Source organism: Ruegeria intermedia (assembly GCF_900129345.1).
Classification (GTDB): Bacteria; Pseudomonadota; Alphaproteobacteria; order Rhodobacterales; family Rhodobacteraceae; genus Ruegeria; species Ruegeria intermedia.
The window spans coordinates 1-57,029 of sequence record NZ_FQVK01000022.1; the positions used below are offsets into that span (position 1 = coordinate 1).

Consider the following 57,029-nt stretch of genomic DNA (forward strand, 5'->3'; position numbering starts at 1 on the left):
AAAACGCCGGTTGCAACATCAAGCCGCTGCCGCCTAAACTCAGACAGAAACCGAACCAGAGCCTCCGTTACGAAACTGCTTGCGCTGTCCGAAAAACTCTGACGACGGACAGTCGTAGCTGTCCAGGGGCGGCTCTTCCTCCAATTCTGCCAACTCCCACCGTGCCGGCGCCCTGTCGGGATAGAGGAGCAGCGATACCGTCATCTGGTCGTTGCTGGGCGAAAACACCGTCACCTCAAGAACAGGCTCGGACCCTATCCAGACGCCTGCCGGGTGCCGAACCCCATGGCGGCCGGTCTCCTGGTCTGAACCGGGACGTCTCGGCAGCCCGCCCGAGCCGGAATGGGCGGGGCGCATGAGCTATGCCTGGACACAGGAGGGCTGGCTCCCTCTCTCGGTCATTCCCGATCTGCACGCGAGGCGCGTGATCGGCCGGGCGGGAGCGACCGAATGAAGCGTGATCCGGCGACCCGGGCGCCGAACGTGGCAATCGCTTTGCGCCAGCCACCGCCAGGCTGTATCCATCACAAGGATCGGCGTAACCAATACCGCGCTCACGATTGCCCGAGGCTTCCGCGCCGGCACGGCTACAAGGTATCAATGAGCGGCTCAGGCAATTGCCACGACAGCGCGGCGGTCGAGACCGTCTTCAAAACGATCAAGGCTGAGCTGCTGTGGCAGCGGCCATGCCTCACCCGCCGGGCGGCCGGGCCGGCAATCTACGAATACATCAGCGGTTTGTGCAATCCGCGCCGAAGGCACTCTGCTCCGGGCAGGAAAGCCCCTTGGGATTCGAGGCTTTCGCCGCGCGCATCCGGTTCGCGCACGACCGAGGAGGTGGTCTCGGTAGAGCGTCGGCATGCCCATGATCGGTTGGAGCGAGTCGTAGAGGCTCATGTCACCGGGCCGCATGGTCCGCGGCAAGAAATAGCGATTGACCCGTCTGGGGCGAGCGTGGATATTTTGCCAAGGAAAAATGGTGGCACATTCACCCGGAGCGCAGACATGACCCTCACCCGCCGCATGTTCGGGGCAGCGACTCTCGCCTGCGGAATTGCCGCCATTGCGCAACCCGCAGCGGCCCGGGCGCAGGAAGCGCCCGTTGTTGCCGCGGCATCCGATCTGCGCTTTGCGGTTCAGGAGATCGCCGCCGCCTTCACCTTGGAAACCGGCCACGCATTGCGTCTTGCGTTCGGGTCCACCGGCAATTTCGCGCGGCAGATCCGCGAAGGTGCGCCGTTTGAAATGTTCATGGCGGCCGATGAAAGTTATGTGCTCGATCTGGCCCGCGACGGGTTTTTGCGGGACGAGGGCGCCCTCTATGCCCAGGGGCGCATGGCCATCGCCGTTCCGAACCAAGGATCGCCGCTGACAGCGGATGGCACGCTGGAAGACCTGCGTCGCGCACTTGACGTCGGGCAGGTGTCGCGCTTTGCAATCGCCAATCCCCAGCACGCGCCCTATGGCATGCGGGCGATGGAGGTCCTGCAGCATGCTGGCATCTGGGCGGCAATCGAACCGTCACTGGTGTTGGGCGAGAATGTCAGCCAGGCCGCGCAGTTCGCACTATCGGGCAGCGCCGATGGCGGCATCATTGCCTGGTCCCTGGCTCAGTCGCCGCAGCTTCGACCGCTGGGGGATTTTGCGCTCATCCCCGCCGAGTGGCACCAGCCGCTGATGCAGCGCATGGCCATGGTGCGGAATGCGGGGCCTGTGGCGGAGGCGTTCTATCGCTACATGCAAAGGCCTGTCGCGCTTGACATCATGGCACGCCACGGCTTTGCCGTGCCGGGGTAGACGCATGGATTGGCAGGCGCTCTGGCTTTCGCTTTCGCTCGCCGCATGGACGGTGGCCATACTGCTGCCGGTGTCGATCCTGTTCGGGCGGTTGCTGGCGACCCGTACGTTCCGGGGAAAGGGGGTGGTCGAGGGGCTTGTGATGCTGCCGCTGGTCCTGCCGCCGACCGTGTTCGGCTTCTACCTTCTGGTCACGCTCGGGCGGAACTCGCCGTTCGGTGCGGCCTGGCAGGGGCTGTTCGGCCACCAATTGGTCTTCAGCTTCGAGGGGTTGGTCGTGGCCTCGGTCATCTTCAACCTGCCGTTTGCCATCCAACCGGCGCAGCGCGCCTTCGAGGCGATCCCGACGTCGCTGCGCGAGGCGGCGGCGGCCAGCGGGCTGCGCCCCCTGAGCGCGCTGCTGCGCATCGAACTTCCGCTGGCATGGCCTGGGGTGATGACCGGCATGGTGCTGACCTTTGCGCATACGCTGGGTGAATTCGGCATCGTCCTCATGGTGGGGGGCTCGATCCCCGGCGAGACCAAGACCATCGCCATCGCGATCTATGACCGTGTGCAGGCCTTCGACATGCGGTCGGCGGCGACGATGTCCTCGGTTCTGGTCGCCATTTCGCTGTTCACCATCGCTGCCACCTTCGCCCTGTCGGCCCGCATGGGACGAAGGCTCGACCGATGACGCTCAGGGTCACGCTCCGGGCCAAGGCGCCAATTCCGCTCGATCTGACCTTTGCGGTCGGACCCGGAGAGTTGCTTGCACTGGTCGGACCCTCGGGCTCGGGCAAGACCACGACCTTGCGGACCATTGCCGGGTTCTGGCGGCCCGAGACGGCGCGGGTCGAGGCCGCTGGGATCACATGGCTCGATACCGAAGCGGGGGTCTGCCTGCCGACGCATCGCCGCCGCGTTGGCCTCGTATTTCAGGACTATGCGCTGTTTCCGCATTTGACGGCGGCACAGAACGTGGCCACGTCCTTGGGGGATCTGCCCCGCGGTGCGCGCCTGCGCGAGGCCGAACAGCTGTTGCGGCGCGTCCATCTGGACGGGCTTGGCCATCGCCGGCCGGCGGACCTGTCGGGCGGGCAGAAGCAGCGCGTGGCGCTGGCGCGGGCCTTGGCGCGGCGCCCCGACGTTCTGCTTCTGGACGAGCCGTTCTCGGCCGTGGACCGCGCCACGCGTGAACGGCTGTATGGCGAGATCATCGCCTTGCGGTCCGATCTGGAAATGCCGGTGGTTCTGGTGACCCATGACGTGAACGAGGCGCAGCTGCTTGCGGATCGGATGTTGGTGATCGACCGCGGCCGGGTCGTGCGCGACGGCACCACGGCCGAAGTGATGGCCGACGCCGACGCGCTGCGGGCCATGGGGATTCGCGAAGCCGCCGTCATGCTGCCCGCCATGGTGGCCGAGCATCTCGACGACGGTCTGACCCGACTTGACGCCGCGACCGGCCCGCTGTTCCTGCCAAGGATCGACGGGGCGCCCGGCACCGGTGTCCGGGTGCGGATCATGGCGCATGACGTGATCCTGTCGCGGGCCCGGCCTCAGGGCTTGTCGGCGCAGAACATCCTTGGCGGAACGGTGACACGGATCGTTCCCGGAGCAGGACCGGGCGTGCTGGTCCATGTCGCGGTCGGCGACCACGAGATCCTCGCCCGGATCACCCGCCGCGCGGCCGCCGACATTGGCTTGCAGCCGGGCGATCCGGTCCATGCCATCCTCAAATCCATGTCCGTTGCCCGCGATCATGTTGCGCGTGCCGCGGATGACGGACGCCAGGGCTGATCGGATCGGACAAAGGTCAGTTGCCGTACAGGCCGGGGTCATGCCCGGGGCGTCCTGTCGGTCTGCGGCTTGGCGGGAATACGTTTTGTCATCGAACCGTCACTTGCACAGCGCTTTTAATTTCGAATATTCACGAAATATGGAAGAAATGATTCCCGAACGCCTGTCCACCCTGGGACATCCACAGCGGCTTGCCGTGTTTCGGCTGCTGATGCGGCGCTATCCCGACCGCGTCCCGGCCTCGGAGATCGCGCGCGCGTTGGGACTTAAGCCCAACACGCTGTCGAACTACCTGAGTTCCTTGCTGCAGGTGGGCCTGATTTCGCAACAGCGGGCAGGGACCTCGCTGCGCTACGGCGTCGAGATGGCGGCGGTGCGCGGGACGATCGACTACTTGCTGCTGGACTGCTGCCGCGGCCGCCCCGAGATCTGCGCGCCCGCTTCCTGTGCCGCGTCTGGCAAGGCTGATCGGGACCGGAAGTTCAATGTCCTGTTCATCTGCACCGGCAATTCGGCGCGGTCGATATTTGCCGAGGCGATCCTGCGGGACGAGGCGGGCGACCGGTTCAACGTGTATTCGGCCGGAACCCGTGCCCGATCCGGTTTGAACCCGGTTGCGTTGCAGGTGCTGAAGCTGAACGGCCATGACATTTCGGATTTGCGCGCGAAGACCATTGCCGAGTTTCAGGCCCCGGGCGCGCCGGATTTCGATTTCGTGTTCACGGTCTGCGATCAGGCTGCGAACGAAGACTGCCCCGCCTGGCCCGGCCAGCCCATCAGCGCCCATTGGGGCGTGCCCGATCCGGTCGGGGCAGATGGGACGCAAGTGCAGAAAATCATTTCCTTTCAAACGGCTTACGATGCGATCCGCAACCGAATTCTGACCTTTTCGTCGCTGCCGTTCGAAACCCTTGACCGCATATCACTTCAGAAGGCCGTGGATGACATCGGCCAGATCCATACCGGAGAAACCGCATGACCGTTTATGCCCTCAACGGCCTTGGCCGCATCGGCAAGCTGGCCCTGAAACCCCTGCTTGAGAAAGGGGCGCAGATTGCCTGGATCAACGACGCGGTGGGGGACCCCGCGATGCACGCGCATCTGCTGGAATTCGACACCGTGCATGGCCGCTGGGACGCTGACTTCAGTCATGACGAAAACTCGGTCACCATCGACGGCGTGCGGCTGCCCTTTGTCGGAACCCGCAACCTGTCGGAGCTGCCGCTTGAAGGCGTCGACGTCGTCATCGACTGCACCGGGGTCTTCAAGACCGAGGCAAAGCTGGCCCCTTACTTTGACGCCGGTGTGAAGAAGGTGGTGGTCTCGGCTCCGGTCAAGGATGGTGGTGCGGCCAATATCGTCTTTGGCGTGAACGAAGGCACCTATGACCCGGCCCGCCACCGTATCGTGACCGCGGCCAGCTGCACCACGAACTGCCTGGCCCCGGTGGTCAAGGTCATCCACGAGAGCCTGGGTGTCCGGCACGGCTCGATCACCACGATTCATGACGTGACCAACACGCAGACGATCGTGGACCGCCCGGCCAAGGATCTGCGCCGTGCCCGGTCGGCGCTGAACTCGCTGATCCCCACGACAACCGGCAGCGCCACGGCGATCACGCTGATCTATCCCGAACTGAAGGGGCGGCTGAACGGGCATGCGGTGCGGGTGCCGCTGCTGAATGCCTCGCTCACCGATTGCGTGTTCGAGGTTGAGCGCGAAACCACGGCCGAAGAGGTGAACGCCCTGTTCAAGGCCGCGGCCGAGGGGCCTCTGGCCGGCATTCTGGGCTATGAGGAACGTCCTCTTGTCTCGACCGACTATACCAATGACACCCGGTCCAGCATCGTGGATGCACCGTCGACCATGGTGGTGAATGGCACGCAGGTAAAGGTCTATGCCTGGTACGACAACGAGATGGGCTATGCGCATCGTCTGGTGGATGTCGCGATGATGGTCGGGGCATCGCTTTGACCAGCGCGTCCCAACGTCCGGACGGGCTGTCGGCCTATATGGCCGTCACGGCTGCCTATTGGGCCTTCATGCTGACCGACGGCGCCCTGCGGATGCTGGTGCTGCTGCATTTTCACACGCTGGGCTTTTCGCCGGTTCAACTGGCCTATCTGTTCGTGCTGTACGAGATCGCCGGGATGGTCACCAACCTGGCCGCCGGGTGGATCGCCGCGCGGTTCGGGCTGACCGCGACCCTGTACGCGGGGCTGACGATACAGGTGCTGGCCTTGCTGGCGCTGGCGCAGTTGGATCCGGGCTGGACCATCGGTGTGTCCGTCGCCTTCGTGATGGTCGTGCAGGGCGCCAGCGGGGTGGCCAAGGACCTGACCAAGATGTCGTCGAAATCGGCGGTCAAGCTGTTGGCCCCAACCGAAGGCGGCGGGCTGTTCCGCTGGGTCGCGGTGCTGACCGGGTCGAAGAACGCGGTCAAGGGGTTGGGCTTCCTGCTGGGGGCGGCCTTGTTGGCAGGGTTCGGCTTCACGGGTGCCGTGCTGGGCATGGCGGGGGTCTTGTTTCTGATCCTGGTGGCGGTGTTGCTGGCGATGCCGCCGGGGCTGCCCAAAGGCCGCAAGGGCGCGAAGTTTTCCGAGGTCTTTTCGAAGTCGGCCAATGTGAACTGGCTGTCCGCGGCGCGGGTCTTCCTGTTCGGTGCGCGCGACGTCTGGTTCGTCGTCGGCATCCCGATCTATTTCTACGCGGTGCTGTCGGATGGCAGCGAAGCGGGCAACCGCTCGGCCTTTTTTCTGATCGGCGGGTTCATGGCCCTGTGGGTCATTCTGTACGGCATCGTTCAGGCCACCGCCCCGCGCCTGCTGGGGGCAGGGGCGCGGGATGAGGCCGACCTGGTCGCGGCGGCGCGCAGTTGGGCCTGGGGGCTGGCTGTCGTCCCGGCCCTGTTGACGTTGGCCGCGCTGCTGCCCTCGGGGCCGGCGCCGTGGCTGACGCTGACGCTGGTGGGCGGCCTGCTGGCCTTTGGTGCGGTCTTTGCGGTGAATTCCTCGCTGCATTCCTATCTGATCCTGGCCTTCACCCGCGCCGAGCGGGTGACGATGGATGTGGGCTTCTACTACATGGCCAATGCGGGCGGGCGGCTGTTGGGTACGCTGCTGTCCGGCCTGACCTATCAATGGGGCGGGTTGCCCTTGATGCTGGGGACGGCGGCCGCCATGGTCGCGCTGTCCGCCCTGGCGGCGGGGCGCTTGCAGCCCCGGACAACTTCGGAGATCTCTGCATGAGTGTTTTTGAACGATACCTGTCCCTGTGGATCGCGCTGGCCATGGTCGCCGGGATCGCCATCGGCTCGTTCGCGCCGGGTTTGGTCCAGGCCATAGCAGAGGCCGAGGTGGCCAATGTCAACCTGGTGGTGGCGGTGCTGATCTGGGCCATGGTCTATCCGATGATGGTGGGGGTGGACCCAAGCAGCCTGCGCGAGGTGGTAAAACAACCCAAGGGGCTGGCGATCACCCTGGTGGTCAACTGGCTGATCAAACCCTTTACCATGGCCGCGCTGGGCGTGCTGTTTTTCGAATACGTCTTCGCCGACCTGATCGCGCCCGCCGATGCCCAGCAATACATCGCCGGGCTGATCCTGCTGGGCGCGGCACCCTGCACGGCAATGGTGTTCGTCTGGTCGCATCTGACCAAGGGGGACGAGAACTATACCCTGCTGCAGGTGTCGGTGAATGACATCGTGATGGTCTTTGCCTTCGCCCCGATCGTGGCCTTCCTGCTGGGCGTGACCGACATTTCGGTTCCGTGGCAAACGCTGGTCCTGTCGGTTGTCCTGTTCGTGGCGCTGCCCCTGGCGGCGGGTGTCTGGACGCGCAACCGGCTGGGCTCGGCCGAGCGGATCGAGGCGTTCCGCGACCGGGTCAAGCCGTGGGGTGTCGTCGGCCTGATCGCGACCGTCGTCATCCTGTTCGGCCTGCAGGGGCAGGTAATCCTGAACCGGCCCGCGGTCATCGCGCTGATCGCCGTGCCGATCCTGATTCAGTCCTACGGGATCTTTGCGGTGGCCTATACTGCCGCCTTTGCCCTGCGCGTGCCGCATCGGATCGCGGCGCCCTGCGCGCTGATCGGCACGTCGAACTTCTTTGAACTGGCGGTGGCCGTCGCCATCAGCCTGTTCGGCCTGAACTCGGGGGCGGCTCTGGCCACGGTGGTGGGTGTTCTGGTCGAGGTGCCGGTGATGCTGTCGCTGGTGGCGTTCGCCAACCGGACGCGCAACAGGTTCCAGCAACGCGAAACGGGCGCCGTGGAACGTGCCGGTATCTAAATGTCGGCGTAACATGCGAAAAGAATGCATGTTTTTCAGATCACGGAGGGCGCCAGAAATTTTCTCGGCGCCCTCTTGAAATCTGGTTTCACCGAAACTTTATCCGGTTGTGAGACGCCCGATTGGGGTTTCATGGATACGCGACAGGTTCGGCTGAAACAGCGGACCGCCAGCCGTTCGCCAAGACGGGAACAGATGGCTGACGCGACTACACTGCGCCGCCCTCGGGGCGGCCCGACTTGCCGCATGTCCGATCTCCGTCGGGGGTTTTTGAGCGGCGCGATACGTCACAGGTCGCGCCCGGGAAACGACACCAGAGGAGGACGCACATGCTTGTACCTGCATTCAACCGACGCAACGATCCGTTTGCAATCATGCGGTCGATGATGCGTGACTTTGACCGCCTGTCGCCGACCCGCCTGGCGCAACCGGTCTTTCCGGCCGTGAATGTCTGGCAGGGCGAAGAGGCGGTCGCCATCACCGCGGAACTGCCCGGGGTTGACCCCGAGGCCATCGACATCTCGGTCAAGGACAACGTTCTGACCATCGCTGGCCAGCGCACCGTACCCGAGACCCCGGAAAACGCCCGCTGGCATCGAAACGAGCGCACATATGGCCGCTTCAGCCGCGCCATCCGCCTGCCGTTCGCCGCCAGCGACGACAAGGTCGAAGCCCGCATGAGCAACGGTGTGCTGCGCATCGTGGTGGGCCGTCCGGAAGAGGACAAGCCCCGCAAGATCGAAATCAAGGCCGCGTAAGAGGAGGATGCGAGATGACAACCGACGTCACCAAAACCACCGAAAAGACCCCGGTCGAAGCCCCTGAAACCACGACCGGAGGCCGCATCTATCGCCCGCTGGCGGACATCGTCGAAACGCCCGACGCCGTGACCCTGATGCTGGAAATGCCCGGCGTGGGGGCCGAGGATGTGGACGTGACCCTGGAAAAACGGGTGTTGACCATCCGCGGCAAAGTGCATCCGGCGCAGCCTGAAAAGCTGCAACTGGTCTATGCCGAATATGGCGAGGGCGACTATGAGCGGTCCTTCACGATGTCGGACGATTTCGACGCCGACAAGATTTCCGCCTCGGTCTCGAACGGGGTGCTGACCGTGACCCTGCCGCGCGCCGTCGAGGCCAAGCCCAAGAAGATCGCGGTCACGACCGCGTAATCGCAACGCCACACACAGGAAAGGAGAACGGACCATGCAAATCAAAGACCTGATTCCCTGGGCACGCAAGGACCATGCTCCCGAGCCGAAGGGCGATGAAAACAACCCGATTGCCACGCTGCAGCGGGACATGAACCGGGTGTTCGAAAACTTCTGGAGCCGGGTCGGCGATCTCGACTGGCCCTGGGGCGGTGGCGACGCCCGTTCGGACGTCGTCGAAACCGAAGATGCGGTCGAGGTCTCGGTGGAACTGCCGGGGATGGAGATGAAGGACATCGAAGTCTCGGTCACCGACGACATGCTGACCATCAAGGGCGAGAAGAAGGTCGAACGCCAGGAAGAGAAGAAGGGCTACTACCTGTCCGAGCGCAGCTATGGCGGTATCTACCGCACCATTCCGCTGCCGCCGGGGGTGGATGGCGAAAAGGCCGAGGCCAGCTTCAAGAACGGGGTGCTGACAATCAAGCTGCCGCAGACACCCGAGGCGCAGGCCAAGGTCAAACGCATCGAGGTCAAACACGCCTGACCTTTCGGGGCATCGGCGGCCCGGCCGTCGGTGCATCCCTGATACCAAGAAGGCACCGCCAAACCATGGCGGTGCCTTTTTTGCGACAACCTTGCCCGATACCCGATCCCGCCCTGGCTAGAGACGGTTGCTCGCAGGAGGGGCCGGAGCTCATCCCCCCGCTGGGTCCGAGCCGAAACCGGCCCGCCCGTGGCCGACACCGGTGGGCCGGTTTTCTGTTGCGATCAGCCGGCCAGGTCCGCCGCCTCTTTCGCCATTGCCAGCGCGGCCAAGATCCGGGCGCGGTCGTCGACCGGCTGCGGTATCGCCACGTCGGCGGCAAGCGAATTCAGGTCGGCGTCGGACCCGGCCGCCCGGTCGTGGTCGGCCAGGACCTCGGCCAGGAAGGCATGGGCCGTTTCCAGCGTCGATGTCACCTCTTGCGGATCACATTCCAGTACCTGCGCCGCACGTTCGACGGTCAGCCCGTCCAGATCGACAAGGCTGACAACCTGCCGCCAACGGTCGGGCAGGCGGGCGATGGCGCGATGCACGATCAACTGGGTCTCGCGCTGGATCGCCGCCTGTTCAGGGTCGGTACCGGTCCCATCCGCCAGCAGGTCCTCCAATACCGGATTGTCGTCGGGCTGGTAGAACTCGAACATCTCCTGATCGGATTCGGTCGGTTCTTGCGCGGGTACCTCGGGTGGCTGGTCCAGGGAGGCAGCCCCGTCCGGCACACTGCGGCGTGCGGCCTTTGCGGCGGTCCGGATCGTTTCCAGGGCAATCCGCGTCAGCCAGTCATCGACCGAGAATTCGCCGCGCTGTTCGAACGTCTCAAGCCCGCGCAGAATGGCGGCATCGACCAGCGCGCTTGTGCTCAGGCGGCCTTCGGGTATGTCGCCATTGGCTTCCAGATAGGTCAGCTCGCGCCGGACCCGGTTGTACACGGTGTCCAGATGATCTTCGATCAGGTCGAAATACAGCTTGCGACGGTCCGCGTCGGCGGCGTCGCGGGCCGGAGGCAGCAGCGCGCCCAGCCGCTTGCGCCGGGCGGGGCGCTTGTACTCGGGTTCGTGCCGCAACCGTTCCAGATGGCGTTCCAGCCGCCGGCGCAGGTCGGCGAATGCCTTGCGGAGGACCGGTTCGACCTCGAACCCATGCTCGCGTGCGACGATCAGGCCCGTCGGCAGTTGCAGGCGCAGGCTGGCTTCGATGCGGGTCTTGCCCTTGGTCTGCGAGACAGTGACTTCGAGCCGGGGCAGGTCCTCGTTGAAACGTTTGAGGTGTTTTTCGATCAGAGGCACCTCTTCCGAGATGACCTCGGGGGCGCGGTGCTGCCCATGGGAGTCAAGATTGCGGAATACGGTTTTTGTTTTCATTGCATGACCCTCTCAGTGAGCTTTTGGTGCAAGGGGCGCCGGTTCGGCTGGCGCCATGTGGGATCGGCGCGGCACGGGCCGCGCCGATCGAGTTTATTTGGCCGGGGCAGACGCGTCGTCTTCGGCCGCCTCGGATGCTGTCTCGGGCGCATCTTCGGCTTCACTGGCTTCGGGCTTGTCCGCGGCGCTGGCCAGCTTTTCGAAGGTGATCTTCTGATCGTCGGCCGACCAGGCCACGCGCACCTTGTCGCCGTCCTCGATCCGACCCGACAGCATTTCGCGGGCCAGCTCGGTTTCCAGCTCGGACCGGATCAGGCGGCGCAACTCGCGCGCGCCGAATTCCGGGCGGAAGCCGACGGCGGCGAAATGATCCAGAACGCTTTCGTCGTAGTCCAGCTCGATGCCCTGACCCAGCGCGGTGCGCGCCACGCGGTTCAGTTGCAGCTCGACGATCTGGCGGATTTCCGACTGGTTCAGCGAGTGGAAGACGATGATCTCGTCGATCCGGTTGATGAACTCGGGCCGGAAATGGCTGCGCAGAACCTCCATCAGGTCGGCTTTCTGCTTGGCCTCGTCAAACTCCTTGGTGCCGCGCTTGGTCAGGTTCTTCTGGATGATGTCCGAGCCGAGGTTCGAGGTCGCGATGATGATCGTGTTGGTGAAATCGACCACGCGCCCCTTGCCGTCGGTCAGGCGACCGTCGTCAAAGACCTGCAGCAGGATGTTGTAGACATCCGGGTGGGCCTTTTCGATCTCGTCCAGCAGCACGACCGAGTAGGGCCGGCGGCGGACCTTCTCGGTCAGCTGGCCGCCCTCGTCATAGCCGACATAACCCGGAGGCGCACCGACCAGACGCGCCACCGCGTGCCGCTCGCCATATTCCGACATGTCGATCCGCAGCAGGGCGTCTTCGTCGCCAAAGATCACCTCGGCCAGGGTCTTGGCCAGCTCGGTCTTGCCGACGCCGGTGGGGCCGAGGAACAGGAAGGTCGCGGTCGGGCCCGACCCCTCGCGCAGGCCGGCGCGGGCCAGGCGCACGGCATCGGCCACGGCGGCAATTGCTTCGTCCTGGCCGATCACCCGCTCGTGCAGGCGCTCTTCCAGCTTCAGCAGCTTGTCTTTTTCCTCGGCCGTCAGTTCGGTGACCGGAACGCCGGTGATCTTGCTGACGATCTGGGCGACGTGGTCGGCGCGCACCTCGGCGGTGGCCGATGCGCGGTCGCGTTTCCAGGTCTCGAGCAGCTCGTCCAGTTCGACCTGCTTGGCCTCGAGCTCTTTCTTCAACTCGGCTGCCCGGTCGAACTGCTTGCGCGCGGCGGCATAGTCCTGCTCGCGCTTGATCTGTTCGACTTCGGCTTCCAGTTCCTGCACGTCGACCGGGCGGGCGGTGGCGCTGATCTTGACCCGCGCGGCGGCCTGGTCGATCAGGTCGATGGCCTTGTCGGGCATGAAGCGGCCGGTGATGTAGCGATCGGACAGTTCTGCCGCGGCGATGATCGCCTCGTCGGTGATCGTCACCTTGTGGTGGCTTTCCAACGTGTCCCGCAGCCCGCGCAGGATCATGATGGTCTGCGCCACGGTGGGCTCATCCACAAAGACCGGCTGGAAGCGGCGTTCGAGTGCTGCGTCCTTCTCGATGTATTTCTGATACTCGTTCAGCGTGGTCGCGCCGATCAGGTTCAGCTCGCCGCGGGCCAGAGCCGGCTTGAAGGTGTTGGCGATGTCCAGCCCGCCTTCACCGCCGCCTTGCCCGGCACCGACGATGGTGTGGATCTCGTCGATGAACAGGATCAGGCTGTCCTTTTCTTCGGTGATCTCTTTCAGGATTTTCTGAACCCGCTCCTCGAACTCGCCGCGGTATTTCGACCCGGCGACCATCGAGTTGATGTTCAGCTCGACCAGCCGCTTGTCGCGCAGCGCCTCGGGCACTTCGCCGGCCACGATGCGTTGAGCCAGGCCCTCGATGATGGCGGTCTTGCCCACGCCGGGCTCGCCGATCAGAACCGGGTTGTTCTTCTTGCGGCGGGCCAGAACCTCGATCGTGGTCTCGATCTCGCGGGCGCGGCCGATCACCGGGTCCAGCTTGCCTTCACGGGCCAGCTTGGTCAGGTCGCGGCTGAACTCGTCAAGGTCGGGCGTGTTCGAGGGGGTCTCGACCCGGCCTTCCTCGGCGCCTTTGCCGACCACCCTGGTCACCTGCTGGCGCAGCGCCTGCGGCGTCAGGCCCAGCTTGCGCAGCATCGAGGCGGCCATGCCTTCGCCTTCCTCGGCCAGACCGATCAGCAGATGCTCGGGACCGATGTAAGAGTGCCCCAGCTCGTTCGAGGCCAAGAAGGCGCGGTTCAGCGCGTCCTTCACGCGGGGGCTGACGCCGATTTCGCTGCCTTCGGGCTTGCTGTCGCCGCGTTTGGCGTCCTGCTCGATCTGGCGGCGCAGGTCGTCGGGGTCGACCTTGACCTGTTCAAGCAGGGTCTTGACCACGTCCGAACCGGTCAGCGCATGCAGCAGGTGTTCGGTATCCACCTCGGCACGGCCGAACTCGGCGGCGGTGTTGGCGGCCTCGTGCAGCAGCTTGTTGCCCTGTTCGCTCAGGCGGTCGGCGATGCTGACGCCGCCCTGACCGCGCCGAGAGGCCGCGCGGGGCGGGATCCGGTCGCCCGCGTCATCGCCGCCGGCCTGACCGCCGAGACGGTCGAACAGGCTGCCGCCCAGACCGCTGTCGCCGAAGAACTCGTCAAACAGCGAGCCGCCGCCGAACAGCGATTCCAGGGGCGACGCACTGCGCCCCTGGCGTCGGGCCAGTTTGCGGTAATCTTCGTCGCACAGTTCCATCGTGCGGCGTTCGCCGTTGACGGATACTTGGGCCCGCACGGTGGCTGGCCGTGTCTTGCAGACGTCGCAGATTCCATTTGCCATGTGCCGTCTCCTTCTCGTTGGAATTTGTCTATGTGATAGGGCGGAATCCGCCCCGGTTCATTGATCTGGATCAGGCCGCTTTGTCCTTAGTTTTCCGCACCTTGCCCTGGATTTCAGCCAGCTCGGGCTCGTCTAGGGTTTCCTGTTCCAGCAGCTTTTTCGCCGTCTGTTCAAGCAGGTCGCGGTTGTCGTTCAGCAATGCCACGGTGCGGTCGAATATGTCGTTCAGAACATCGCGCACCTTGCGGTCCATCGCCTCGGCGGTGGCCTCGCTATAGCGGCGGTTCAACCAGCTGGACTGATCGCCCGTGCCAAGGAATCCGGGCCGGTCGGTGTCATAGCTGACATGGCCCAGGTCAGGGTCCATGCCATAACGGGCCACCATCGCGCGGGCGATGTCGGTTGCCTTGACCAGATCGTCGGCCGCGCCGGTCGACAGGTGGTCATAGATGATCTTTTCGGCCGCGCGCCCGCCCAGCAGAACGGCGATCTTGTTCTCCAACTCTTCGCGGGTCATCAGGAACCGGTCCTCGGTGGGGCGCTGGATGGTGTAACCCAGCGCGCCGATGCCACGCGGAATGATCGAGACCTTGTGCACGGGGTCCACGCCGGGCAGCGCCATCGCCACCAGCGCGTGCCCCATCTCGTGATGGGCCACGATCTCGCGCTCGCGCGGGTTCAGCACGCGGTTTTTCTTTTCCAAGCCGGCGACGATGCGTTCGACGGCGTTGTTGAAATCCTCCATCGTCACCGCATCGGCCTTGCGACGGGTGGCCAGCAGGGCGGCCTCGTTCACCAGGTTGGCAAGGTCGGCGCCGGAAAAGCCCGGCGTCAGCGCGGCCACCTTCTCGGCGTCCACATCGGCGGCCAGTTTGACCTTTTTCATGTGGACGTTCAGGATCTGCACCCGGCCTTTCTTGTCGGGCTTGTCCACCAGAACCTGCCGGTCGAACCGCCCGGCGCGCAGCAGGGCAGGGTCCAGAATCTCGGGGCGGTTGGTCGCGGCCAGCAGCACGATGCCCGACGAGGGGTCGAACCCGTCCAGCTCGGTCAGCAGCTGGTTCAGCGTCTGCTCGCGCTCGTCATGGCCGCCGGCGATCTGCCCCGAGGACCGGGCGCGGCCCAGGGCATCCAATTCGTCGATGAAGATGATCGCCGGGGCGGATTTGCGGGCCTGTTCGAACAGATCGCGCACGCGCGCAGCGCCGACGCCCACGAACATCTCGACGAATTCCGACCCCGAGATCGAGAAGAAGGTCACGCCAGCTTCGCCCGCGACGGCGCGCGCCAGTAGGGTCTTGCCGGTGCCCGGCGGGCCGACCAGCAGGATGCCCTTGGGCACATGCGCGCCCAGCTTGCCATAGGCCTCGGGGTCCTTGAGGAATTCGACGACTTCCTGCAGCTCGGTCTTGGCCTCGTCTACTCCGGCGACATCGTCAAAGCTGACGCCGGTTTCCTTTTCCATGTAGACCTTGGCCTTGCTTTTGCCGACCTGCATGAAGCCGCCAAAGCCCTGACGATCAGCGATCTTGCGGAAAAAGAACATCCACAGCGCAAAGAAGACCAGCGCGGGCACGGTCCAGGACAGGACGGCGCCGATCCAGGTGTTTTCCGGAACGCCCGTTATTTCCACGTCGGCCTCGTCGATCCGGTCCAGGATCGCCGGGTCCACGATCGTGGTCACGAACTGGCTTTTGCCGTCGATCGGCATGGTAAAGCTGCCGGTGATCGTATCGGCCCCTACCGCAACCGACTTGATGCTGCCATCGGCCAGGTAGTCCTCGAACTGGCTGTAGCTGATCGGCGCGACGCTCTGATAGCTTTCGATCAGTCCCTGGATGAACAGGACTGCAAAGAATGCAAAGATCCAGTACCAGATATTGAACTCGGTCTTCTTCTCCATCTCTGCCCCCCGATTGGTTGATGGCTGCTTGAAGGTGAATACCAGGTGTTGCCGATCGGCAACGGAGGAGATTTGGTCTCTTTTTTCGTTTCTTCAACAGGTTGAAATCAAAATTCGCGGCCGGACTGCATGGAATACCTGGCGGCAACGCTTGGAGTATCGAGTCGAGACTAGGCGGGATTGTCTCTCGATTGCAACCGACGATTCAGTTTATCAGAAGGCATGACCCCTTCGTTTCGTCACAAATTTCACAACGCGATCCAATCGGTACTGCTGTTGGCGGGTATGGCCGCGCTGGGATGGGTCATCCTGTCGACGGTGGCCGGACCCCAGCTGACCTGGGCTGTGATCCTGGGAACGGTCGGGGGGCTGATGGTTTCTCCGGGCATTCCGCGCGGAATGCTGTTGAGGGCCTATGGCGCGCGCCGGTTGACGGAGCACGACTTTCCAGAAGGGGTTCACCTGCTTGAAATTCTGGCGCGCAAGGCCGGCCTGCCGCGCGTGCCCGACCTGTATTATGTGCCCAGCCAGCTGCCAAACGCCTTCGCGGTGGGTTCGCCTGCGAACAGCGCCGTGTGCCTCAGCGACGGCCTGCTGAGGGTGATGACTCGGCGCGAGCTGGCCGGGGTACTGGCGCATGAAGTGGCGCATATCGCAAACCGCGATCTTTGGCTGATGGGTCTGGCGGATGTGCTGTCGCGGGTCGTTTCTCTGGCGGCGTGGGTCGGGCAGCTCATTCTGGTGCTGAACCTGCCCCTGATCCTGGTCGGGGCGGCCTATGTCCCGTGGCATGTTCCGGTTCTGCTGGTGCTGTCTCCGACCGTCATGGCGGTTCTGCAACTGGCCCTGTCGCGCACGCGCGAGTTCGATGCCGACCGGGGCGGCGCGGAATTGACCGGGGATCCCGAGGCGCTGGCCTCGGCCCTGCTGAAGCTGGAGCGCCGGACGGGGCGCGCGTGGGAGGACATCTTTCTGCCCGGACGCCGGATACCGCAGCCATCCTTGTTGCGCACGCATCCCCCCACCGAAGAGCGGGTCGAACGACTGCGCGAGTTGGAAGGGGAGGGGCGTGGCGTCCCTGCCGATGGTCCGGTCCGCTATGCCGCGCCGGCGCGGATCGCGGCGCCGCGCTTTGGCCCGTGGGGCGTCTATCGGTGACGGCGCCGGTCAGTTCCCGTTGTTGCGCGCTTCCAGCCGTTCGAGGTTGACCACCGTCGACAGCATCAGGCGGTCGTGGCTCCAATCCTGCGTCTGGCGGAAAGATGCTGCGGCGAATGCCACCAGAACGGCAAAGATCAGCGTCGTCGCAAGAAAGAAGGCGGGCTCGGGCGCGTTCAGCCGCGGCGCGTCGGCCAGGGCGATCACCCGCTGCCGCAGGACCCGCTTGGCCTTGCCGCCGGGAACCAGGGCCACGTTCAGAACACGCGGGCGGCCCTGCGCGACCGTTCTGGCGCAGTAATCCAGCAGACATTTGGTATAGTCGCGGGCGTCGATGCCGCGGCGCATGACGACGGACTGGTCGCAGGACAGTTCGCGCAGACGGCTGAACTGATATTTCAGCAGCCAGAAGGCGGGGTTCCAGAACAGCAGCGGACGCAGCAATTCGAATCCAAGTTCCCATTCGACGTCCCGGGCGCGGACATGTTCGAGTTCATGTGCCAGCGCAAAGCGCAGCTCGCGCGGGGTATCCAGCAGATGGCTGGGCAGCACCACGTGGCGGCGGCGCAGACCGCGCACCGCGAAGGGAACGGTGATCCGGTCCGAAAGGCGTACGTCCACACGGGCCGAGCGGCGCCAGAGAAAGCTGTTCAGAACGGTTTCGCGAATGGCCAACGCATCCCGGACCGTCCGCGCCAGAATGCGCAGCGCGGCAAGGACCAGCACCGCGACAAGCCCGGTCAGAACCGGATTTTGACCGGACAGCACAAGATCGACCCAGCGCTGGCGTGTGTTCAGCAAGGCCTCGAACTGGGTCGCCGGCATGGCGATTTCACCCCGCAGATAGGCCGCGACGGCGATGTCCCCGATGGCCACGGCGCGTCCGGGCCATATCTGCGCCGACAGTGCGGTCACCGCCAGCGCCAGAACCGGGCTGAGCAGAACACACAGGCAAAGCGCCTTGAGCACGCGCAATTGAACGATGAAATTGTGCCGCAGCGCCGTTGGGCCCAACGCCGCCCTGGCGGCCAGCCAGATCAGCGCGGACAAGGCCAGCACGACATTCAGGTCCAGATAGGCGTCGAGTACCGGTTTAACCGCTGTCATTTTGCAGTCTCCTTTCTACCAGTGCTCGAATTTCCTCCAGATCGGCTTCGGTCAGACCGGCGTCATCGACAAGACGTGCCACCAGCGAGGCCGGGGTGTCATCGAACAACGTGCGGGACAGGTTCTGCAGCGACCGCGCCTGATAGGTGTCCTTTTCAAGCAGCGGGCGGTAGATCAGGGTTTTGCCGTCCTTGCGGCTTTGGACAAAACCCTTTTCATCCAGGATGCGCAGGATCGTTGCGCCCGAGGTATAGGCCAGGTTCCGCTCGGGCGGCAGCCGGTCCAGCACGTCGCGTACCGAGCCTTCGCCAAGTGCCCAGAGTTCGTTCATGAACTCCAGTTCGACCTCGGTCAGCAGATTTCCTGTCTTTCTCTTTCGCATCGGTCTCGGTGTCACCATTTTGCCTGTTGTGCTTGCCAGACAAGCATCCTTTCGCGGTTACGCAAAGCCTAAACTTTCCAGAAAACGAAAATGCCCCAGCCGATCGACAGGAAAAGCGGGGTCCAGACTGGTTGGCCGACGAACCCCAGCCAGGCCAGAAAGATGTAGGCCGAACCCAGCAGGGTGATGAACAGCCGGTCGCCCAGCGTGGTGGTCAGGCCCAGCACGCCCCGGCGTTCGATCCCGTCGCGGAACTTGACCACCTCGAGCACGCCGATCAGGGCGATGGCCGAGAAGATGCCCACGAAAACCGCCAGCGTTGCCGGTGTCCAGGCCATCCAGAAATCGGGCCACAGCGGGTCGGTCCAGGAAAAGCCCTTGGGTTCTTCCTGGCCGACATTGCCCCAGCCGGCCTTGGCTTGCGCCAGCGCCGAGGACGGGGCGAGCAGGGAGAGGGAGAGAAGGAGTTTGCGCATGTCGAACCTCATACACGTCCCATCGCGAAGCCGCGCGCGATGTAGTTGCGGACAAACCAGATGACGATGGCGCCGGGGATGATGGTCAGGGTGCCGGCGGCGGCCAGCAGGCCCAACTCGTAGCCGGCGCTGGACGCGGTGCGGGTCATCACCGCGGCGATGGGTTTGGCCTCGACCGCCGTCAGGGTCTTGGCCAGCAGCATTTCCACCCACGAGAACATGAAGCAGAAGAAGGCCGCCACGCCCACGCCCGCCTTGATGTTGGGCAGGAAGATCGTGACGAAGAACCGCGGGAAGGAATAGCCGTCGACATAGGCGGTTTCATCCAGCTCTTTCGGGATGCCGCGCATGAAACCTTCCAGGATCCACACCGCCAGCGGCACGTTGAACAGCGTGTGCGCCAGTGCCACAGCCAGGTAGGTGTCGAACAGGCCGATCGACGAATACAGCTGGAAGAAGGGCAGGGCGAACACCGCAGCCGGGGCCATGCGGTTGGTCAGCAGCCAGAAGAACAGCTGCTTGTCGCCAAGGAACCGATAGCGCGAGAACGCGTAGGCCGCAGGCAGGGCCACGCAGACCGACAGGACCGTGTTGATCGTCACGTAGGTGATCGAGTTGATATAGCCCCAATACCACGTCGGATCGGTGAAGATGGCGATGTAATTCTCCAGCGTAAAGGTCTGGGGAAACAGGGAAAAGCCCGAAAGGATCTCGTTCGTGGTCTTGAAGGACATCGCCACCAGCCAATAGATCGGCAGCATCAGGAACGCGATATACAGGATCGGGATGAGGGACCGCTTCTTCATTGCGCGTCATCCTTTGTCATGAGGGTGTAGAAGACCCAGGAAACCAGAAGCGTGATGGCGAAATAGATCAGGCTCATCGCGGCCGCGGGGCCAAGGTCGAACTGTCCCAGCGCGATCTTCATCAGGTCGATCGACAGCAGGGTGGTCGAGTTGCCGGGGCCGCCCCCGGTCAGAACGAAGGGTTCGGTGTAGATGTTGAAACTGTCCATGAACCGCAGCAGCACCGCGATGGTCAGAACCGTCTTCATCTTGGGCAGTTGGATATAGCGGAACACCGACCAGGGGCTTGCCCCATCGATCTTGGCTGCCTGGTAATAGGCGTCGGGGATCGACACCAGACCGGCGTAGCACAGCAGCACCACCAACGAGGTCCAGTGCCAGACATCCATCACCACGATGGTGATCCAGGCCGACAGCGGCTGTTGGGTCATGTCATAATTGATGCCCAGCACGTCGTTCAGGAAATACCCCAGCAGGCCGATCTTGGGCAGGGTGAAGATATTCCACATCGAGCCGACCACGTTCCACGGGATCAGCATCGGCAGGGCCATCAGGACCAGGCAGACCGGCACCCAAAAGCCCTTGCGCGGCATCGACAGGGCCACGATGATACCCAGCGGCACCTCGATCATCAGGATCAGCGTGGTGAACAGGAACTGCCGCCCCAGCGCCGCTTGGAACCGGTCAGACCGCAGGATCTGTTCGAACCAGCCCAGCCCTTCCCAGAAGAACTGGTTGTTGCCGAAGGTTTCCTGGACCGAATAGTTGACCACCGTCATCATCGGCACCAGCGCGTTGAACGCCACCAGCGCCAGCACCGGCAGGACAAAGAACCACGCTTTCTGGTTTTCCGTTCTCATCGGGCGCGCTCCTCGGTTGCGATCCAGCCGTCGCGATAGACGCGCGTCTGTTCAGGTTTGAATTGCAGAAAGACTTGCGATCCGGGCTCGGGGGGCGCGTGTTCGGTCACCGCCTTCACCGGGCTGGCGCCGACCATGGCGCTGACCACAAAGTGCCGCCCGATATCCGCCACCTTGGTGACATGGGCCGGAATGCCCTCGGGGCCAAAACCCACATATTCGGGCCGGATGCCCAGATCGGTGCGGCCGCCGCTGCCGCTGACCGGTCCTTCCAACACCACCTCGTGCCCTTCGAACAGGGCGCGATCGCCGCGGGCCTCGCAGGGCAGAACGTTCATGCCGGGCGAGCCGATGAAATGGCCCACGAATGTGTGCTGCGGGCGCTCGAACAGCTCGACCGGAGTGCCGATCTGGACCACTTCACCTTCCTGCATCACCACCACCTCGTCGGCGAAGGTCAGGGCTTCGGTCTGGTCGTGGGTGACATAGATCATCGTCGCCTGGACGCGCTGGTGCAGCTCTTTCAGCTTGGACCGCAGCTTCCATTTCAGATGCGGGTCGATCACGGTCAACGGCTCGTCGAACATCACCGCGTTCACGTCGTCGCGGACCAGACCGCGGCCCATCGAGATCTTCTGCTTGTTGTCCGGGCTGAGGCCGCTTGCGCGGGTGTTCAGCATGTCGGTGACATCCAGCATCTCGGCGATCTCGTCGACGCGGCGCTTGATCGTCGCCGGATCGACGCCGCGGTTCTTGAGCGGAAAGGCCAGGTTTTCGCCCACGGTCATCGTGTCGTAGATCACCGGAAACTGGAACACCTGCGCGATGTTGCGCTGATCGGGGGGCAGGGCTGTCACGTCGCGGTCGTCGAACAGGATCTGCCCCTCGGATGGGGTCAACAGACCCGAGATGATGTTCAGCAGCGTGGACTTGCCGCAGCCCGATGGCCCCAGCAGAGCATAGGCCCCGCCATCACGCCAGGTCACGTCGATCTCCTTCAGCGCATAGTCCTGCGGGCCTTGTGGCGACGGCATGTAGCTGTGTTTGAGGTTGGAAAGCTTGATCTGTGCCATGTCAGGCCACCCTTTTGCCGTCTTGGCCGAAATACCGGCAATGGGCCGGGTTCATGTAGAATGTGTGGTCCTCGCCCACCTGATAGGGGTGGACCCCGGCCGCCAGCGACACCCAGGCGTCTTCGCCATGCTGGAAATGCGCGCTGGAGTCGGACCCGGACAGCTCGGTCACGATCACGCGACCGGTCAGTTCGACATCATCGGCCGAGGCGCGCACGGGGGTGACGCGGTGCGGGCGCACGGCGACCTTGTATTCCCCGTCGGACAGGCTGATGCCCTGGCTCAGCCGCCATGTGCCGCCACCGGCCAACTGAACCTGGCCACCGGTGATCGTGACGCGGGCCACGTTGATGGGCGGGTCGGAGAACACCCGCGCGGCCGCGAGGTTTTCCGGGTTGCGATAGATGTCCGCGGTCGGGCCGAACTGGGTCACGCGGCCGTCTTCCATCAAGGCGGTGTAGCCGCCCAGCAGCAGCGCCTCTTCGGGTTCGGAGGTGGCATAGACCACCACGGCGCCGCGCCCGGCGAACAGCTCGGGCAGTTGCTCGCGCAGTTCCTCGCGCAGCTTGTAGTCCAGATTGGCCAGCGGCTCGTCCAGGAACACCGCGCGGCTGTCCTTGGCGATGGCGCGGGCCAGTGCGGTGCGCTGCTGTTGACCGCCCGACAGTTCGTGTGGACGACGGTGCAGCATCGGGCGCAGTTGCAGCAGGTCGGCGGCCTCTTCCACGCGGCCTTCGATCTCGGATTGCGCCATTCCGGCCACGCGCAGGGGCGAGGCGATATTGTCGAATACAGTCATATGCGGGTAGTTCACGAAGAACTGGTGCACGAGGCTGATCTTGCGTTTCTGAGGGCTCAGCCGGGTCACGTCCTGCCCGTCCATCAGAACCTTGCCCGAGGCAATCGGATCCAGGCCGGCCATCATCTTGATCAGAGAGGTCTTGCCCGACCCGGTCGCGCCCAGCAGCACGTTGAAATGGCCGGTCTGCAGCGTCAGGGACGTGGGTTTGATGTGGGTAACGGCGCCGACCCGCTTGGTTGCGTCTTGTAGTTCGATCATGTCCGTGGGTTCCGATCCCGCAGCGTGTGGCAACGCTGTTTGGTCTTGGTTGGCAAGGGGCGCCGATACCGGCGCCCCCCGGGGAGTAGCGGCTTACTGGGACTGCCAGCGCGCCACCAGTTCGTCATAGTTGACGGTCTGGCCTTGCGGCTTCTCGTTTTCCAGCTTCGGCTTCGGCGCACCCGGCTGGCTCAGCCAGTATTCGGGGTCGCGCGGCTCGTTCAGGCGCGGACCACAGCCGCCATAGACGCCGGCGCTTTCATCCGCGGCCTGCATCCGGGCCATGGTGATGTCCATCTCTTCGGCCAGACGGTCCATCGCCTGCTGCGGGGTGAAGGCGCCCGAGTTCACGTCACCGATCTGCTGCCACCAGATCTGGGCCAGCTTCGGGTAATCCGGAACGTTGATGCCGGTCGGCGACCACGCCACACGGTCGGGCGAGCGGTAGAACTCGACCAGGCCACCCAGCTTGGGTGCGCGTTCGGTAAACGATTCATGGTTGACCGAGCTGTCGCGGATGAAGGTCAGACCCACATGGGACTTCTTCACATCGACGGTCTTGGACGTCACGAACTGAGCGTACAGCCACGCGGCCTGTGCCCGATCCGACGGGGTGGATTTCAGGAAGGTCCACGATCCCACGTCCTGATAGCCGACCTTCTGGCCTTCTTCCCAATAGGGGCCATGCGGGCTGGGCGCCATCCGCCACAACGGGTTGCCCTCGTCGTCGACGGTGTTGTTGCCTTCGGACTTGGGCTTGACCATGTCGGCGGTAAAGGCCGTGTACCAGAAGATCTGCTGGGCCACGTTGCCTTGCGACAGGGCGGGCAGCGACTGGTAGAAGTCATAGGACGCCGCACCCGGAGGCGCGTATTTGCGCAGCCATTCATCCCATTTGCGGATCGCGTAAACGGCCGCCGGGCCGTTCGCGGCACCGCCACGCGACACCGAGGCGCCGACCGGGTTGCAGGTGCCTGCTTCCATGCGGATGCCCCATTCATCGACAGGCACACCGTTCGGTTCGCCCTTGTCGCCGGCACCGGCCATCGACAGCCAGGCATCGGTCATGCGCCAGCCGAGGTCGGGCGCGCGCTTGCCGTAATCCATGTGGCCATAGATCGCGACCCCGTCGATTTCCTTGACGTCCTCAGTGAAGAACTCGGCGATGTCCTCATAGGCCGACCAGTTGACCGGGACGCCCAGATCATAGCCGTATTTTTCCTTGAATGCGGCCTGAAGGTCTTCGCGGTCGAACCAGTCCTTGCGGAACCAGTACAGGTTGGCGAATTGCTGGTCGGGCAGCTGGTACAGCTTGCCGTCGGGACCGGTGGTGAACTGGATGCCCATGAAGTCGTCCAGGTCCAGCGTCGGAGAGGTCGTGGCCGCCCATTCGCCTTCCATCATGTCCGACAGAGGATAGGCCAGTTGCAGGCGCGAATGCGTGCCGATCAGGTCACTGTCGTTGACATAGCCGTCATACAGGTTCCGACCGGTCTGCATTTGTGTCTGAACGGCCTGGACAACCTCGCCTTCACCCAGGATCTGGTGGTTGACCTTGATGCCGGTGATTTCCTCGAATGCCTTGGTCAGAACCTCGGATTCGTACGAGTGGGTCGGGATACCTTCGGACAGGACGTTGATTTCCATTCCGGCAAAGGGTTCAGCAGCCTTGATGAACCACTGCATTTCCGCCATCTGCTCGTCTTTCGACAAGGCGGATGGCTGGAATTCGTCGTCGATCCAGCGTTTGGCTGCGGCTTCGTCGGCCCAAACCGGACCGTGCCCCGCAATGACGGCAGCCGCCGCCACTGCGGACAAAAGATGTTTCCGCATCTTTCTCCTCCCAAGATTTATGGTTCTCCGGTGCGACCCGGATGAATGGCAGCATCGGCGATTTTTCGCGAGTCTGTCAAACTAAAAATTTAGTAATTGAGAAACGGACGGCTACGATCAGCCTGTAAGGGCGGCTTAAGTCATTGAAATAATTTTATACAAAGCGCGCTCGACGTCTCGTCGCTTGTGAACCGGCCCCCATTTCTACCGGACGGCCGAGCCTGAACCTGGAGGCTTGGGCACAGGCCTGGGCATATGCTCATGTCCGATATTGAAATCATCACCGATGGTGCCCACGCGCTCCTCATGCGGCGGCCTGATCGTGGTTTGATGGCTTGATGCCGTTGACGAAACCGACGCCTTGGATGACGTCGGCGAGGTGAGCAACGCCGCGCCGTTCGCGCCAGCTTTTCTCGGCGCATTGGCCGAGCTTGAACATCATGTGGAGCATACCGCCGCGGCTGAGGTATCCTTTGGTGCGCTTGGTTCGGCGGCGGATGGTGGCAAACGCCCTTTCGATTGGATTTGACGTGCGAATGCTTTGCCAGTGTTGGTCCGGGAAGTCGTAGAAGTCCGTCAGCTCGTCGCGATCCTTGGTCAGCCATTCGGAGGCTTTCGGGTATTTCGCCTCGAAGGTTTTGATGAACAGGTCGAATGCGGCATACGCGTCTTCGCGCGTCTCGGCCTGCCAGATGTCATGCAGCACCTTCCCGGCATTGGGCCGGGTGCGCTTCCGTTTTTGTGCATCCAGCAGCGCTGCTGGCGGGTGGAGGGGATGACCTCCTCCAGTGCCGCCCCGAATCCCATGGCTCCGTCGCCGATGGTCAGTTTCGGAACGGTGATGTCACTGGCCTTGAGGCCGAGAAGAACTTCGCGCACGGCTTTGCGTGCTTTCGCGCACGCCACCCTCAATGGCGAGGAAATGCTTCTTTCCCCGTACGTTGACCCCGATGACAACGCGCACGCAGAGCCGGTCATCGGCGCCGCACGACCCGCTGTAGATACCATCAGCCCAGACATAGACCCACTCGTCACGGCCCAGATCGGCCTTGCGCCAGGTCTCATATTCCCCCGCCCACAGGCCTTTCAGCCGCGCGACGGTCTTGGCGGAGAACCCGGTGGCCTCGGGGCCGAGCAGCATCTTCAGAGCCGCGCCCAATTCGCCTGTGGATAGGCCCTTCAGATACAGCCGCGGGAGCGCAGCTTTGATGGATTTGGTCTTGCGTACACAAGGCGGCACGAGCGCCGAGCGGAAGGTCAGAGGCATGCCGCACTTGGCCCGGACATCTTTCATCGTGACAGGCCCAATTCCGGTCTGCACGGCGCATTCGGGGTGGTAGCCGCTGCGAACAACCGCCGTGCGGCCATCGGCTGTCCGGCGCTCGGTACGCTCGGCCAGAAAAGCATGTCACTCGGCCTCAACAGCCGCTTGAAGCAAGTCCCGAGATCCTTTGCGAAGAAGATCGGTCAGCGGATCCGTGACCGTGTCTCGACCGGTGAAATCAATGATGGAAACGTCGTCCATGGTGGTGCGTCTTCGAATGGTTGGCTGGATGTGTAGCAACGCCAACCCAACCAGTTGCACCGACGTCATTCAAACCGCCCCGACACCAGATTCACTCATAGCCTGGGCGCAAGACGCTGGAGGTCGAAATCCTCAAGAAAGCTCTGGACAAGGCACGATCAAGAAAACCGATCTTGCATGCACTGTCGCCGCGACCGGGAGGTTCCCGGTGATGGCGGTTGCAAAAACTCTGGGCGTGCCGCGTTCGAACCTGCACGACCGGCTGAACGGAGGGCACGAAGCCGCGTCGGCGCGACCACAAGGCGTAAGACGCGGCGTTGCTGCCGCTGATCGAGCGGATTGTGGGGGGCAGTGTCCGACTTGCGGCAATCGCCGGATCACGGCGGTACTGAACCGTGTGCAGGAGCCAGAGGGCTGTCCGGGTCAACCCGTTGCCCGATGCCGAAACCCTCATCAAGTTGATCGGAGGCGGGATCGAGGCCTATGACGAAAACCAACGGCACTCGGCCCTCAAGTGGCGCTCCTCACGCGAGTTCCGAAGGAACCAAACCGAAACCGCTCAGGTGTCCGGCGAAATAGGGGCAGGATCAGCTTGCGATGCGACCGCGCCGGGACTGTGTTGCCAAGCCACCCGAATGGTGTCGGCGCCGAATCTCGGGCTCAGCCGGATCTGCGCCGTGAACAGTTCGCCGGCGTCGGAACGCCATGGATTTGGTGGAAGGTGAGAGTGGCAGCCCGTAGGGGAATCGAACCCCTCTTTCCAGGTTGAAAACCTGGCGTCCTAACCGATAGACGAACGGGCCACGCAAGCCTTGCACAAGCACAAGTGGCAGCCCGTAGGGGAATCGAACCCCTCTTTCCAGGTTGAAAACCTGGCGTCCTAACCGATAGACGAACGGGCCACGCTGGCTTGTGGGGGGCCTTTTACGGATTACGTTCCGCCCCCGCAAGACGAAAAATGCAGCCATGTGAAACTTTTTTGCGCCCCGGTTGAGGCCGGCTGGAAAGGGGTCATTTCGCCTCGGCTGCGTCTTCCAGGCGCAGCTGAACGCTTTGGCGTCCGCCCCAGGTATTGACCTCGAGCCGGCCTGCGAAATGGAACCGGGCACCGCCGTGATTTGCCAGCCGATCCCCCATCGGGCCATCAAAGGCGCCAAAGGCGATGGCGTCGATCCCGCCGCCCATCCCGTCCGACAGGGACAGCTTCAGATGGCTCTCGCCCACGCGTTTGGCAAAGCGTATCTGCAGGTCGGGCAGGGCAAAGCGCGGGGCAGGGGCACCGGCCCCGAACGGACCCGCCTGTTCGATCTGCTCGATCAGGGCGACCGTGGCCGCGCCGGGCATCAGCACACCGTCAAGTTTCAGGTCGGCGGGGCCGCCTTCGCCCGCCCCCTGTTTGGCCAGCAACTCGCTCAGGCGCGCCATGGCGGGCTCCAGCTGATCGCGCATCACGGTCAGACCTGCGGCCATCTTGTGCCCGCCACCTTTGACCAGCAGCCCCTCGGACGCCAGCCGGTGGATCGCGGCCCCCAGATCGACACCCGAAACCGAGCGGCCCGACCCTTTGCCCTCGTCGCCGTCAAAGCCGATGACGATCGCCGGGCGGTTGGCCGTCTCTTTCAGGCGCGAGGCCACGATGCCCACGACGCCCGGATGCCAACCGTCGCCCGCCGCCCAGACCAGCGGCGCGTCCAGCCCGCGATCTTCGGCCTGGGCCAGCGCGGCGGCGCGCACGGCGTTTTCGATGTCGCGCCGTTCGGTATTCAACGCGTCCAACCGTTTGGCCAGGGCTTCGGCCTCGGCAGGGGAATCGGTGCTCAGCAGGCGCGCGCCCAGATCGGCCTGACCGATGCGCCCTCCGGCGTTGACCCGTGGCCCCAGCAGGAACCCCAGGTGATAGCTGTTGGGCGCGGTATCCATGCGCGCCACGTCGGACAAAGCCACAAGGCCGGGCCGCTGGCGCTGCGCCATGACCTTCAGCCCCTGCTGCACCAATGCGCGGTTGACCCCGACCAAAGGCGCAACATCGGCAACCGTGGCCAGGGCCACAAGGTCCAGCATCGCCATCAGATCAGGGCCCTTGGCGCCGGCCGCGCGCAGTTGCCGGCCGGCCTCGACCAGCATCAGGAACACGACGGCGGCGGCGCACAGATAGGCGAGGTCTCCGCTTTCGTCCTGACGGTTCGGGTTCACCACGGCCACGCAATCGGGCAGGGTCTCTCCGCCGAGGTGGTGGTCCAGCACGATCACGTCCGCCCGCTGAGCCGCCGCGATGGCATCATGGCTGAGCGTCCCGCAATCGACGCAGATGATCAGGTCATGCGTCGCGGCCAGCCGGGCCATTGCGGGTGCGTTCGGGCCATAGCCCTCGTCGATCCGGTCGGGCACGTACAGCGTGGCGTTCAGCCCCATCTGGCGCAGCCACACGATCAGCAGGGCGGCCGAACTGCCGCCGTCCACGTCGTAATCGGCAAAGATCGCGATACGTTGCTTGTGCCGCACGGCCTGCAGGAAGCGGGCGGCGGCGGTTTCCATGTCCTTCAGCTCGCGCGGGTCGGGCAGCAGGTCGCGCAGCTTGGGTGCCAGAAAGCTCTCGGCCTCGGATGGGGGCACGCCGCGGCGGGCCAGCACCTGGCACAGCGGGCGGGGCAGGTCGGTTTGCTGGGCCAGCATTTCGGCGGCGCGGTCCATCTCGGGCGGCGGGCCAACCCACCTGCGGCCGGTCAGAGAGTGCTCGACACCCAGAAAGCTCAACCTATCCCTCCTGACGGACAAGGCCGAGCCCGGGCGGGCACGGCCTGTGTTGGACTTGACGATGCCGGCCGGGCAATCACCCGTTCAGGTGCGGCCAGATCGGCGTGCGGTAGGTCATGCGCCGGACCGAGCCGGTTTTCGACCGCATCAGCAGCGTGGTGGTTTCCACCCAGCCCGGCTGACGCTTGATGCGCGGAAGCAGCGACCCGCCGGTCACGCCGGTTGCGGCAAAGATCACGTCGGCCGTCACCATTTCGTCGCGTGAATAGACGCGGTCCAGATCGGTGATGCCCGCCTTGGCGGCGCGGCCGCGTTCGTCATCGTTGCGGAACAGCAGCCGGCCGAAGATCTGGCCGCCCATGCATTTCAGCGCCGCGGCCGCCAGCACGCCCTCGGGGGCGCCGCCCTGGCCCATATACATGTCGATCCCGGTTTCCTCGGCCTCGGCGCAGTGCATCACGCCGGCCACGTCCCCATCGGTGATCAGCCGGATCGACGCGCCGGTTTCGCGCACTTCGGCGATCATCGCCTCGTGCCGGGGACGCTCCAGAATGCAGACGGTGATGTCGCCGGGCTCGCAGCCCTTGGCCTTGGCCAGGGCCTCGACCCGTTCGCGCGGGGTCATGTCCAGCGACACGACGTTTTCCGGATAGCCCGGCCCGACGGCCAGCTTGTCCATGTACACGTCCGGCGCATGCAGCATCGACCCGCGCGGCCCCATGGCGATGACGGTCAGCGCGTTGGGCATGTCCTTGGCGGTCAGAGTGGTGCCTTCCAGCGGGTCCAGCGCGATGTCCACGCCGGGGCCGTTGCCGGTGCCGACCTCTTCGCCGATATACAGCATCGGCGCCTCGTCGCGCTCGCCCTCGCCGATGACGACCACGCCGGCGATGTCCAGCAGGTTCAGCTGTTCGCGCATGGCGTTGACGGCGGCCTGGTCGGCTGCCTTCTCGTCACCGCGCCCGACCAACGAGGCCGAGGCCAGGGCAGCCTGTTCGGCGACCCGGGCCAGGCCGAGGGACAACATGCGGTCATTGAAATCGATCTTGGCAGCGCTCATGCGTGGGAATCCTTTGGCAATCTTGGACGTTCTTGACTGGCATAGCCTGCCCGTGGCGCAGGCCGCAAGGGTTCAGACCTGCTCGATGCGCAGCGCGACCGGTTCACCGGAAACCACGTCGGTCTTGCGCAGATCCTCCAGCGCGATGTCCAGCGTGGCGCGGGTGGTCTTGTGGGTGACGATCAGAACCGGGGCGGTGTCCTCGGCATGGGCGTATTGGCGCATCCGGTCGATCGAGACACCGGCATTGCCCAGAATGGCCGCCACCTTGGCCAGCGCGCCGGGTTTGTCCAGCAGGGCCAGCCGCAGGTAGTACGGGGCGGGCAGGCCGGTGATGGCCGGTTTGGCCTCGACCAGAGTGGCGGCCGGACGCCCGAAGGTCGCGACACGCAGCCCGCGCGCCAGATCGCAGACATCGCCCATCACCGCGCTGGCGGTGGGACCTTCACCCGCGCCGGGGCCGCGCAGAACGATCTGTTCCACCGCGTCGCCCTCGATCACCACCATGTTGGTGCCGCCCTCCAACTGCCCCAGCGGCGAGTTGCTGGGCACAAGGCAGGGCTGCATCCGCTGTTCCAGCCCGCGCGGCGTGCGCTGCGCCACGCCCAGCAGCTTGATCCTGTACCCCATGTCATCGGCCTGGTGGATGTCGTCCAGGCTGATATGTTCGATCCCTTCGATCTCGATCCCGTCGAAATTGGGTTTCGTGCCGAAGGCGATCGAGGCCAGCAGCGCCAGCTTGTGCGCCGCGTCGATGCCGCCCACGTCCAAGTTCGGATCGGCCTCGAGATAGCCCAGTTGGGCGCATTCCTCGAACAGGGCATTGTAGCCCAGACCCTGCGACTGCATGCGGGTCAGGATATAGTTGCAGGTGCCGTTCATAACGCCCATCACGCGGGTGATCTCGTTTCCGGCCAGACCTTCGGTCAGCGATTTGATGACAGGGATGCCGCCCGCAACGGCCGCCTCGAACCGGATCACGCGGCCCGCGGCCTCGGCCATTTCGGCCAGCGCCTGACCGTGGACCGCCAGCAGCGCCTTGTTGGCCGTCACCACATCCTTGCCGGTGGTCAGGGCCGCCTCGACCGAGGCCTTGGCCGGCCCGTTTTCACCGCCCATCAGTTCGACGAATACGTCGATGTCGTCGCGCCGGGCCAAAGCGACCGGGTCGGTCTCCCAAGCGTAGCCCGACAGGTTGACGCCGCGGTCCTTGCCGGAATCACGCGCCGAAACCGCCACGATCTCGATGGGCCGGCCGGTGCGGGACTGCAGCAGTTCGGCATGGCGCCGGATGATCTTGACCACGCCCACGCCCACGGTTCCCAAGCCAGCAATTCCAAGCCGCAGCGCCTGTGTCATTCCGTGGGTTCCTTTCTGCTCGGGTTTCGGCTGTTCGGGGCATTCCGCCCGTTCTTCGCTGCCTTAGCGGGTTCGGACCGGCGGTGCAATCGGTCAGCGTCCCAGCAACCGCCGGCACCGGTCGATGCCGGTCTTCATTCAGTCGATCGGAGTGTTCTGCAACCGGTTGGCGCGCTGGCGCAGGGACTTCTTGCGCTCGGTCAGATTCTTACTCAGATCAGCGGCCTCGCTGACCACGTCGACCGGCGGCCCCAAGGCCTCGTCCAGCGGAATCAGCCTGGGGTAGGGGGCGTCCGTGACGGCTGCTGCCTCGCGGCCTTGAAGCTCGGGGATGTTCGTGCATCCGGCGGCCAGCGCCACAAGAAAAAGGACAGGCAGCGGCTTCATCGCGGATCCCGTTGAGTTGCTCATCCGGTCGTGATGCACCTTCCGGCGCCAGGGATCAAGCGGGGTTCTATTTGAACGTGTGTTCATATAAGCTGTTGACCCATGGCACGTACACAAGGTTCTCACTCGGATATCACAGGCCCGCGCATCCGCAAAGCGGCGTTGCATCTGTTCGCGCGATATGGCTATGCCGCTGTTTCCATGCGGCAAATCGCGGCCGAGGTCGGCGTGCAGGCCGGTGCGCTTTACAACTATACGCCTGACAAGCAAAGCCTTCTGTACCGGTTGATGCGTGACCACATGGAGGAGTTGCTGGCCGCCCAGAAGGCGTTGCCGTCGCAGGACTGCGCGCTTGATGCGCTGCGCCAGTTCGTCGGGTTCCACATCCGGTTCCACATGCAGCGGCCCGAAGAGGTTTTCATCGCCTACATGGAACTGCGCAACCTCACCCCCGAGAACTTTGCCGAGATCGAAGCCCTGCGGCGCGACTACGAGGACGCGTTGCAGGGAATCCTGGTCGCCGGCCAGGCCGAAGGGGTATTCGCGCTTCAGGATGCCAAGATCGCCACGCTTGCGGTGATTGCCATGCTGAACGGCGTCATGACCTGGTATCGGGCCGGCGGGCGCCTGTCGCTGGATCAGGTCGAACGGATCTATTGGGACATGGTGCGCAAGGCCGTGGCCGCCTGACCCGTCTCTCCGCCCGGGCCGTCAATGGGCAGGCCGGATGAAGGTGCCGTTGCGCAACTCGCGAAAGGCCTGTTCCAGTTCGGCGCGGGTGTTCATGACGATCGGTCCGTGCCAGGCCACGGGCTCGTTGATCGGAGCCCCCGAGATCAACAGGAACCGCACCCCGTCCGGTCCCGCCTGGACGGTCACTTCGTCACCTGTTCCAAAGCGCACAAGGGTCCGGTTTCCGGACATGTCGCGGATGTTCACTTCCTGCCCGGCGACTTCCTTCTCCAGCAGGATGCCCTGGGGCCCGGAGGCATCCGCAAAGGCGGCCTGTCCTTCGAACACATAGGCAAAGGCCCGACGGTAGGTGTCGATCTTGAAGGTCTTTCGGACGCCGGCGGGAACCGAGATGTCCAGATACTGCGGGTCGGCTGCGATTCCGTCCACCGGGCCGGTCTTTCCCCAGAACGTGCCGACGATGACCCGAACCCGGGTGCCGTCGTCATCGACGATATCGGGAATGTCCTTGCCTTGCACGTCCTGATACCGGGGCGCAGCCATTTTCTGGGCCGAGGGCAGGTTGCCCCACAACTGAAACCCATGCATCTGCCCCGAGGCGTTCCCCTTGGGCATCTCTTGATGCAGGATTCCCGATCCGGCGGTCATCCATTGCACGTCGCCGGCGCCCAGGGTTCCGCTGTTGCCCAGCGAGTCCTTGTGTTCGACCGTACCGGACAGAACATAGGTGATCGTCTCGATCCCGCGATGGGGGTGCCATGGAAACCCCGCCAGATAGTCCCGAGGGACCTCGTTGCGGAAATCATCGAACAGCAGGAACGGGTCCAACTCGGAGGGGTCCTGAAAGCCAAAGGCGCGGTGCAGCTTCACGCCGGCGCCTTCACGGGTCGGAGCGGCTTGGCGGGTCTCGAGGATCGGTCTGAGGGACATGGGGCCTCCTGCGGTTGTGACCGGGAATATGGGGCGCGACCCGCAGCGGTCAATTCAACGAAAACTCACCGCTCCTGTGCGTGTTTCAACAAATCCGTCAATGGTCTGTTGTTGTAATGGAATTTCGGGTACGGGGTCCGAAACGAATGGAGGTTCGGATGCAGGACGAGATTTTGGCGACGGTGCAGGCCTCGGCGGCGCGTCGGTGGATGGGGGTGGCGATGCTGCTGTCGGTTGGGGGGCTGGTGATCTATGTCGCCTTGGCCAGGCCGCCTGCGCCGCTGTGGCAGGTTTTCCTGTTCGCCGTCGGCGGCGCGGCCCTGTGGTTGGCGCATCGGGTCTGGCACGCGACTGCTGACCGTATCGAGTTGACGCGCACGCAGCTGCGCACGGGCAGCGGCATCCGGATCCTGGATGTGGCGGATATCGAAGGCGTGGACCGCGGTGTGTTTGCGTTCAAACCGTCAAACGGGTTTCTGGTCACCACCAAAAGCCGGGCCGAGCGCGCCTGGGCGCCCGGCCTGTGGTGGCGCATCGGGCGCCGGGTCGGGGTCGGCGGAATGACGGCCGCCGCCGAGACCAAGTTCATGTCCGAGATGCTGTCGGCGCTGCTGGCCGAGCGCGACATGTGATCAGCAGTTCGGATCGGCGTTGATGTTGTCGTAGACCCGCGGGTGGGTGAACACGAAGTTTTCCATTGCGAACTCGTTTTCGCCATAGCCGATGCGGAAGGGGCGGCGATACCAGTCGCGCACCTCGACAACGATCATCTTGCCGTTGTCCGGCATGATCGGCAGCCTGTTTTCGATGCTGGAAACCGTGGCATCGGTCAACTTGTCGAAATACTCGCCACGCTCGCAGGACCATTGGACGTAATGGGTATCGTCGGGCTGATCAAAGCGCAGGAACGAGATGCGCATCGACACGTCCGACCGGTCCGACATCATCTGCTGCAGCAGTTCGTACATCGTGTCGATGTAATCCGCGTTCACGGTATTGCGTTCGCGGGACAGAACGTCGGCGATGGCATAGCTCGCCTTGAGGTTCCGCGAGCTTTGCTTGTACCCGTCGAAAAATGTGAACGAAGCGCACATTCCAAAGAACAGAAGCGGGTATACCATGACCGCTTCGATGCTGATGACACCGCTTTCCTTCCGGAAGAAGCGTTTGACGAAACCGGCCTTTTGCTGGGCGTTCGAGCGATCAGGTAGGTTCATAAACAAACACCGTGGTTGCATGCAGTTCGTACTGCCCGTTGTCCCGCTGGCTGGTCATCCATCCAAGGATCGATCCGGCCCATAGCGGATTTACCTCGACACAGGCACGAACGATCATCAACTCGTCCGAACCGCCGGGATTGAAGATAGGGTTCTGCTGAATCGTGGCCGGGGTATCCGCGCAGTACGGCCTTGTACTCAGCGTGTGGCCTGAATAGGGATCCACGCGCGTCAGCTCCAGTGCAAGGTTCGCGTCGCAGTCGGGGATGAACGCCGCCTTGTCACACACGATTTCCTTGAGCAGGTCATGCGTCCACCCCTGCTGGACGTTCGTGGTGTATTTTGCAAGGTTGTTCAGCCGCACATCCCGGATGGTCTCGTCCAAAGCCCGTTCCAGGTTGGCGTGGTTGAAGGCGCCGATCCCGACTTCGACCGCGGAATAGGTCGTTCCCACGAAAATCGGGAACCAGAAGATGAACTCGATCGTCGCCATGCCGCCTTCGTTGCGGCGGAACAGGCGGAACTTGCTCAGGAGTTTCCGGATCATTGCGTCAGCCTCAGATTGCGGATCGTCGAACCGATCGATGCAAAGACATCGATGATTTCGTCACCAGTGGCCTCGTAATAGGCGCCGTCGTCGCTTTTGCAGTCCTTCAGCAGCGACTTGCCCGCGTCGGGTGCCTCGAACGCGACCGTGAAGATCACGATTCCCTTGGCCCGCGCGGCGGCACACATGGAGCGCGACCGGGGGTCCTTTTGGCTGGAGCCGACCGAAGATACGGCGTTGTAATACCAGTTGGATGCCTTCGAACTTCCCAGAGATTCACGGAGAAGGTCATAGATGGCCCGTCGGGTCGTCCGTTCCCAGACCTGAGTCCAGTCCAGATTGACCGACGTCGCCGGGTCGCCGTTGTTGTCCGTTACGGTGCGCGTCCGGCTGCGGCTGTAGTCGAACTGATAGCAGACTCCGTTCGAGCGGTAGGTGCAGCGATAGACGGTGTAGTCGTCGTTTCCGTACGGATCGTCCTGCCAGATCTCGCGCCCCCAATACCACCCTTTCTTGCTGTCCCATTCGGTATAGGGGACGTCATGCCAGAAGTACTTGTTCGATTCGTGGTCATAGGTGGAATAGACCGATTTCTTGGCGTTCCACCACAGGATCGAGGGACCCGAGCGATAGGGGTCTTTGACCATGTACTGCGTGGTGTTCGCGCCGTCGGTCATCAGAACCAGAACCTTCATCGAGTCGTTGCCGGAGTAGGTGTTGGGCCGCGTGGCGAATTCTGCGGGGACCTGATTGCCGGCCAGGTTGGCGATTGCAGGCTGGAAGCTTTCGTCCAGCAGGGTCAGCCCCCATTTCAGGCCAAGGTCGATCGAGGTGTTGCCGCCCGCGGTAAAGCTGTCGATATGCGCCTTCAGCACCTCGGGATCCTTCTGCAGGATCGAAACTTCGCGGTTGGCCAGCTCGTCGCAGATCTCGTTGTATACGAATTTGTTCGACGGGCGGCGGTCATAGGTTCTCCACGGCGTGAAATGCAGCGTTCTGGGGTGGGTCGCACCCAGATCGAAGGTCGTGGTGTTGAATGCGTCGGCTTCGAAATTGATGCAGTTGGCCCGCTGGTTCGAGCCGCTGACGTTCAACTCGTTCATCAAATAGTCCGGCAGCGACACTTGCGTAGCGTATGGAACGATCGAGATGGACAGTTTCCCGTCCTCGGTCTTGTCCGCCATCTCCTGCACGAATTTCTTGGCAGCTTTCTTGAGGTTCGTCAGACGGTTGTAGTTGTTCATCGAGCCGGACACGTCCAGCACCAGCGAAATCTCGACGTCGTCGATGGCTTCTTCTGCCACGCTGGTGGCGGCGCTGGTGATCGTGTCGACATCCCACCACTTCATGAAGTGCATCTCGATGTCCATCTGGGCTTGCGCTTCGACCCGGCGATAGCCTTCGATGGTCACGGCGGTCGCACCGCAGACATTGGGGGTTACGATCGGGTCGCCCACAAGGTACTGATCCAAGCCTTCCTTCTTGAGGTAGTCGATCACGACATCCTTGGGACACAGGTCCTGGTCCAGATCGGCCGCGGCCAGAACCGCACGGTCCAAGGCATACTGAAGCTTCGCGCGTTCGCGGTCGAACCGCATGACGTCCACAGCGAAACCGGCGACCGTGAAGATGATCAGCATCATCATCAACGCAAACACCGTCATGGTGCCGCGTTCGGACGATAGGAAAGTTTCATCTTCGCGGCAGTCGTGACGACACCGTTGCAGGTGCCCCGACAGGTGCTTGGGCGTCCATTCAAAATTGCGCATAACGAAATCCTTTTGCCGGCCGAGCAGACGTGAGCCAGTAGTTCGCAAGTTTGGAAAATTACCCACAGAACGTGGCGAGAATTGGGCGGATTTGCCCCTAGAGCGCTCTTTTTGAATGAGAATCGTCCGCATTCCGGGTGATGGTGGGGCTTTGTTTCCGGTAAGTTGACAATTTGACCAAATGGTTAACCTGCGGCGACTCGGGTCTGCGCGCGCAAACCTGCCGTTCACAAACTGATGAAAAAAAGTGCAGAACGTGATTGCAGCCACCCGCCAAGGGTGCGACAAAACGCCATTGCTTCGTCGTCTACCGGCATGGAGGATTCTATGACGACCATCAAGGAACCCAGCTTTCGGGAAAGCGTGGATCTGATGTTCAACAGGGCGGCCGCCCTCATGGATCTTCCGCCGGGGCTGGAGGAGAAAATCCGGGTCTGCAACGCCACCTACACCGTCCGTTTCGGGGTTCGGTTGCGGGGGCAGATCCATACTTTTACCGGCTATCGCTCGGTTCACTCCGAACACATGGAGCCGGTAAAGGGCGGTATCCGCTATGCCATGGCCGTGAATCAGGACGAGGTCGAGGCGCTTGCCGCGCTGATGACCTACAAATGTGCCTTGGTCGAGGCGCCGTTCGGCGGCTCCAAGGGCGGTCTGCGCATCGATCCGCGCAAGTATGAAGAGCATGAGCTGGAGCAGATCACCCGCCGTTTCGCCTATGAACTGGCCAAACGCGACCTGATCAACCCGTCGCAGAACGTTCCTGCCCCCGACATGGGCACGGGCGAGCGCGAGATGGCCTGGATCGCCGACCAATACGCGCGGATGAACACCACCGACATCAATGCGCGGGCCTGCGTGACCGGCAAGCCGCTGAACGCGGGCGGCATCTCGGGCCGGGTCGAGGCGACGGGGCGTGGCATCCAATATGCGCTGCGCGAGTTCTTCCGTCACCCTGCCGACGTCAAGAAGGCGGGCCTTTCGGGGTCGCTGGACGGCAAGCGGGTCATCGTCCAAGGGCTGGGCAACGTGGGCTATCACGCCGCCAAGTTCCTGAGCGAGGAGGACGGATCGTTGATCGTGGGCATCATCGAGCGCGACGGCGCGCTGTACAATCCCGAGGGGATCGACGTCGAGGCGGTGCATCAATGGATCGCCAAGCATGGTGGCGTGAAGGGCTACCCGGATGCGACGCATACTGCCGAAGGGCCTGCCGTTCTGGAAGAGGAATGTGACATTCTGATCCCGGCGGCGCTGGAAGGGGTGATCAACCTGTCCAATGCCGAGCGCATCAAGGCGCCGCTGATCATCGAGGCCGCGAACGGTCCGGTGACCGCCGGGGCCGATGAAGTGCTGCGCAAGAAGGGCACCGTGATCATTCCCGACATGTATGCCAACGCAGGCGGCGTGACGGTGTCGTATTTCGAATGGGTCAAGAACCTCAGCCACATTCGTTTCGGCCGGATGCAGCGCCGTCAGGAAGAGGCGCGGCACGAACTGATCGTGAAAGAACTGGAACGCCTGGACCGTTATCTTGGCGATGCGTGGTCGATGTCTCCGGACTTCAAGGCCAAATACCTCAAGGGCGCGGATGAGCTTGAGCTGGTGCGCTCGGGCCTGGATGACACGATGCGCATCGCCTACCAGGCCATGAGCGAGGTCTGGCACGATCGCGACGACGTCGAGGACCTGCGCACGGCAGCTTACATCGTGTCCATCGATCGTGTGGCCAAAAGCTATCGGGCCAAGGGCCTCTGACATCATTGCGGCGCGGCGTCTGTACGCCGCGCCCTTTCCGTTCCGACGGTCGGCTGGCGTTGCTCTGGGCAACGGGCCTCGGTATGGTCGCGCGTTGACAAGTTCCTGTCGAAAACGGATGCGGAACGGGCGCGATGCATTGCTACTGCTGGGGAGAGTTGGTTTGATGCCAGCAAACCCGCAGGGAGATCTGAATGCGCTTTTCCGGCTTACGCGTCCTGAAGGAGGGACTGACCGGCAACAAGGGTTGGACGGCGCATTGGCGTGATCCCGAGCCCAAAGCCGAATACGACATCGTCATCATCGGCGGCGGCGGGCACGGGCTCAGCACCGCGTATTACCTGGCGAAAGAACACGGACTGACAAATGTCGCCGTGCTGGAAAAGGGCTATATCGGCGGCGGCAATGTGGGGCGTAACACGACGATCGTGCGCGCCAACTATTTTCTGCAAGGAAATTCCGAGTTCTATTCGCATTCCCTCAAGCTGTGGGAAGGGTTGGAAGAAGATCTGAACTACAACGTGATGCATTCACAGCGAGGCATCATCAACCTGTTCCATTCGGACGGGCAGCGGGATGCGGCCGCGCGGCGGGGCAACATGATGATCAGCCAGGGCGACGATGCCATCCTGCTGGACCGCGACGCACTGCGCGGGATGCTGCCTTACCTGAACTATGACGATCTGCGCTTTCCCATCTATGGCGGTCTGTACCATCCGCGCGGCGGCACGGCCCGGCATGATGCCGTGGCTTGGGGCTATGCCCGCGGGGCGGACCAGCGCGGGGTGGATCTGATCCAGAATTGCGAGGTCACCGGCATCGACATCGAAAACGGCGCCGTGCGCGGCGTGCAGACGACGCGCGGGGTGATCCGGGCCAGGAAGGTCGGGATCGTGGTTGCGGGCCGGTCCAGCCAGGTCGCGGCGATGGCCGGGATGCGCTTGCCGATCGAAAGTCACGTGCTGCAGGCCTTCGTGACCGAGGGGCTGAAGCCCTGCATCGATCATGTCGTGACCTTCGGCATGGGGCATTTCTATATCAGCCAATCCGACAAGGGCGGGCTGGTGTTCGGCGGCGACCTGGATTTCTATGCCTCCTACGCGGCGCGAGGCAACCTGCCCACGGTCGAAAGCGTGATGGAGGCCGGCGTGGCCCTGATGCCGATGATCGGCAAGGCCCGGGTGCTGAGGTCCTGGGGCGGGATCATGGACATGTCGCCGGACGGATCGCCGATCATAGATCGCACCCCTATCGACGGGCTGTACCTGAACTGCGGCTGGAACTACGGCGGGTTCAAGGCGGTTCCGGGCTCGGGCAACGTGTTTGCCCATCTCATGGCCACCGACCGGTACCACGAGAACGCGACAGGGTTCCGGCTGGATCGTTTCCGCACCGGGCGCGGGATCATCGATGAAGAGGGCAAGGGCTCTCAGCACAATCTGCATTAGGGGCGCCGGGATGTTTCGTTCGAATATTTGTGAAAGCCAGGAGGCGCGGCCATGAGGATCACCTGTCCGTATTGCGGCGAGCGCGACCGCCGCGAGTTCTACTATCGCGGGGCCGCCGTCGATCTGGACCGTCCCGCCCCGGATGCCGGGCCTGACGCTTGGGATGATTTCGTCTATCTGCGCGACAACCCGGCGGGCGAGACGCGGGATCTGTGGTATCACGAAGGCGGCTGCGGCGCATGGATCGTCGTGACCCGAAACACGCTGACCCACGAAATTTCGGCGACCGAGCCTGCGTCCGGGGGCAAACGATGAGGGTCGCGGGCAGGGGGCTGATCGACCGCGGCACACCGGTCGAATTTTCCTTTGACGGCATCCGGTATTCGGGCTTTCAGGGCGACACGCTGGCCTCGGCGCTGCTGGCCAATGGCGTGCACCTGATGGGGCGGTCGTTCAAGTATCATCGCCCGCGTGGCGTCCTGACCGCCGGCAGCGAAGAGCCGAATGCGCTGGTCACCATCGGACGAGGCCCCGCGCAGGACCCCAATGTGCGGGCCACGATGCAAGAAATCTATCCGGGCCTCGAGGCGCGCAGCCAGAACCGCTGGCCCAGCCTGAATTTCGACGTGATGGCGGTGAACGATCTGGCCGCGCCCTTCCTGGGGGCGGGTTTCTACTACAAGACTTTCATGTGGCCCCGCAGCTTTTGGGAGAAGCTGTACGAGCCGATGATCCGCCGCGCCGCGGGGTTGGGCGCGCTGTCCGGGCAGGCCAACACCGACAGGTATGAAAGCGCCTATGCCTTCTGCGATCTGCTGGTGATCGGGGCTGGCCCGGCGGGATTGATGGCCGCCCTGACGGCCGGCCGGGCCGGGGCGGATGTCATCCTGGCCGACGAAAGCAACCGGATGGGCGGGCGGCTGCTGGCTGAAACGCTCGAGGTGGATGGCAAGCCTGGTCACGTCTGGGCAGACGAGGTTCTGGCCGAGCTGCGGGCGATGGACAATGTGCGGTTGATGACCCGCACGACCGTGGCGGGTGCCTACGACCAGGGCACCTTTGCCGCGCTCGAACGGGTCTTGCACCATACGGGCGACCGCCCCGCCGGTGCGCCGCTGGAAACCTATTGGAGGATCGCCGCCCGCCGCTCGGTTCTGGCGGCCGGGGCGCTGGAACGCCCGGTGGCGTTTCGAAACAATGACCGACCCGGCATCATGACCGCCGGTGCCGTACGGGCCTATCTGAACCGCTGGGGCGTCGCGACCGGCCGCAGTGTCACGATCTTCGGCAACACCGATGACATTCACCGGACGGCCCGCGACCTGCTGGCCGCAGGCGTCCACGTTGCCGCCGTGATCGACAGCCGCCATGACGGGCCGGTGACAACCGACTATCCGGTGCTGCGCGGGGCGCAGGTCTGCGGCAGTTCGGGGCGCAAGGGGCTGGAGTCGATCACCGTGCGCCGCGCCAGCGGAGAAGAGCGCATTCAGACCGACTGCCTGGCGATGACCGGCGGATGGAACCCCTCGGTCCACCTGACCTGCCACATGAACGGGCGCCCGACCTGGCGGCGTGACATTGCCGCCTTCGTGCCTACGCCGGGTGCCGTGCCCGGGATGCGCACGGCCGGGGCCTGCAACGGCGCGTTCTCGACCGCCGCCTGTCTGCGTGAGGGCATTTCGGCTGCGACCGAGGCGCTGGGTGATCTGGGCCTCAAGGCGCCCAATCCCGAGCCGCCGCAGGCCGAGGATCAGCCCTATGAAATCGCGCAACTGTGGGCGGTGCCCGGCAAGGGTCGCGCGTGGCTGGATTTCCAGAACGACGTGACCGTCAAGGACGTCAAGCAGGCCGCGACCGAGAACTTCCGCTCGGTCGAGCACATGAAGCGTTATACCACGCAGGGCATGGCCACCGATCAGGGCAAGAACTCGAATGTCGCGGCGCTGGCCATTCTTGCGGATGCCACCGGGCGGGCGATCCCCGAGACCGGAACCACCACCTTCCGCCCGCCTTACGCGCCGATTGCCATTGCCGCGCTGGGCGCGGGGGCCGAGGGCGCGGGGTTCAAGCCGCAGCGCTTCACCACCTCGCACAAGGCGTCAGTGGCGCGCGGGGCACCGATGGTCGAGGCCGGGCTGTGGTATCGGCCCAGCTATTTCCCGCAGCCGGGCGAAACCACGTGGCGCCAATCCTGCGACCGCGAGGTGCAGATGGTGCGCTCGGCGGTCGGCGTGTGCGATGTCTCGACCCTGGGCAAGATCGACATTCAGGGGCGCGACGCCGCGCAGTTTCTGGATTTCGTCTATACCAACACGTTTTCGACGCTGAAGGTCGGGCGCGTGCGCTATGGGCTGATGCTGCGCGAGGACGGGTTCGTCATGGATGACGGCACCACCGCACGGTTGGGAGACAGTCATTTTCTGATGACCACCACGACCGCCGCCGCCGGTGACGTGATGAAGCATCTGGAATTCGTGCGTCAGGGGCTGCGGCCCGACTGGGACGTGTCTCTGGTTTCGGTGACGGAACAATGGGCGCAATTCGCCGTGGCCGGCCCCAAATCGCGCGAGTTGCTGAACGGCGTGCTGGACACCCCGCTGGATGATGCCGCGTGGCCGTTCATGGCCTGCGGGCCGGTTTCGGTTCTGGGGGTGCCGGGGCGTCTGTTCCGGATCTCGTTCTCGGGCGAGCACGCCTATGAGATCGCCGTGCCCGCGCGGTATGGGGCCAGCCTGTTCGAGATCTTGACCCAACGGGCCGAGGCGCTGGGCGGCGGCCTCTATGGGATAGAGGCGCTGAACGTCCTGCGGATCGAGAAGGGGTTCATCACCCATGCCGAAATCCACGGGCGGACCACGGCCTATGACATCGGGATGGGCCGGATGGTGTCGCAGAAAAAGGACTGTATCGGCAAGACCATGTCCGAACGCCCGGGGCTTGAGGAGCCGGGGCGCGAGCGGTTGGTCGGGATCAAACCCATCGGGGAAAGCCGCCAGTTGCTGGCCGGCGCCCATCTGTACAACGAAGAGGACGCGCCGGTGCGTACCAACGATCAGGGCTATGTGACCTCGGTGTGCTACTCGCCGACGCTGGGCAGCATGCTGGGGTTGGCGTTTCTGGCCGATGGCCCCGACCGTCATGGCGAGATCGTCAAAATGGTCGATCACCTGCGCGGCGTGACCACGCTGTGCGAGGTGACGGACCCGGTGTTCTTCGATCCAGAAGGAGAGCGTGTGCGTGGATAAGCTGATTGCCCAGACCCCGTGCGACGGGCTGCTGCCGCTGACCATCGGAGCGGTCTCGGTCACCGAGGTCGCCCCGGGCGCGATACATGCGGTTTCGGCCTTTCAAGGGCAGGCCAAATCACTGTCCGAGGCGATGAAGGCGGCGCACGGCATGGTCCTGCCGGCCCCGAACCGGGCCGCCGGGAAGTCGGGCGCGCGTGCGGTCTGGTTCGGCCCGGGTCAGGTCATGTTGATCGGCCCCACGCCGGACCCGTCGCTGTCCGCCCACGCCGCGGTTGTCGACCAGTCTGATGCCTGGGCCGTGGTGCGGCTTGAGGGCGACGGGGCCGAGGATGTACTGGCCCGTCTGGTGCCCGTCGATCTGCGCCCGCAGCATTTCAAGCGCGGGCATACGGCGCGGACGCTGCTGTTTCACATGAATGCCTCGATCACTCGGGTTGGCGAGAAAGCCTTTCAGATCATGGTGTTCCGGTCGATGGCTAAATCGTTGGTGCATGATCTGAAAAGGGCCATGGAAGGCGTCGCCGCGCGCCGCTAGACTGAACACAGGTAACGATTCCAAGAGGACCCAATGCTGCGCATCGCACTTGCCGCCGCCCTGCTGGCCACGCCGCTGGCTGCCGCTGAAACCAAGGAACAAAGCTGCAAATACCAGGCCGAGGTCGTGGCCGCGATTCAGAAGGCGCGGCTGGATCGCGTGAAGGAACGGGACGTCCCGCAGGCGGTGGCCGAGGCCGGCCCGACATGGCCCGAGAACTACAACGCCGCGATCCCGCTGATCACCCCGTGGGTCTATGAGCAGAAGATGCGCGACATCCGCAAAAAAGACCTGGGCGCCGCCTGGATGGAGCTGTGCCTGCAGCAATAATCCACAGGGCCGCGAATTGGCTGTGGACAAAGGCCCGCCGCGCCCTTGGCGGGCGGCCCGGTTTCTGCCATGTATGACACATGTCATTGCCCCCTGGATTTCTGGATGAGCTGCGCACCCGTCTGAGCCTGTCTCAGGTCGTCGGGCGCAAGGTCATGTGGGACAACCGCAAATCCAATCCGGGCAAGGGCGACATGTGGGCGCCATGCCCGTTCCATCACGAAAAAACCGCCTCGTTCCATGTGGATGACCAGAAGGGGTTCTATTACTGCTTCGGGTGTCACGCCAAGGGCGACGCGATCAGCTTCGTGAAGGAAACCGAGAACGTCTCGTTCATGGAAGCAGTCGAAATCCTGGCCCGCGAGGCCGGATTGCCGATGCCCGCGCGCGACCCCAAGGCGCAGGAAAAGCAGGACCACCGGGCGCAGTTGGCCGATGTCATGGAGCAGGCGGTGCAGTTCTTCCGCCTGCAACTCAAGACCGGGGCAGGGGCCGAGGCGCGCGCCTATCTGGGTCGCCGCGGTCTGGACGCTCAGGCGTTGGACCGCTGGGAAATCGGGTTTGCGCCCGATGGCTGGCAGGCGTTGTGGGACCATCTGCGCGGCAAGAACGTGGCCGAGGACCTGATCCTGGGCGCCGGTCTGGCCAAACCGTCGAACAAAGGCAAAAAGCCCTATGACACATTCCGCAACCGCATCATGTTCCCGATCCGCGATCCGCGCGGCCGGTGCATCGCTTTCGGCGCGCGGGCGATGGACCCCAATGACAACGCCAAATATCTGAACTCGCCCGAAACCGCGCTGTTCGACAAGGGGCGAAGCCTCTACAACCACGGACCAGCCCGTCAGGCGGCGGGCAAGGGGCAACCGCTGATCGTGGCCGAGGGCTATATGGATGTGATCGCCCTGTCCGAAGCTGGCTTCGGCGCTGCCGTCGCGCCGCTGGGCACCGCGATCACGGAACACCAACTGCTCATGCTGTGGCGCATCGCCGACGAGCCGATCATCGCGCTGGATGGCGACACGGCCGGGCTGCGGGCAGCGATGCGGTTGATCGACTTGGCCCTGCCGCTGCTCGAGGCGGGCAAATCGGTGCGCTTTGCCCTGATGCCCGAAGGCAAGGACCCCGACGACCTGATCCGCGCCAGCGGCGCCAAGGCCGTGCAGGCGGTGCTGGATCAGGCCATTCCGATGGTTCGGTTGCTCTGGCAGCGCGAAACCGAGGGCAAGGTCTTTGACAGCCCAGAACGCAAGGCGGCTTTGGACAAGGCGCTGCGCGAAAAGATCCAGCTGATCCGCGACCCGTCGATCCGCGCCCATTACGGGCAGGAGATCAAGGATCTGCGCTGGCAGCTGTTCCGCCCGCAGCGGCCGTCCGCCCCCCGCACCTGGCAGCCGCGCGGGAAATGGCAGCCCGAGCGGCGGGCGCCAACGCCAAGTGCGCGATCCTCGTTTCTGGCGTCCACGGAAAACGCGGAAATCCGTCTGCGCGAAGCGGCGATCCTGGCGATTGCGATCCTGAACCCCCAGGTCGTGATCCAGTTCGAGACCCAGTTGGAGGAGATGGAGTGCCTCGACCCCGAACTGGCCTCTCTGCGTGATGCCGTTCTGCGCCACGCGATCGACGACCCGGACAACGTCAAGGACCATATTGTCGAATCTTTGGGGGCCGGACCTCTTGAAAACCTGCTGGGCCTTCGCCATGTCGCAGTGATCCCCTGTGTGCGCAAACCGGGCGACGTCGAGAAGGCTCAGATGACACTGGCCGAGGAACTCGCAAAAATCAAAGCGCTCCGGGGGTTGGATGCCGAGATCGCCGAGGCCGAGGAGGAACTGTCTGACGTAACGGACGAGGCATTGACGTTCCGGTTGGCGCAAGCCGCCGAAGAGCGCAACCGCGCAAGCCGCAGCCAGAACGAGGACAGGGCCGTATTCGACATTGCCGAGAACGGGGCGCGAATCAATCGCGACGAGAAGGATGCGTTTCAGGCGATCATGTCCGGCATCAAGTTCGAGCGGAAACGCCGCTGAAGTGGTGTTTTCATAAAGCACTGGAAAAGAAAAACGGGTAAACGGGTGGCCGAATCACTTCTACGCGCTAATGATTCGGTTCCATCGAATCACCCATCCCTGCAGGAGCACTGAATGGCCGCCAAGGATACCAACGAGGAACGGAAGTCCGACGACCAGGAACAGGAAATCTCGCTGGACATGAGCCAGGCCCAGGTCAAGAAGATGATCGCCGAGGCCCGCGAGAAAGGCTATATCACCTACGATCAGCTCAACCAGGTCCTGCCGCCGGATCAGGTCAGTTCGGAACAGATCGAGGACGTGATGTCGATGCTGTCCGAGATGGGCATCAACATCATCGAAGACGAAGAGGCCGAGGAGGAAGAGCAGAAGGGCTCGACCGATCTGGTCACCACCGACAGCAACCGCGAGGTTGCGCTGGCCGGGTCGCAGACCGAAAAGCTGGACCGCACCGACGACCCGGTGCGTATGTATCTGCGCGAGATGGGCAGCGTCGAGTTGCTCAGCCGCGAGGGCGAGATTGCCATCGCCAAGCGGATCGAGGCCGGACGCAACACCATGATCGCCGGGCTTTGCGAAAGCCCGCTGACCTTCCAGGCGATCTCGATCTGGCACGACGAATTGCTGTCCGAGGACATCCTGCTGCGCGACGTGATCGACCTCGAGGCCACGTTCGGCAACCAGATGGACGAGGACGGAGACGTGGAAGAGCCCGTCGTCGACACGTCGAAGGTTCAGGCGTCGAAGCCCGCCAAGGACACCGGCCCCGAACTGGATGCCGATGGAAACCCGATCGCGTCGGACGATGACGACGATGACGACGATCAGGCCAACATGTCGCTGGCCGCGATGGAAGCCGCGCTCAAGGACCAGGTTCTGACGACGCTCGAACGCATTTCGACCGATTTCGCGATGCTGTCCGAGATGCAGGACAGCCGGATCTCGGCCACGCTGAACGAGGATGGCTCGTTCAGCGAGGAGGACGAGGCGACCTATCAGAAGTTGCGCTCGGAAATCGTCGAACTGGTGAACGGGCTGCACCTGCACAACAACCGGATCGAAGCGCTGATCGACCAGTTGTACGGCATCAACAAGCGGGTGATGTCGCTGGACAGCGCCATGGTCAAACTGGCCGACCAGGCCCGGATCAACCGGCGCGAGTTCATCGAGGCCTATCGCGGGCGCGAGCTTGACCCCAACTGGCTGGCCGACATGGCCGAAAAGCCGGGGCGCGGGTGGAAGATGTTCATCGAGCGCTCGTCGGACAAGGTCGAAGAGCTGCGCAACGACATGGCGCAGATCGGCCAGTATGTCGGTCTGGACATCAGCGAATTCCGCCGCATCGTCCAGCAGGTGCAAAAGGGTGAGAAAGAGGCGCGTCAGGCCAAGAAGGAAATGGTCGAAGCCAACCTGCGCCTGGTGATCTCGATCGCCAAGAAATACACCAACCGCGGCCTGCAATTCCTTGATCTCATTCAGGAAGGCAACATCGGCCTGATGAAAGCGGTGGACAAGTTCGAATACCGCCGCGGCTACAAGTTCTCGACCTATGCGACCTGGTGGATCCGTCAGGCGATCACGCGTTCGATAGCGGATCAGGCGCGCACCATCCGTATTCCGGTCCACATGATCGAGACGATCAACAAGCTGGTCCGCACCGGCCGCCAGATGCTGCACGAGATCGGCCGCGAGCCGACGCCCGAGGAACTGGCCGAAAAGCTGCAGATGCCGCTGGAGAAGGTCCGCAAGGTGATGAAGATCGCCAAGGAGCCGATCTCTCTGGAAACCCCGATCGGCGACGAGGAAGACAGCCAGCTGGGCGATTTCATCGAGGACAAGAATGCCGTGCTGCCGCTGGACAGCGCCATTCAGGAAAACCTCAAGGAAACCACGACCCGGGTTCTGGCATCGCTCACCCCGCGCGAGGAACGGGTTCTGCGGATGCGCTTTGGCATCGGCATGAACACCGATCACACGCTCGAAGAGGTCGGCCAGCAGTTCAGCGTGACCCGCGAGCGGATCCGCCAGATCGAGGCCAAGGCACTGCGCAAGCTGAAACATCCCAGCCGCAGCCGCAAGCTCAGGTCTTTCCTCGACCAATGATACCGAAAGGCGCCTCGATTGAGGCGCCTTTTTTCGTCGCAGGTCAGACTGGGTCACACTGTCCAAACATGTCATCAACTTGGCATGAACGCACATGCCAACGGCCGTCACGCGCGCCATATGGTCAATGTCCACTCATGGGACAGGCCGGGGCGAGGCGGTGACGCCGATGACCCCCGGCCACCGGTCACGGTTGGACCGGATGGTCCACCCGGACCGTCAAGGTGCTGGGCGGGTGCCCGGTCCATCGTTTGAAAGCCGTCGAAAACGCCGACTGATCGGCATAGCCAAGAGCATAGGCGACCTCGGCCAGGGTCATCTGGTTTCGCAACAGGGTCTGGGCCAGATCACAGCGCAGGTCATCGACGATTTGGCGAAAGCTGGTGCCTTCGGCGCCCAGGCGCCGGGCAAAGGTGCGCGGGCTCATGGCCAGCGTCCGGGCGGCGTCTTCGGCGCGGATGATCCGGCCCGGCAGGGATTGCGTGATCACCCCCTCGACCCGGCTGCGCAGGGATTGCCGCTCTTGCCCGTTTTCGGCCAGCAGCCGTTCGCCATAAGCCAGAAGATGTTCCCGAAGGCGGGGGTCGTACGTGGGGATGGGCAAGTCCAGCGCCGTCAGCGGAAGCAGGATTTCCATCTGCTCCATGCCGAAACGGACGGGAAAGCCGGCAAGCCTTAAAAAACGTGCCTCATGCCGGCCGACCTCGTGCTGGAACCGGATCTCGATCGGGTTGAGGTGCACTCCCGTCAGCGTGCGCATCCGGGCGATGGCGGCGAACATCAGAAACTCGGTCCGGCGGTGATACCGGGCGAAACGCGCATCCTTCCAGTGCAGCCCCAGCGTGGCGGCGTTGCCGGACAGGTCCATGCTGAAACCGAGGGTCGGGTCGATGAAGCGGTGAAAACGCGTGGTGTTTTCCATCACCTGCTTCAGATCACGCGAATATTTGCTGATATAGGCCGCAAGGCTGGACGCCGAGGTGACCCGCAATCCGGCCCTGGCTGCAAAGGTGATGTCGCCTAGTACGTCACAGGCATGCCGGATGAAGCTAGCCTCGGTTTGTGCGCTGATCCGGGCGTCGGCCGCCGAGAGTTGGGCCGGGGTCAGGTCGGCGTGTTCAAATACCCGGGCGACCAGATCCGGCTTTTTTGCCGCGCGTTCCAGTTCGGCCGCCAAAAGCTGAAGCCTTGTGATTTCGACATCCATGGGACCCACCCAAGCCAGCGCATTTCATCGGAGTATGCGCGCAAACCTCGTTCCTGAACAACCGGGACGGTCGTGCCGGGGGCCGACATTGTGCAGAAGACGCTGTTTGGCCCCAGTTCGAATGACTCTGGCACCCGATCCAATGCCGCGTGCGAAGCCCAGGTTTAGATACCGGTTCGTGCCGGGTCGGTTCCCATTGGGGAGTGGGACGAGCCCGGAGACGAGACGCACCACACCGTCCGCGGCTCCCCGGCACACGCATTGTCTTGTGGACCGGCGCGGAACATACCGCGATACGATGACCGGCCGCAGGAGGCTCCCGTTCGCAAGGGCAACGCAATAGGCGAGATTGTCGGTTGGATCGCTTCCCCGAAATTCGATCGGGTACGATGAGGCGCGTTTCTGGTGCCCGGGGGATAGCGGTACTTTTGGCCGTCGCCCTGCGCCGGGGGTGGTTCCGCGACGGTCACCGGTGGCCCTGACCCGATACCAGCGTTGGTTGACAGTGGCGCGCAGGGATTGCGAGGATTGCTGAAAACATCGTGATCGGTTCTGGCCGGGGCAAGCCCCAGCGCTAGCCTGTGTCCGACGTGACAGCAGAAAGGAAGAGACATGAAGCGGATCGTGGTTTGCGCGTGGCTTGCGGTCGGAGCGGTCGGCGTCCCGTCGGTGTCCTCCGCCGCGCCGAACGGGTATCGCACCGAACCCATCAACGGCACCGATTTCGAGGTCATCCCACGCTCCCGTCAGGATGTCGACGGGTATTGGTGCGCGGCTGCCGACTTTGCCCGCCGCAAGCTGGGCGCCGGCTGGCAGCAGCCGATCTATGTGCTGCGCGGCTATGGGCCCAGCGTCACGACCGGCCGCAGAACCGCGGTTCAATTCTCGCTCAACCCGCCGCCCGGCGGCGTGCCGCAGCAGAACAGTTTCATCACTTCGGGGTTTCAGCCCGGCTACAGCATGTCGGTTCAAGGTGCGAATGCCCGGTGCAACGTGCGCCCGTTCCAACGATAGGTGAAGGGCCGATGCAGGCAGAGTTTGCCGTTCAGACCCGTGGTCAGGGCCTGTACGAGTTCACGGACCGTATCCGGGGCTGGCTGTCCGCAACCCAAGCCGACGGACTGCTGACGCTGTTCGTGCGGCACACCTCCTGTTCGTTGTTGATTCAGGAAAATGCCGACCCCGAGGTGCAGACGGATCTTGGGGCTTTCTTCTCGCGGCTCGTGCCGCCCTCGGATCACCCGTCCATGTCCTATCTCAGGCACACCTATGAGGGGCCGGATGACATGCCGGCGCATATCAAGGCCGCGATGATGCCGGTGTCGCTGTCCATTCCCGTTCGCGGCGGTTACCCCGTGCTGGGGACCTGGCAGGGGATCTACCTGTTCGAACACCGCACGGCACCCCACCTGCGGAAGGTGGCCGCGCATTTCGCCTGACCCATTATCTAGCGGTGGAAAATTCCGACTACCCAAACCCTAGCGGCTGGCCTATAGTTGTGGATAAGTCGGCCCCAGCGCTGACAAAAAGAGGCGGAACAAGGGACGAGGAGACGGCGGATGCGCTGCCCGTTTTGCGGAAACATAGATACTCAGGTCAAGGATTCACGCCCGGCAGAAGATCATGTGGCCATCCGCAGGCGCCGGTTTTGCCCCGCATGCGGGGGCCGTTTCACCACTTACGAGCGGGTTCAGCTGCGCGATCTGGTGGTAGTCAAATCCAACGGCAAGCGCGAAGACTTCGATCGCGACAAGCTCGAGCGTTCGATCCGCATCTCGATGCAGAAACGCCCGATCGACCCGGACCGGATCGACCAGATGATTTCGGGAATCGTGCGCCGGCTGGAAAGCATGGGCGAGACCGACATTCCGTCCAGCAAGATCGGCGAGATCGTCATGGAAGCTCTGGCGCGGATCGACACCGTCGCCTATGTTCGCTTTGCAAGCGTGTACAAGAATTTCCAGGCGGCCGATGATTTCGAGGAGTTTGTCCACGAACTGCGCCCGCCGCAGCCATCGACGGACGAGTGACCGACACTGACAAGCGATACATGGCGCTGGCCCTGTCCCTGGGGCGGCGCGGACAAGGAATGTGCTGGCCCAACCCGGCGGTGGGCTGCGTCATCGTCAAGGATGGCCGGATCGTCGGGCGGGGTTGGACCCAGCCGGGCGGGCGTCCGCATGCCGAAACCGAGGCATTGGCACAGGCCGGTGAACGCGCCCGCGGAAGCACGGCCTACGTTTCGCTTGAACCCTGTGCGCACCATGGCAAGACGCCTCCGTGTGCGCAGGCATTGATCGATGCCGGCGTTGCACGTGTCGTTTCCGCGATCGAGGACAGCGATCCGCGCGTCGCCGGTCAGGGCTTCGAAATGCTCCGAGCCGCCGGGGTCGAGGTAACGACCGGTGTCATGGCCGATCAGGCCGCCCGGGACCACGCCGGTTTCTTCATGAAGACCGAACAGGGGCGCCCCTTCGTCACGCTGAAACTGGCCAGCAGTTTCGATGGTCGTATCGCAACCGCCTCGGGGCAGAGCAAGTGGATAACTGGCCCCGACTCCCGGCGGGCGGTGCACGCCATGCGCGCGCGGCACGACGCGGTGATGGTCGGTGCGGGAACCGCGCGGGCCGATGATCCGTCGCTGACCGTGCGCGACCTGGGGGTCGGGCATCAGCCGGTGCGCATCGTGGTGTCACGCCATCTGGATATCCCGCTGTTGGGGCAATTGGCGCGCACCTCATCACAGATACCGGTCTGGCTGTGTCATGGCCCATCGCCCGACTCGGAACGCGCCCGCGCCTGGCAGGGATTGGGCGCCACGCTGATCCCCTGTGCGGTCCGGGGGCACCACATCGATGCCACGGATCTGCTGCAGCAATTGGGCCGGAAGGGCCTGACCCGCGTGTTCTGCGAGGGCGGATCGGCCTTGGCGGCGTCGCTTCTGGCCGATGATCTTGTTGATGAATTAGTCGGCTTTACCGCCGGTCTGGCCATCGGCGCCGAAGGTCTGCCTGCCATCGGAGCGCTGGGGCTTGAAGACCTGTCCGAGGCACCCAGCTTCGAACTGGCAGAAGCGCGCCCGGTGGGCGGCGATGTCTTGCAAGTCTGGCGCCGCTCTGCGCGTTAGGGCCGTTTCAGCGCCACAGATGCGCATGCGTCGCCAACGCACCCTGAAGCTTGGACAGCAGCCGGGTTGCCGCGCCCGATGGCGTGGGTCGGCCTTGGGCGAGGCGATCGACCGCAATCTCGACCGGGCAGGGGGCACCGGTGATCGGATCGAAATACCGCGGGTAATCAATTAAAGCCGCATGCGCGAGGCCCAGCAGCGATGGCCGCGCGCCGCGGCGCGCGGGCACCGCACCCAAATCGGTGGTCAGACCCCAACCGGCGTAGAAAGGTGCCCCCAGCGTCGTGACCTTGACACCACGCAGCAGGGCCTAGAACCCCAGCGCCGACGTCATGGTCCAGACTTCCTGCACCTGCGTCAGAACCTGGGCCGGATCGACACCGGTCAAAACCACGTCGGCCAGCCCATCGGCGTCGACCTGGCCTTTGCGCAGCCCGGCCTCGACATCCGGGTGCGGCTTGTAGATCAGAACCGCATCGGGGTTCGCCTTTCGGGCCGCGCGCAGCAGCTCCAGGTTGGTGCGCACCGTGCTGTTTCCCAACAGAACCGAGGCGTCATCCTCGACCTGTCCGGGAACAAGAATGCGATGCCCTGCCGGCAGATCAGGGCAGGGTCCGCCGATGTTGTACTTGCTCAGGCGGCTTCGGGTCAGGCGCTGCACCAGGTGACGGGCCCGGCGTTTCTGATCGGGGCGCAGGGTCTCGCGCCGCGCGATCCAGTCCTCGAGCCGGCTGGGTCGGGTCGGGTCGTAGTAGATGCCCAGATCGTCGGTCACCAGCGACAGCGGCGGCACCAACCGGGCCCCCAACCCGCGCGACCGCAAGAAGCCGTCTTCGACGCGGAAGACGCCCTCGGAGTCTCGGTCATGGTTGGCCCAGACCATGTGCGGTCGGGTCGGGCTGGCGGGGCGCGCAGCGGTGAAGCGCATCTTGCGATAGCTTCCGAACGCGCGCTGCAGATGCCGGCGCTTCCACAGCCGCATCCCCGATGCCGTCCAGCCCCGCCGGTCTTCGTGCCAGGCCCGTATGCGCGCCTCGAGCGTGTCCAGAACGGTCTCGATTTCGCACAGCCGGTCGCGGAATGGGTCATACCATTTGGGGTAGAGGATCATGGCTGCGGCGAACAACTGCGCTCGGGTCAGGTTGCGCTGTCGGCGCGGCATTTCGATGTCGTCGCGGGTCAGCCCCCAACCGGCATAGAAGGGCCGCCCGAACACACGCGGCTTGTGCCCGGCCAGAATGGCCTCGAACCCCAGTTGCGACGACAGCGTGTAGACCCCGATCGCACCTTCCAGCAGGTCCCAGATGTTGACCCGGTCGCGCAGCAGGCGGATGCGGTCGGTTTCAACCTGCGGCCCGAAATGTCCGGGGCGGTATCCCAACGCGGTCTCGGGGTGGGTCTTGACGATGATCCGGGCGCCGGGGTTTTCCTCTTGCGCGATCACCAGCATCTCGCGAAAGCGGGCCAGGTCGCCACCGTTGGCGGTGACCGCGGCGTCGCCCTGGGTCTGATCGACCACCAGCACATAGCCGGGTTCGGGCAGTTCGGCCTCGGGGTCGTATGCGGAGTATTTGGTCAGCCGCAATTCGGCCATCCGCAGCATCGCACCGCGCGCCCGGTCCAGAAGGGCGGTGTCGTCCAACGGATGCGTGGCCAGCAGGGTCTCGAGATCCGAAGGGCGGTCGGCGTCGAAATGCACGCCCGACGCGTCGAGCAGCAGGCCCAGCGGCGGCTCTTTTCCGCGGCCGGGGTGCAACGAGCGCAGAAAGGCATCTTCGACGCGCAGCAGCGGGGCGCCGTACCGGGCCGCGACGCGTTCCCCGCGATGGGCGGTCGGGCTTTGCCCCCAGACGCCGACCTGGTCGCCCGCGCGCGGCAGGCCCAGCGCGACCTTGTGGCCGGACAGGGCCAGAATGCGGCGGATGCGCCGCTGGGTCAGGAACCCGCCATTGTAGACAAGCAGACGCGCCAGGTGGCCGGACTCAGATGTATCGGCCACCGGCTGCACGGATCAATTGCCGGCCAAGGTGGCCACGTTCGCAACCGGCGTCAGACCACCCGCGATCAACGAGATCGACTTGGTCCATTGGGCATAGGGCGCCTCGGTGACATAGATCGTGTCGTCGTCGCGGATCACGAAATCACGCGCCACGAACAGCCCGTTGGGCGCCGTCAGGTTCAAAAGGTAGATCATGCGCTGCTCGCCCTTCAGGTCCGGGCGCCCCATGACCTTGCGGGCGATGTCCTCGCGCTCGTTGCGCAGAACGAAGATGCCGGTCGGGTCGGACGAGAGCGACTGCAACCCGCCCACCTGGGCCAGCGCCTCGAGCGCCGAGAGGTCCTGGCTGTCGAAAGCGACGCGCGACTGCCCGCCGGTGGCCCCCAGCGCGATGTAGGATCGCGTGTCCTGCTCGACCAGAATCCGGTCGCCGCCGCGCAGGGCAATGTCCATTTCGGGGTTCTGGAACAGATCGTTGTACCAGATCGTCCCTCTTTGGTTGCCGCGGATCACGGTGACCAGCGCGATGTCCGGGGCGACCGCCACGCCGCCGGCGCGCGCCAGCATCGTCGACAGGGTTCGGGTGGGCCGATCGATCGTATAGATGCCCGGGGCGCCGATGGTCCCGGTCAGCGACACGGTCGCACCATCGCCGGCGACGCGGCGGATCTGCACCTGAGGGTCGGGGGTCTGTTCGCGCAGTTTGTCGGCGATCATGGTGCGCAGTTGTTCGGGGGTGTTGCCCGAGGCCCGCAGGCGGCCGGCATAGGGGATGAAGATGTACCCTTCGCTGTCGACCTGCACTTCGTCCAGGCTGGTCGCGGGGCCGGTTTCGCCCGACAGCAGACCGTCGTCGACATTTTCCCAGATGGTCAGCCCCAGAACGTCGCCGGGGCGGATCGTGTCCGCAGTGATGTTCTGGGCGCTGCGGAAGGCCTGCGAAAACCCGTACTGAGGAATGGCGGCAGTGGTTTTTGCAACAAAATCATTTACTTCTACGACAAATGCATTGCCGCCGTTCTGAACCGCACCAGCCAGGATTTCGGTCTTGTTGGGGCCGGACTTGGGAAGCTGGCATGCCGCCAGCATTGCGACGGTCGCGAAAAGAGTGACATTTCGAATCCACCGGGTTGGGAAGCACTGCACGTTTTTGACCTCGACAGCCATTGTTGTGTTTTTGGTTTGTCGCGACGCTACTGAGTTTGGCGCTCAAATTCCAGACGTTGCCAACTGACGGGCCGGACGTGATGGAAACTGTGGCGCTTCGGTCGCGCCCCCCGCCAGGGCGCGCGCATAGGGGTCGTGAGCCTGCAGCATCCGGTCAACCACCTGTCGGAGCAGTTGTTTGCGGCCTCGCCGCGAATAGTATCCCCCGGGAATCTGGCAGGTTGCCAGCAGGAACTCGCGGTACGTGCGATAGGCGTCGGTGTTCGGCCCCCTCGGGTCGGCGAAAAACGCCTCGATCGGCTGGTCGGACACCAGCTCGGGCTTGTCATAGACCGACCGGCCGAACACGCGCAGCGGGACGCCGCGCCACAACGCCTGCTGACCTGCCGTCGAGTTGATGGTGACCGCCGACTTGGCGTGATCCAGAAGACGGGCCAGTTTGCCGCCGGGCACATGGTGGACGCGGTCGGCGATGCCCAGCCGGCGGGCCGTCTGCCGGATGAAGCGCGCCAGAGGCTCGCGGCAGTTCTCGAGCGGATGTTCCTTGATGACCAGGTGGTGATGTGGCGGGGCGCCCTTGGCAAAACCTTCCATGACCGGCAGCAGGAAAGCGCACATGGACGAGAATTCGGAATGGGCCCGGACCGAACTGTCATGCGCCAGTTGCAACAGCACCAGATGATAGGGATACCCGCCCCGACGGATGCGGGCGGTCGCCAGGCTGCGCCGGATTCGATGCAGGGGCATCCGCATCAGACGTTTGAAATACAGCCTGAATTCCTGGGAAACAGCCAAATCGCGGTGTGGTCTGAAGTTCCGGTACCCGTGATTCAGGAACAATACGAACCAATGGTACAGCGCGCCGTAGAACACGTGTTGTCGCATGTCGCCCCAATGCGCGGGGGGCGGCGGGGTCGGCCCCTCGGTCAGTTCCACGGCTCGCTGCATCGTTGCGATGTCCAAGTCCATCAGCCGGGAATGCGCGTTCGATCCGTTTCGCTCATAGGTCACCCACCACGGGCGCAGATAGCCTTCCTCGAAAACATGGACCCTCAGGCCGCGCACCCGGGCGATCCGGATCGCCACGGCGTGCACCGGACGAACGTCGCCGTACAGAACGATGTCGGTTACCCGCCGGGTCTCGAGCAGGTCAGCAAAGGTCTGCGGCCACGCGTCCAGCGTTCCGCGATAGGGCACATAGCTGCGCTTGTCGAACCAGAAGGCGCGGTCGCCGGCATTGAACCCCACCCGCCAGACTGTGGCACCGGCCGCCCGCAGCATGCGCCCCAACCCATGAAAGAACGGCCCATGCGGCCCCTGCAGAAACAGGAATACGC

General features: G+C 63.9%; 47 protein-coding genes, 2 tRNA genes and 4 pseudogenes (1 of these 53 running past the window's edge). 27 read left to right on the forward strand and 26 right to left on the reverse strand.

Annotated features, from left to right (window positions below; translation table 11 throughout):
* Window positions 1-331: 331 nt before the first annotated feature.
* From F3H26_RS19705 to F3H26_RS14645, 11 genes and pseudogenes are all read left to right on the forward strand, one after another.
* Window positions 332-786 (forward strand): annotated as a pseudogene (locus F3H26_RS19705) (DDE-type integrase/transposase/recombinase); the annotation flags it as partial.
* Window positions 787-1,023: 237 nt separating this feature from the next.
* Complete coding sequence (modA, locus tag F3H26_RS14600; protein WP_223162526.1) at window positions 1,024-1,797, forward strand: molybdate ABC transporter substrate-binding protein; 774 nt, start codon at window positions 1,024-1,026, stop codon at window positions 1,795-1,797.
* Between the two features lie 4 nt (window positions 1,798-1,801).
* Window positions 1,802-2,473, forward strand: coding sequence for a molybdate ABC transporter permease subunit (gene modB / locus F3H26_RS14605; protein WP_149776753.1), 672 nt, complete (start codon window positions 1,802-1,804; stop codon window positions 2,471-2,473).
* On the forward strand, window positions 2,470-3,579 hold the full coding sequence (gene modC, locus F3H26_RS14610; RefSeq protein ID WP_149776754.1) for a molybdenum ABC transporter ATP-binding protein: 1,110 nt from the start codon (window positions 2,470-2,472) through the stop codon (window positions 3,577-3,579). Before modB ends, modC begins: the two co-directional genes overlap by 4 nt.
* A gap of 139 nt (window positions 3,580-3,718) precedes the next feature.
* On the forward strand, window positions 3,719-4,558 hold the full coding sequence (locus tag F3H26_RS14615) for an arsenate reductase/protein-tyrosine-phosphatase family protein (RefSeq protein ID WP_188127788.1): 840 nt from the start codon (window positions 3,719-3,721) through the stop codon (window positions 4,556-4,558).
* Window positions 4,555-5,553, forward strand: a complete 999-nt coding sequence (locus F3H26_RS14620) for an ArsJ-associated glyceraldehyde-3-phosphate dehydrogenase (RefSeq protein ID WP_149776755.1) — start codon at window positions 4,555-4,557, stop codon at window positions 5,551-5,553. Before F3H26_RS14615 ends, F3H26_RS14620 begins: the two co-directional genes overlap by 4 nt.
* A gap of 38 nt (window positions 5,554-5,591) precedes the next feature.
* A complete protein-coding gene (gene arsJ / locus F3H26_RS14625) occupies window positions 5,592-6,827 on the forward strand; it encodes an organoarsenical effux MFS transporter ArsJ (RefSeq protein ID WP_394349779.1) in 1,236 nt (411 codons plus the stop codon).
* Window positions 6,824-7,867 carry an ACR3 family arsenite efflux transporter gene (gene arsB, locus F3H26_RS14630; RefSeq protein WP_149776757.1) on the forward strand — a complete coding sequence of 348 codons (1,044 nt, stop codon included), beginning with the start codon at window positions 6,824-6,826 and terminating at the stop codon, window positions 7,865-7,867. Before arsJ ends, arsB begins: the two co-directional genes overlap by 4 nt.
* Before the next feature lie 329 nt (window positions 7,868-8,196).
* Entirely contained in the window at window positions 8,197-8,625 is a 429-nt protein-coding gene (locus tag F3H26_RS14635) for an Hsp20/alpha crystallin family protein (protein ID WP_149776758.1), read from the forward strand.
* Window positions 8,626-8,639: 14 nt separating this feature from the next.
* On the forward strand, window positions 8,640-9,038 hold the full coding sequence (locus F3H26_RS14640; protein WP_149776759.1) for an Hsp20/alpha crystallin family protein: 399 nt from the start codon (window positions 8,640-8,642) through the stop codon (window positions 9,036-9,038).
* A 34-nt stretch (window positions 9,039-9,072) separates the two neighbouring features.
* On the forward strand, window positions 9,073-9,564 hold the full coding sequence (locus F3H26_RS14645) for an Hsp20/alpha crystallin family protein (protein WP_149776760.1): 492 nt from the start codon (window positions 9,073-9,075) through the stop codon (window positions 9,562-9,564).
* A 224-nt stretch (window positions 9,565-9,788) separates the two neighbouring features.
* Here the strand turns inward: F3H26_RS14645 and F3H26_RS14650 are convergent, their stop codons facing one another.
* From F3H26_RS14650 to ftsH, 3 genes are all read right to left on the reverse strand, one after another.
* Complete coding sequence (locus F3H26_RS14650) at window positions 9,789-10,925, reverse strand: RNA polymerase sigma factor (protein ID WP_149776761.1); 1,137 nt, start codon at window positions 10,923-10,925, stop codon at window positions 9,789-9,791.
* 93 nt (window positions 10,926-11,018) lie between these two features.
* Window positions 11,019-13,841 (reverse strand): ATP-dependent Clp protease ATP-binding subunit, encoded by a 2,823-nt coding sequence (locus F3H26_RS14655; RefSeq protein ID WP_149776762.1) that lies wholly within the window; start codon window positions 13,839-13,841, stop codon window positions 11,019-11,021.
* A 70-nt stretch (window positions 13,842-13,911) separates the two neighbouring features.
* Window positions 13,912-15,744 carry an ATP-dependent zinc metalloprotease FtsH gene (gene ftsH, locus F3H26_RS14660; RefSeq protein ID WP_149776763.1) on the reverse strand — a complete coding sequence of 611 codons (1,833 nt, stop codon included), beginning with the start codon at window positions 15,742-15,744 and terminating at the stop codon, window positions 13,912-13,914.
* A gap of 222 nt (window positions 15,745-15,966) precedes the next feature.
* Here ftsH and F3H26_RS14665 point away from each other — a divergent pair, with 222 nt between their 5' ends.
* Window positions 15,967-16,902 carry a zinc metalloprotease HtpX gene (locus tag F3H26_RS14665; protein WP_149776764.1) on the forward strand — a complete coding sequence of 312 codons (936 nt, stop codon included), beginning with the start codon at window positions 15,967-15,969 and terminating at the stop codon, window positions 16,900-16,902.
* A gap of 9 nt (window positions 16,903-16,911) precedes the next feature.
* Here F3H26_RS14665 and F3H26_RS14670 read toward each other — a convergent pair whose 3' ends face one another.
* From F3H26_RS14670 to F3H26_RS14710, 9 genes and pseudogenes are all read right to left on the reverse strand, one after another.
* Complete coding sequence (locus tag F3H26_RS14670; protein WP_149776765.1) at window positions 16,912-18,009, reverse strand: M56 family metallopeptidase; 1,098 nt, start codon at window positions 18,007-18,009, stop codon at window positions 16,912-16,914.
* On the reverse strand, window positions 17,996-18,391 hold the full coding sequence (locus F3H26_RS14675) for a BlaI/MecI/CopY family transcriptional regulator (protein WP_005983946.1): 396 nt from the start codon (window positions 18,389-18,391) through the stop codon (window positions 17,996-17,998). Before F3H26_RS14675 ends, F3H26_RS14670 begins: the two co-directional genes overlap by 14 nt.
* A gap of 68 nt (window positions 18,392-18,459) precedes the next feature.
* Entirely contained in the window at window positions 18,460-18,867 is a 408-nt protein-coding gene (locus F3H26_RS14680) for a DUF2160 domain-containing protein (protein ID WP_149776766.1), read from the reverse strand.
* A gap of 8 nt (window positions 18,868-18,875) precedes the next feature.
* Entirely contained in the window at window positions 18,876-19,673 is a 798-nt protein-coding gene (locus F3H26_RS14685) for a carbohydrate ABC transporter permease (RefSeq protein WP_149776767.1), read from the reverse strand.
* The gene (locus F3H26_RS14690) at window positions 19,670-20,533 is read right to left on the reverse strand and encodes a carbohydrate ABC transporter permease (RefSeq protein WP_149776768.1); all 864 of its coding nucleotides are present in this window, start codon (window positions 20,531-20,533) and stop codon (window positions 19,670-19,672) included. The genes F3H26_RS14685 and F3H26_RS14690 overlap by 4 nt, the downstream gene beginning before the upstream one ends.
* Entirely contained in the window at window positions 20,530-21,606 is a 1,077-nt protein-coding gene (locus F3H26_RS14695) for an ABC transporter ATP-binding protein (RefSeq protein ID WP_149776769.1), read from the reverse strand. Before F3H26_RS14695 ends, F3H26_RS14690 begins: the two co-directional genes overlap by 4 nt.
* A 1-nt stretch (window position 21,607) precedes the next feature.
* The gene (locus F3H26_RS14700; RefSeq protein ID WP_149776770.1) at window positions 21,608-22,666 is read right to left on the reverse strand and encodes an ABC transporter ATP-binding protein; all 1,059 of its coding nucleotides are present in this window, start codon (window positions 22,664-22,666) and stop codon (window positions 21,608-21,610) included.
* A gap of 93 nt (window positions 22,667-22,759) precedes the next feature.
* The gene (locus F3H26_RS14705) at window positions 22,760-24,499 is read right to left on the reverse strand and encodes an ABC transporter substrate-binding protein (protein WP_149776771.1); all 1,740 of its coding nucleotides are present in this window, start codon (window positions 24,497-24,499) and stop codon (window positions 22,760-22,762) included.
* Window positions 24,500-24,803: 304 nt separating this feature from the next.
* Window positions 24,804-26,024 (reverse strand): annotated as a pseudogene (locus tag F3H26_RS14710) (IS256 family transposase).
* Between the two features lie 104 nt (window positions 26,025-26,128).
* On the opposite strand from F3H26_RS14710, the pseudogene F3H26_RS14715 reads away from it, so the two are divergent.
* Window positions 26,129-26,439: pseudogene (locus F3H26_RS14715) on the forward strand (IS3 family transposase); the annotation flags it as partial.
* Between the two features lie 313 nt (window positions 26,440-26,752).
* On the opposite strand, the gene F3H26_RS14720 reads toward F3H26_RS14715, so the two are convergent.
* The 6 genes from F3H26_RS14720 to F3H26_RS14745 all read right to left on the reverse strand — a co-directional run bounded on the left by F3H26_RS14720 (window position 26,753) and on the right by F3H26_RS14745 (window position 31,584).
* Window positions 26,753-26,827: transfer RNA gene (locus F3H26_RS14720), tRNA-Glu, on the reverse strand.
* A gap of 24 nt (window positions 26,828-26,851) precedes the next feature.
* Window positions 26,852-26,926 (reverse strand) — tRNA-Glu (locus F3H26_RS14725).
* 109 nt (window positions 26,927-27,035) lie between these two features.
* Complete coding sequence (recJ, locus tag F3H26_RS14730; protein WP_149776772.1) at window positions 27,036-28,778, reverse strand: single-stranded-DNA-specific exonuclease RecJ; 1,743 nt, start codon at window positions 28,776-28,778, stop codon at window positions 27,036-27,038.
* Window positions 28,779-28,854: 76 nt separating this feature from the next.
* Window positions 28,855-29,838, reverse strand: a complete 984-nt coding sequence (gene glpX, locus F3H26_RS14735) for a class II fructose-bisphosphatase (protein WP_149776773.1) — start codon at window positions 29,836-29,838, stop codon at window positions 28,855-28,857.
* A gap of 72 nt (window positions 29,839-29,910) precedes the next feature.
* The gene (locus F3H26_RS14740; RefSeq protein ID WP_149776774.1) at window positions 29,911-31,197 is read right to left on the reverse strand and encodes a homoserine dehydrogenase; all 1,287 of its coding nucleotides are present in this window, start codon (window positions 31,195-31,197) and stop codon (window positions 29,911-29,913) included.
* Window positions 31,198-31,335: 138 nt separating this feature from the next.
* Entirely contained in the window at window positions 31,336-31,584 is a 249-nt protein-coding gene (locus tag F3H26_RS14745; protein WP_149776775.1) for a hypothetical protein, read from the reverse strand.
* A gap of 102 nt (window positions 31,585-31,686) precedes the next feature.
* On the opposite strand from F3H26_RS14745, the gene F3H26_RS14750 reads away from it, so the two are divergent.
* Window positions 31,687-32,274, forward strand: coding sequence for a TetR/AcrR family transcriptional regulator (locus F3H26_RS14750; RefSeq protein WP_149776776.1), 588 nt, complete (start codon window positions 31,687-31,689; stop codon window positions 32,272-32,274).
* Between the two features lie 21 nt (window positions 32,275-32,295).
* Here F3H26_RS14750 and F3H26_RS14755 read toward each other — a convergent pair whose 3' ends face one another.
* Window positions 32,296-33,207, reverse strand: a complete 912-nt coding sequence (locus F3H26_RS14755) for a pirin family protein (RefSeq protein ID WP_149776777.1) — start codon at window positions 33,205-33,207, stop codon at window positions 32,296-32,298.
* 158 nt (window positions 33,208-33,365) lie between these two features.
* Between F3H26_RS14755 and F3H26_RS14760 the strand changes: the two genes are divergently transcribed.
* Window positions 33,366-33,839 carry a hypothetical protein gene (locus tag F3H26_RS14760; RefSeq protein WP_188127789.1) on the forward strand — a complete coding sequence of 158 codons (474 nt, stop codon included), beginning with the start codon at window positions 33,366-33,368 and terminating at the stop codon, window positions 33,837-33,839.
* Here the strand turns inward: F3H26_RS14760 and F3H26_RS14765 are convergent, their stop codons facing one another.
* Genes F3H26_RS14765 through F3H26_RS14775 form a run of 3 tightly spaced genes read right to left on the reverse strand, consistent with a single transcriptional unit; the run spans window position 33,840 to window position 36,740 of the window.
* A complete protein-coding gene (locus F3H26_RS14765; RefSeq protein ID WP_223162524.1) occupies window positions 33,840-34,424 on the reverse strand; it encodes a TadE/TadG family type IV pilus assembly protein in 585 nt (194 codons plus the stop codon).
* On the reverse strand, window positions 34,411-34,971 hold the full coding sequence (locus F3H26_RS14770) for a TadE/TadG family type IV pilus assembly protein (protein WP_149776780.1): 561 nt from the start codon (window positions 34,969-34,971) through the stop codon (window positions 34,411-34,413). The genes F3H26_RS14765 and F3H26_RS14770 overlap by 14 nt, the downstream gene beginning before the upstream one ends.
* Complete coding sequence (locus F3H26_RS14775; RefSeq protein WP_149776781.1) at window positions 34,968-36,740, reverse strand: TadE/TadG family type IV pilus assembly protein; 1,773 nt, start codon at window positions 36,738-36,740, stop codon at window positions 34,968-34,970. The genes F3H26_RS14770 and F3H26_RS14775 overlap by 4 nt, the downstream gene beginning before the upstream one ends.
* A 327-nt stretch (window positions 36,741-37,067) precedes the next feature.
* On the opposite strand from F3H26_RS14775, the gene F3H26_RS14780 reads away from it, so the two are divergent.
* The 8 genes from F3H26_RS14780 (at window position 37,068) to rpoD (ending at window position 48,192) form a co-directional block, all read left to right on the forward strand.
* Window positions 37,068-38,498: a Glu/Leu/Phe/Val family dehydrogenase gene (locus F3H26_RS14780; protein WP_149776782.1), complete on the forward strand. Its 1,431-nt coding sequence runs from the start codon at window positions 37,068-37,070 to the stop codon at window positions 38,496-38,498.
* 194 nt (window positions 38,499-38,692) lie between these two features.
* Window positions 38,693-39,946, forward strand: coding sequence for a sarcosine oxidase subunit beta family protein (locus F3H26_RS14785; RefSeq protein ID WP_149776783.1), 1,254 nt, complete (start codon window positions 38,693-38,695; stop codon window positions 39,944-39,946).
* Between the two features lie 51 nt (window positions 39,947-39,997).
* Window positions 39,998-40,261 carry a sarcosine oxidase subunit delta gene (locus F3H26_RS14790; RefSeq protein ID WP_149776784.1) on the forward strand — a complete coding sequence of 88 codons (264 nt, stop codon included), beginning with the start codon at window positions 39,998-40,000 and terminating at the stop codon, window positions 40,259-40,261.
* Window positions 40,258-43,191, forward strand: coding sequence for a sarcosine oxidase subunit alpha family protein (locus tag F3H26_RS14795; RefSeq protein WP_149776785.1), 2,934 nt, complete (start codon window positions 40,258-40,260; stop codon window positions 43,189-43,191). The genes F3H26_RS14790 and F3H26_RS14795 overlap by 4 nt, the downstream gene beginning before the upstream one ends.
* Window positions 43,184-43,729, forward strand: a complete 546-nt coding sequence (locus tag F3H26_RS14800) for a sarcosine oxidase subunit gamma (protein ID WP_149776786.1) — start codon at window positions 43,184-43,186, stop codon at window positions 43,727-43,729. Before F3H26_RS14795 ends, F3H26_RS14800 begins: the two co-directional genes overlap by 8 nt.
* 33 nt (window positions 43,730-43,762) lie before the next feature.
* Entirely contained in the window at window positions 43,763-44,059 is a 297-nt protein-coding gene (locus tag F3H26_RS14805; protein ID WP_149776787.1) for a hypothetical protein, read from the forward strand.
* An 80-nt stretch (window positions 44,060-44,139) separates the two neighbouring features.
* Window positions 44,140-46,089, forward strand: coding sequence for a DNA primase (dnaG, locus tag F3H26_RS14810; RefSeq protein WP_149776788.1), 1,950 nt, complete (start codon window positions 44,140-44,142; stop codon window positions 46,087-46,089).
* Window positions 46,090-46,203: 114 nt separating this feature from the next.
* Complete coding sequence (rpoD, locus tag F3H26_RS14815) at window positions 46,204-48,192, forward strand: RNA polymerase sigma factor RpoD (RefSeq protein ID WP_149776789.1); 1,989 nt, start codon at window positions 46,204-46,206, stop codon at window positions 48,190-48,192.
* Window positions 48,193-48,379: 187 nt separating this feature from the next.
* Here rpoD and F3H26_RS14820 read toward each other — a convergent pair whose 3' ends face one another.
* A complete protein-coding gene (locus F3H26_RS14820; protein ID WP_149776790.1) occupies window positions 48,380-49,399 on the reverse strand; it encodes an AraC family transcriptional regulator in 1,020 nt (339 codons plus the stop codon).
* Window positions 49,400-50,011: 612 nt separating this feature from the next.
* Between F3H26_RS14820 and F3H26_RS14825 the strand changes: the two genes are divergently transcribed.
* The 4 genes from F3H26_RS14825 to ribD all read left to right on the forward strand — a co-directional run bounded on the left by F3H26_RS14825 (window position 50,012) and on the right by ribD (window position 52,526).
* On the forward strand, window positions 50,012-50,413 hold the full coding sequence (locus F3H26_RS14825; protein WP_149776791.1) for a hypothetical protein: 402 nt from the start codon (window positions 50,012-50,014) through the stop codon (window positions 50,411-50,413).
* A gap of 11 nt (window positions 50,414-50,424) precedes the next feature.
* Window positions 50,425-50,838: a secondary thiamine-phosphate synthase enzyme YjbQ gene (locus F3H26_RS14830; protein WP_149776792.1), complete on the forward strand. Its 414-nt coding sequence runs from the start codon at window positions 50,425-50,427 to the stop codon at window positions 50,836-50,838.
* 120 nt (window positions 50,839-50,958) lie between these two features.
* Window positions 50,959-51,429, forward strand: a complete 471-nt coding sequence (nrdR, locus tag F3H26_RS14835) for a transcriptional regulator NrdR (protein ID WP_149776793.1) — start codon at window positions 50,959-50,961, stop codon at window positions 51,427-51,429.
* Window positions 51,426-52,526 carry a bifunctional diaminohydroxyphosphoribosylaminopyrimidine deaminase/5-amino-6-(5-phosphoribosylamino)uracil reductase RibD gene (ribD, locus tag F3H26_RS14840; protein WP_262504561.1) on the forward strand — a complete coding sequence of 367 codons (1,101 nt, stop codon included), beginning with the start codon at window positions 51,426-51,428 and terminating at the stop codon, window positions 52,524-52,526. The genes nrdR and ribD overlap by 4 nt, the downstream gene beginning before the upstream one ends.
* Before the next feature lie 7 nt (window positions 52,527-52,533).
* Here ribD and F3H26_RS14845 read toward each other — a convergent pair.
* From F3H26_RS14845 to F3H26_RS14855, 3 genes and pseudogenes are all read right to left on the reverse strand, one after another.
* Window positions 52,534-54,534: pseudogene (locus tag F3H26_RS14845) on the reverse strand (capsular polysaccharide biosynthesis protein).
* 3 nt (window positions 54,535-54,537) lie between these two features.
* On the reverse strand, window positions 54,538-55,614 hold the full coding sequence (locus F3H26_RS14850; RefSeq protein ID WP_223162525.1) for a polysaccharide biosynthesis/export family protein: 1,077 nt from the start codon (window positions 55,612-55,614) through the stop codon (window positions 54,538-54,540).
* A gap of 120 nt (window positions 55,615-55,734) precedes the next feature.
* Window positions 55,735-57,029 carry the 3' portion of a capsule biosynthesis protein gene (locus F3H26_RS14855; RefSeq protein WP_149776795.1) on the reverse strand. The gene runs 31 nt beyond the window's last position, so 1,295 of the gene's 1,326 nt are visible here — the last part of the coding sequence; its start codon lies off the right edge, out of view — the gene reads right to left on this strand; it ends in the stop codon at window positions 55,735-55,737.

What these genes read in the sequence shown, in the direction of transcription:
- F3H26_RS14645 (WP_149776760.1), top strand. Translation starts at nt 9,073, where the DNA reads ATGCAAATCAAAGACCTGATTCCCTGGGCACGCAAGGACCATGCTCCC.
- arsJ (WP_394349779.1), top strand. Translation starts at nt 5,592, where the DNA reads ATGGCCGTCACGGCTGCCTATTGGGCCTTCATGCTGACCGACGGCGCC.
- F3H26_RS14690 (WP_149776768.1), bottom strand. Translation starts at nt 20,533, where the DNA reads ATGAGAACGGAAAACCAGAAAGCGTGGTTCTTTGTCCTGCCGGTGCTG.
- F3H26_RS14740 (WP_149776774.1), bottom strand. Translation starts at nt 31,197, where the DNA reads ATGACACAGGCGCTGCGGCTTGGAATTGCTGGCTTGGGAACCGTGGGC.
- F3H26_RS14780 (WP_149776782.1), top strand. Translation starts at nt 37,068, where the DNA reads ATGACGACCATCAAGGAACCCAGCTTTCGGGAAAGCGTGGATCTGATG.
- F3H26_RS14675 (WP_005983946.1), bottom strand. Translation starts at nt 18,391, where the DNA reads ATGCGAAAGAGAAAGACAGGAAATCTGCTGACCGAGGTCGAACTGGAG.
- F3H26_RS14770 (WP_149776780.1), bottom strand. Translation starts at nt 34,971, where the DNA reads ATGATCCGGAAACTCCTGAGCAAGTTCCGCCTGTTCCGCCGCAACGAA.
- F3H26_RS14695 (WP_149776769.1), bottom strand. Translation starts at nt 21,606, where the DNA reads ATGGCACAGATCAAGCTTTCCAACCTCAAACACAGCTACATGCCGTCG.
- modC (WP_149776754.1), top strand. Translation starts at nt 2,470, where the DNA reads ATGACGCTCAGGGTCACGCTCCGGGCCAAGGCGCCAATTCCGCTCGAT.
- arsB (WP_149776757.1), top strand. Translation starts at nt 6,824, where the DNA reads ATGAGTGTTTTTGAACGATACCTGTCCCTGTGGATCGCGCTGGCCATG.
- F3H26_RS14665 (WP_149776764.1), top strand. Translation starts at nt 15,967, where the DNA reads ATGACCCCTTCGTTTCGTCACAAATTTCACAACGCGATCCAATCGGTA.
- ftsH (WP_149776763.1), bottom strand. Translation starts at nt 15,744, where the DNA reads ATGGAGAAGAAGACCGAGTTCAATATCTGGTACTGGATCTTTGCATTC.
- F3H26_RS14670 (WP_149776765.1), bottom strand. Translation starts at nt 18,009, where the DNA reads ATGACAGCGGTTAAACCGGTACTCGACGCCTATCTGGACCTGAATGTC.
- F3H26_RS14700 (WP_149776770.1), bottom strand. Translation starts at nt 22,666, where the DNA reads ATGATCGAACTACAAGACGCAACCAAGCGGGTCGGCGCCGTTACCCAC.
- F3H26_RS14705 (WP_149776771.1), bottom strand. Translation starts at nt 24,499, where the DNA reads ATGCGGAAACATCTTTTGTCCGCAGTGGCGGCGGCTGCCGTCATTGCG.
- rpoD (WP_149776789.1), top strand. Translation starts at nt 46,204, where the DNA reads ATGGCCGCCAAGGATACCAACGAGGAACGGAAGTCCGACGACCAGGAA.
- F3H26_RS14760 (WP_188127789.1), top strand. Translation starts at nt 33,366, where the DNA reads ATGCAGGACGAGATTTTGGCGACGGTGCAGGCCTCGGCGGCGCGTCGG.
- F3H26_RS14750 (WP_149776776.1), top strand. Translation starts at nt 31,687, where the DNA reads ATGGCACGTACACAAGGTTCTCACTCGGATATCACAGGCCCGCGCATC.
- F3H26_RS14640 (WP_149776759.1), top strand. Translation starts at nt 8,640, where the DNA reads ATGACAACCGACGTCACCAAAACCACCGAAAAGACCCCGGTCGAAGCC.
- F3H26_RS14850 (WP_223162525.1), bottom strand. Translation starts at nt 55,614, where the DNA reads ATGCTGGCGGCATGCCAGCTTCCCAAGTCCGGCCCCAACAAGACCGAA.
- F3H26_RS14830 (WP_149776792.1), top strand. Translation starts at nt 50,425, where the DNA reads ATGCAGGCAGAGTTTGCCGTTCAGACCCGTGGTCAGGGCCTGTACGAG.
- F3H26_RS14755 (WP_149776777.1), bottom strand. Translation starts at nt 33,207, where the DNA reads ATGTCCCTCAGACCGATCCTCGAGACCCGCCAAGCCGCTCCGACCCGT.
- F3H26_RS14615 (WP_188127788.1), top strand. Translation starts at nt 3,719, where the DNA reads ATGGAAGAAATGATTCCCGAACGCCTGTCCACCCTGGGACATCCACAG.
- F3H26_RS14775 (WP_149776781.1), bottom strand. Translation starts at nt 36,740, where the DNA reads ATGCGCAATTTTGAATGGACGCCCAAGCACCTGTCGGGGCACCTGCAA.
- nrdR (WP_149776793.1), top strand. Translation starts at nt 50,959, where the DNA reads ATGCGCTGCCCGTTTTGCGGAAACATAGATACTCAGGTCAAGGATTCA.
- modB (WP_149776753.1), top strand. Translation starts at nt 1,802, where the DNA reads ATGGATTGGCAGGCGCTCTGGCTTTCGCTTTCGCTCGCCGCATGGACG.
- F3H26_RS14685 (WP_149776767.1), bottom strand. Translation starts at nt 19,673, where the DNA reads ATGAAGAAGCGGTCCCTCATCCCGATCCTGTATATCGCGTTCCTGATG.
- F3H26_RS14745 (WP_149776775.1), bottom strand. Translation starts at nt 31,584, where the DNA reads ATGAAGCCGCTGCCTGTCCTTTTTCTTGTGGCGCTGGCCGCCGGATGC.
- F3H26_RS14825 (WP_149776791.1), top strand. Translation starts at nt 50,012, where the DNA reads ATGAAGCGGATCGTGGTTTGCGCGTGGCTTGCGGTCGGAGCGGTCGGC.
- modA (WP_223162526.1), top strand. Translation starts at nt 1,024, where the DNA reads ATGTTCGGGGCAGCGACTCTCGCCTGCGGAATTGCCGCCATTGCGCAA.
- F3H26_RS14680 (WP_149776766.1), bottom strand. Translation starts at nt 18,867, where the DNA reads ATGCGCAAACTCCTTCTCTCCCTCTCCCTGCTCGCCCCGTCCTCGGCG.
- F3H26_RS14765 (WP_223162524.1), bottom strand. Translation starts at nt 34,424, where the DNA reads ATGAACCTACCTGATCGCTCGAACGCCCAGCAAAAGGCCGGTTTCGTC.
- glpX (WP_149776773.1), bottom strand. Translation starts at nt 29,838, where the DNA reads ATGAGCGCTGCCAAGATCGATTTCAATGACCGCATGTTGTCCCTCGGC.
- F3H26_RS14785 (WP_149776783.1), top strand. Translation starts at nt 38,693, where the DNA reads ATGCGCTTTTCCGGCTTACGCGTCCTGAAGGAGGGACTGACCGGCAAC.
- F3H26_RS14620 (WP_149776755.1), top strand. Translation starts at nt 4,555, where the DNA reads ATGACCGTTTATGCCCTCAACGGCCTTGGCCGCATCGGCAAGCTGGCC.
- dnaG (WP_149776788.1), top strand. Translation starts at nt 44,140, where the DNA reads ATGTCATTGCCCCCTGGATTTCTGGATGAGCTGCGCACCCGTCTGAGC.
- F3H26_RS14805 (WP_149776787.1), top strand. Translation starts at nt 43,763, where the DNA reads ATGCTGCGCATCGCACTTGCCGCCGCCCTGCTGGCCACGCCGCTGGCT.
- F3H26_RS14795 (WP_149776785.1), top strand. Translation starts at nt 40,258, where the DNA reads ATGAGGGTCGCGGGCAGGGGGCTGATCGACCGCGGCACACCGGTCGAA.
- F3H26_RS14790 (WP_149776784.1), top strand. Translation starts at nt 39,998, where the DNA reads ATGAGGATCACCTGTCCGTATTGCGGCGAGCGCGACCGCCGCGAGTTC.
- F3H26_RS14820 (WP_149776790.1), bottom strand. Translation starts at nt 49,399, where the DNA reads ATGGATGTCGAAATCACAAGGCTTCAGCTTTTGGCGGCCGAACTGGAA.
- F3H26_RS14655 (WP_149776762.1), bottom strand. Translation starts at nt 13,841, where the DNA reads ATGGCAAATGGAATCTGCGACGTCTGCAAGACACGGCCAGCCACCGTG.
- F3H26_RS14635 (WP_149776758.1), top strand. Translation starts at nt 8,197, where the DNA reads ATGCTTGTACCTGCATTCAACCGACGCAACGATCCGTTTGCAATCATG.
- F3H26_RS14650 (WP_149776761.1), bottom strand. Translation starts at nt 10,925, where the DNA reads ATGAAAACAAAAACCGTATTCCGCAATCTTGACTCCCATGGGCAGCAC.